The following is a 52,145-nucleotide window of genomic DNA, read 5'->3' on the forward strand; positions in this document are numbered from 1 at the left end:
CGCGCTTGCCGCGGTCTCTTATGATGACGGTTCATTGCCGGCAAACGCAGAGCGCACCGGGAGCAAACACAATCGATGTGTTGCTTGTTCCGTATACTGAAACTGACAGTGTTCCACGGCACTGTGGCTCGCCGATAGCCCGGTCCAGCGGGAGAAACAGGGACTTCTCAGTACAGTGGAATAATAACCGTACTTTTGTTATCTAGTAGGACAAGCGAGGGCAGACTGCCCGAGCGTGTGTCGCCCGTGGGAGCGGATACACCGGTCCGGCGGCAGGGTTACCAGTTGACGTGGACTAGTTGACTGCCACCGGGCCAGGCTTACGCTACGACGCAGGCGCTTTCGATATCGTTCGACCTATCCGAACGATCACAACAGGGCAGTGCGTCTTTGGTGGTGTGATATTACCGAGACCACGGTAACAGATTTGGTCAGAGGTATAGATCTAAATATTCGATATGTATTCAATTATTCCGATAACTGAGGGTTAGATAGGGATATCGACTGCTGAATGGGCGGTCTTGGTCCTATATTAGACCAAAAAAGTGCTCCCGAACGTGGTTATAGCTACACATATTGGAGAGACAATAACACCCATACAACTCGCTTTTGCAGTGAAACAGCCGGTAGATGCGTCTGTTGTAACAAATATGGAAACGTATTTCTACAAGTGTGCATATATTTGTCCCTATGGGAGACGAAGAAGACATCGAAGACGAGACCGTGTCAGTATCGATGGAGATATCGGGGAATTACGACGAAGTCATGTCGAAACTGGCGACAGAAGACGAGGGGTCGACGTCGCTCGTCTCGCTACTCGACGACCTCGAACAGTTGCTTGATACGGTGGTTCGGATGGACGGTGGGACACGCAGTGCAATTGCCCAGCAGCTGCCCGAGGATATGGCCGTCTCCTTCGACGCTCAGGCGGTCGTCGATACGCTTCAGGTGCTCGAACGCTACGACCTCGTTGTCCTCGAAGGCAACACCTGGAAGCCCGGTCCGAAACTCACCACCGAAGAGTGATTCACCACAGTCCGGCCGGTAGCGGGTGGCTAGTTCGCCGGAACCGGTCATGATGATCGGAGCCAACGGCTGCAACTCCTTCCAGAGCACCAGTTTCGGTGTGCAACGGCGATAGATTTCCAGTTGACGTGACCGAAGTGCAGTAGCGCCCCCCTGTCGCCCAGTCTGTCCACTGTCACCACGTAAAGAGCTGTATAACAAACATCGGATCGCACGGAAGACTGTATGCGAGCACAGTGCGTGCTCGTACTCTCCCGACGCCCACCGTCCCATGCTCCCCTGTACGGGACGGTTTCACGCCGGGTTTGCCCACCCGGCATCGGCCTTCGACGTCCGTTCGATCCGCATTTCTCGAACAGTTCTGTCACGCAGGCGATTACCAGCGGTGGTGGACGTCGTCGAAGACGTACGCCTCGTAGATGTCACGTACCGCGCCGTGGACCTGATTCGAGAGCGGGTCCATCTCGCTGACTGCTGCGTTCGCCCGGACGTGCTCCGGCGAGGTCGAGCCGGGGATGACGGTCGACACCGCGTCGTGGTCCAGAATCCAGCGCAACGCCATCTGGGCCATCGTCATCCGCTCGGGGACGTGCTCGCGGAGGTCGTCGACGGCGTCGAAGCCCGCGTCCACCGGGAGGCCGGCGAAGGTTTCGCCGCGGTCGAACGCCTCGCCCTCGATGTTGAAGTTCCGGTGGTCGTTCTCGGGGAACTCCATGTCCCGGGAGAGCTTGCCAGTCAGGAGTCCGGAGGCCAGCGGGACACGGACGATGACGCCGATGTCGCGGCGCTTGGCCTCCTCGAAGAACAGCTCCGCGGGTCGCTGGCGGAACATGTTGAAGATTATCTGGACAGTCTCGACGCCGGGATACTCGATAGCTTTCAGTGCTTCCTCGACGCGTTCGACGCTGACGCCGCAGTGCTCGACTTTCCCCTCGTCTTTCAGCCGCGCCAGGGCGTCGAACGTCTCGGGCCGGTAGTAGGCGTCTGTCGGCGGACAGTGCAGTTGCAGGAGTTCCAGCGTGTCGACCCCGAGGTACTCCCGCGAGCGGTCGACGTGCTCGGAGAGGTTGTCGTAGTTGTAGCGCTCGGCCGTATGGGGGTCGAGTCGGCGACCGGCCTTCGTCGCGACGGTCACCTCGTCGCGGACCTCGCGTTCGTCGAGCACGTCGGCGATGCGCTGTTCGCTGAAGCCGTCGCCGTACACGTCAGCAGTGTCGATGAAGTCGACGCCAGCGTCGAGCGCTGTGCGGATCGTTTCCCGTCCTTCCGCCGCCGAGACATCGCCCCAGTCGCCACCGATGTTCCAGGTTCCGAGTCCGACAGTTGTCACGTCGTACCCTGTCGTCCCTAACTGTCGTCGGTTCACGTATAGCCGTACCGTCGGCGGTCACTTGGTGGCTGTGGTACGCGGCACCAATCTAAAAAAGGGCAGTGTAGCCCGATAGCAGGCAGTCCGGTGGACGTGCCAACGTGGACGCCGGGGGCTACGTGAGCCACTTCGTCCGGCGGATGTCGTACGCACCGCAGTCCGGACACGAGTGGTACTGAACGTCGAACGACGCCCGGCACACCAGACAGGTGTACCGGCGTCTCGGTTCCTCCCCAGGGGACACGGCGTTATCGAACAATCCCATCGACGACCACACACTCCCTTCGCAGTACGAGAGTAAAAACAGGGCAGATCGTTCATGCACATCATATCGTCGCTGTCTTGCGGTTACGATTATGGGGGAGGGTGGTGTCCGCTGGTGACTGGCAACACAAACGTGATCTTTGAGAGAGGTTTTTGGAACGGGAGGTTGTCGTCCCAGCGAAGTTGTGAAGCCGACCTTGCCCTGACCAGAGAGTCGTGACCGCGGATTTTAATGCCCAGTCACCGGGTAACACACGGTATGGATGAGGCACCAGCTGTCGGTGAGTTGACACCACCGGATCGAACACTGATGGGTCCCGGCCCGAGCGACGTCCACCCGCGCGTACTCAAGGCGATGAGCACGCCGCTGGTCGGCCACCTCGATCCCTCGTTCATCGAGATCATGGACGAGGTCCAGGACCTCCTCCGGTACACGTTCCGAACGGACAACAAGTGGACGATTCCGGTCTCCGGGACCGGCTCCGCGGCGATGGAGGCCGCCATCGGCAACGTCGTTGAACCGGGCGATACGATGCTCGTCCCGACGAACGGTTACTTCGGCGACCGGATGGCAAGCATGGCCGAGCGCGCGGGCGGCGACGTCGTCACCGTCGACGCCCCCTGGGGCCAGCCGCTCGACCCGGCGGCGGTCGAAGCGGCATTCGACGAACACAGTCCGGACGTGTTCGGGTTCGTCCACGCCGAGACCAGCACCGGCGTCCTCCAGCCGTCCGTGCCCGAACTCACTGATATCGCCCACGCGAACGACGCGCTGGTCATCGCCGACAGCGTGACCTCGCTGGGCGGCGTCGAACTCCGCGTCGACGAGTGGGGCATCGACGTGGCCTACTCCGGCCCGCAGAAGTGCCTCTCCTGTCCGCCGGGCGCGAGCCCACTCACGCTCAACGACGACGCGATGGACAAGGTCCTCTCCCGCGAGTCCGAGGCCCGCTCGTGGTATCTGGACATCTCCCTGCTGGAGGGGTACTGGGGCGAGGAGCGCGCCTACCATCACACGGCCCCGATTACGAACGTGTATGCGCTCCGTGAGGCGCTTCGCCTCGTCGCCGAGGAAGGCATCGAAGAACGCTGGGACCGCCACCTGCGCGTCGCTGGCGCGCTGAAAGCCGGCGTCGAGGGCATGGGACTTGAGATGAACGCCCCCGACGACTTCTGGCTCCCGAGCCTGAACACCGTCCGCGTGCCCGACGGCGTCGACGACGGCGCAGTCATCCAGCACCTGCTGGACGAGTACGACCTCGAAATCGCCAGCGGTCTGGGCGCACTGGAGGGCGACATCTGGCGGATCGGCTGCATGGGCCATTCGGCCCGACGGCAGAACGTCAGCTACCTGCTGACGGCACTGGGCAACGCGCTCGGAGAGCAGGGCGCGACCGTGGACGTGGACGCTGGGCTGGCGGCGATGAGCGAGCGGTTCTGACGCTGTACTGAGCCGTCCCCGACGATTTTATTTCACGGATCTGCTGGAACAGGGTTGTCTCACGTAGCGCCGTTGTCCGAAGTCATGCGACAGACCAAGTCCTGTTCACAGTCACTCGACACCGACTGAAAACCAAGTCCGCCCTCCCCGATTTGAACGGGGGACAAGTCGATCTACAGTCGACTGCTCTACCAGTCTGAGCTAAGGGCGGTCGACACCCGAAAATACCCCGCCGTCCAGACTTAAGGATTGTTATTCGTAGAGGGTGCGCCGAACGGTCACACGACGCGGAGTGACACACCGGCTGGTGTCAGACACGTCTGACCCCGCTTCCGATCTTCCGATAGGCGGACCGAAACGGTCTACGAACGGTGTCCGACCGAACAGAGATGTATCGCGTCATGCCGGTAGCTGACGGGCGTCAGACAGCGCGGGAAGATTAAAATACCAGCCTGTATAATACCCTCATCGAGCCCGATGAGTAAGATAACGTTCCGTGCTGACGACGACCTCATCGACCAACTCGAGGCATTCGACGCCTCGAAGAGCGAGGTCATGCGCGAAGCACTCCGGGAGTATCTCGGAGACGCGTCACCGTCAGCGTCGGAACCACCGTCGGCGGCGTCGGAGTCCGTGACCGACGCCGAGACGATCGACGAGCTCATCGAAGACCGCGTCGACAGTATCATCGCCGACCGGCTGCAAACGCGACAACCGCGCTCGCAACCGCAGGATGTCAACGTAAACATCTCGTTAGACGGCGTAAGCGCGGGGGCAGCGAGCGCCGAAACCGAGCAACAGCGCGCCGGCAGCCGAGGGGAAAGCACCGAGAGCGGACGGTCCCACGACGAAAGTCAAACGTCTGATACGAGCGGGCGTAAGACAGAAGCGGAAACACGGGACAGAGCCGAGACGGAAGAACGTAAGACGTGTGCGCAATGTGGTGAAAACTTGGGTTCTGACCACGTTTACTGCCCGAACTGCGGTGAGAAAGCGTCCCGCCGGGTGTTCTGTGACTGCGGCGACGAACTCCGGTCGGACTGGGGATTCTGCCCGGGTTGTGGGAGACGAACGCCTGCGGCGGATGTCCTCGACCAGACCTAAACCAGCGTTTGCACGCGATAGACGCGCTCAGACGCCGTAAACGGGAAAGTGTATGACACTGCCCGTAAGTTTTAATACATCAGGGTCAGTGGTTTATTCTGCGTAAGACGGTCGTCTTACACAGCGACGAACGCGAGGGGATGCCGCCCTCGTACTGCGGTTTCGCTGTGTAAACACTCGTGCGGGGCGTAAACAGGTCCCGTCCGGGCCGTCTTACCCAAGGGGAAACTACCAAACATGGAGCGTGTGACACTACGGATTCCGAAGCAGCAGATTGAAGAGGTCGAACAAATGGTCGAGACGGGCGAGTACCCCAATCGGAGCGAAGCGATTCGCTCGGCGGTTCGGGAGATGCTCGCCGAAGAAGGCTCCGAACAGGCCTCCGAAAAGAAGCGGTCCTGGGCCAAGGTGTAACGATGCAGGATATCGTCAACGAGGCCCTCGAACGCGACGAGCAAGAAAAGAAGAAGATGTCCGACGAGGACGTCGACGGGTTCGGAGACCCGCGCATCGTCATCGTCGGCTGTGGTGGCGCCGGCAACAACACGGTCAACCGCCTGTACAACATCGGCGTCGAGGGCGCTGACACCGTGGCCATCAACACGGACAAACAGCACCTCAAGATGATCGAAGCCGACACGAAGATTCTGGTCGGCAAGTCCCTCACCAACGGCCTCGGGGCCGGCGGTGACCCATCGATGGGCGAGCGCGCCACGGAGATGGCACAGGGCACTATCAAGGAAGTGCTGGGCGACGCTGACCTCGTGTTCGTCACCGCCGGCATGGGTGGCGGCACGGGGACTGGCGCGGCCCCGGTCGTCTCGAAGATTGCCAAGGAACAGGGCGCAATCGTCGTCGGCATGGTGTCGACGCCGTTCAACGTCGAGCGAGCGCGGACGGTCAAGGCCGAGGAAGGCCTGGAGAAGCTCCGCAACGAGGCGGACTCCATCATCGTGCTGGACAACAACCGCCTGCTCGATTACGTCCCGAACCTGCCAATCGGCAAGGCGTTCTCCGTGATGGACCAGATCATCGCCGAGACCGTCAAGGGCATCTCCGAGACCATCACCCAGCCGAGCCTCATCAACCTCGACTACGCCGACATGACATCCATCATGAATCAGGGCGGCGTCGCGGTGATGCTGGTCGGCGAGACCCAGGACAAGAACAAGACCGAGGAGGTCGTCAAGGACGCGATGAACCACCCGCTGCTCGACGTGGACTACCGCGGCGCAAGCGGCGGCCTGGTCCACATCACTGGCGGCCCGGACCTCACGCTGAAGGAGGCCGAGGGCATCGCACAGAACATCACCGAGCGGCTCGAGGCCGACGCCAACGTCATCTGGGGCGCGCGGATTCAGGAAGAGTACAAGGGCAAGGTGCGAGTCATGGCCATCATGACCGGCGTCCAGTCCGCCCAGGTACTCGGCCCGACGACCCAGAAGCAGGCCAACAAGTCCCGCGAAGCAATTCAGGAAGTCGGTGACGACACGTCTTTCGACGCGTCCGACAACGTCGAAAGCTTCGACAGCCCCGCCCCGAACGGCGGGAGTCAGAACAGCGGCGGTCGCACCACCGGCTACAGCGAGACCGACGGCGGGCAGGACCAGCGCGAGAAGAACAACGGACTCGACGTCATCCGGACGAACAAGTAGCGACGTCTACGACTTTTCTTTCGGTTTCTACGGCCGCGAGCGACGCGATCGGTACAATAGTATACAGAACCGATACGTGTACGTCGGGATGTCAGACACGCGCGTCAGACCGCTTCCAGCGCGTCCAGCAGATTGCACTTCCGGCAGAGGTCCCGCGCCGTCGGTGCGCCGCAGTTGTCGCACTCGCCGTAGTCGGTGTCGCTGTTCTCGCCGCCGTAGGTGTCGGCGGCTAACGCGGCGAGTTTTTCGTAGCCGGCCATAATCGAGTGGCGGGTTCCGGGGTGGTTCTCTTCGAGGCCAAGCATGAGCTCCTGTATCTCGCCGCGGTAAGCCTCCTCGGCGTGGGGACATTCGGTGATGTGCGCCGGGAGATCTTCGAACCGGGCGTACAGCGCGACTTCCTTCTCCGGGATGTCACGGAGCGGCTTGGCCCGTGGGATGTGGTGGTCTTGCGCCTCACGCGTCTGCTCCGTCGGTGCGTCGGCGGACGAGTCAAACGGACCGAGCGACGCCTCGAAGTGCTTGGCGATCTGTGAGATGTCACCTTCGAGGAAGTTCATCAGCGCCGTCTCGGCCTCGTCGTCGAGGTTGTGGCCGGTCAGCAGTTTGTCCGCGTCGAGTTCGTCCGCGTACTTCGAGAGGAGGTCACGGCGGAACACGCCGCAGTAGGCGCAGGCGGCCATCCCCTCGGGGTCGTCCTCGACGACGTCGTCCATCTGGACGCCGAACTCCTCGGCATAGGAGACGGTGACGTGTTCGATGCCGAGGTCGTCGGTCAGTTCCTCGCAGGCCTCCAAACTCGCGTCGCGGTATCCCTCGATGCCCTCGTGAATAGAAAGGGCGACCAGTTCGATGCGGGGGTCCTCGGCGAACGTGTCGTGCAGAATCTGCGTGAGAACGACGCTGTCTTTGCCGCCCGAAAGGCCAATTACCCATGTCTCGGGGTCTTCGACTGTGGCGTCGTCGGACACGAGCCCGTCCTCGCGGATGCGACGGCGGACCCGTTTCGTGACCGCTCGGCAGAGATGAGACTCACAGAGGTGAAGCCCGGAATAGGCCGCATGTAACACCGCGTTCTCGCCGCATTTGTCGCACTCCATCGTGACGAGTAGTCGTGGCCGCAATGGTGAGAGGGTTTCGTCTCGGCCACGACAGGCCAGGTCGTACCGAATTGATCACAGCCACACTCACAGCGTGTCGGGGCCGTGCTGTAACGCGTCGAGGACCATCTCGACGGTGTCCTCGCGGCCGCTCGACGAGAACAGTTCGTGGCCGCCGTCATACAGCCGGATGCGGTCGGCCGGCAGGCGCTCCCCGACGGCACGCGGGTCGACAACTGTGTCCGTAAGTGAGCAAAACGCCGCGGCGGCGTCCCGGGCCGGCGGAAGGGACCGCTGTGCCCGCAGCACCGTTCGAAGGAAAGCGGGCGAAACCGACGACGGGGCGTCCGCGAGTTGCCGGGCCGTCGCCAAGTCGCCGATAGCGCCGGCGTCCAGCGTGTCGACCGGGATGAACGGTTTCGTGATCGGCAGGGACGCGACAGCGTCGAGTACCGACCGCGGAGCCGGCAGGTCGGTGTCCCACCATGGGCTCAGGTACACCCGATTGCCGATGCCATCGGCGTCGATGTGGGCCGCTGTCAGCCCGCCCGCGCTGTGGCCCAGCAGGTCGAACCTGCCGAGGTCGGCGGTGTACTCCTGAACCGGACCGACCCACTCCCGCCGGTAGTCGGTGATATGTGTCGGTAGTTCGACGGCGTGGACGCGGTATGCCGCCGCAAGCTGGTCGACGAGCCACTGGACGTTCCGGTGTCGGCAGCGGTTCCCCCACCCGAGGACGAGCAGGCAGTCGCGGGCAGCCCCCTCGTCGTACACGCGAATCTGCATACGCGACGTTCCCGCGGCGGAGACATAAGCCCGGGTGAACGCCTGACAGCCGCCCGTCGTGTTGCCGGCGTGGGTAGCCAGTTGGTGCGCTCAGGGCCGCCACGATAGCCACGCCCCGTGTGGCTCGTAGTCGACGAGACGTGTCGTTTCGATGCCGTCATCAGTCCAGCGCCTCCAGTCCAGCCTCACCGACTCGCCGCCCGACAGGTCCCGCTGACCGGTGAGCCAGTGCAGCTGGCGCTCGGCCATTTGCGCTTCGAGCAACGCCGTCAGCGCCTCGCTCAGTTCCGCCGGGACCTGATACAGCACGAGCGTGTTGACGACACAGACCGGGACGTCGGACGGAATCTCGTCGAGGACCGGCGGCAGGTCATCGAGCATGTCGCCCTCGATAAGCTCGGGTGGGTCGTCGCGTACAACCGTCAGCGCACCGTCTAAAACGGCGCGCCGCGCCCCGTGTTCGGGCCAGACGAGCGCGCGGAGCCAGTCCCTGTCGGCCTCGTCGGTCACGTCGAGCGGATTGCGGTCGATGCCAACCCGGGAGTGTATTTCGGGGGGTGTGTCCGGAAGCGGCGGGTCGCCACGTCGGACGCTGCTCCCGATGGTGACCGGCGAGTCGCTGTTACCCACTACGCAACCGTCGTAATCGTAGCGGTAGCGGTCGAACAGCAGGTTCAGGCCGGCGCTTGGCCCGAGTTCCACTAGCGCGAGCGGCCCGTCGGCGGCGCGGGCCACCTGTGCGACGGCCGGATAGAGGACCGCGCTGCGCCGCACCGCGTTCGTCTGCGTGCGCCGGGTCCGCAGGAGCGGTCGGATATCGTCGGCACGGTCGAGACAGAACTCGCGGAACGCTGGGAAGCACCCGTCATCGGGGTCGTGTGCCGTCTGGGTAATGCTCGGGTAGTACTCGGCCAGCCGGTGGTTGGGATGCCGGTCGAGCAGGTACTGCACCGCAGCCAGCAGGAGATGCGGGGCCTGGCGACTTTCGGGAACGGTCGCTGCGATGTCGAGGATATCGCTGTCTTCAGCCGCCTCGCGGCAGAGATGGGCGTACAGCGGGGAGGAGTCCGCGGCCCACGTCGCCAGATCCCGGAACTGCGTCTGGAGGGATGACATAACGGCGGAGACACCGCACTGGCAGATGAGTGTTCGGCTCCCGGTAGATACTATTTAGACCGTCACACATGTAGCTGGGCCAATGAGTCTGTGCCGGCAAAACGAACTCGGACGAGTCACAGTCCTCACCGCGACGAGTGGGTACGGGATACTCTCACAGGTGGGGCGTCATGGGAACTGAATCCGCGGACGTGGCCGTCATCGGAGGCGGTGTCGCCGGTATGAGCACGGCCGCACGATTGCAGGCAGACGGCTACTCGACGGTCGTTCTCGAACAGCACCACAGCGTCGGTGGTTGTGCGGGCTACTACGAGCGGGCGGGGTTCCGGTTCGATGTCGGCGCGACGACACTCGTGGATTTCGTCACGGGGGGTGTCGGCGGCCAGCTGTTGTCGACTGTCGGCTTCGAATCCCCATCAATGGAGAGACAGGACGCCTACGACGTCTGGCTGCCGGACCGGACAGTGACGCTGTACCGCGACCAGACGGACTGGGACGCCGAGCGGCGCACGAAACTCGGCGACGACAGGCGACATCTCGCGTTCTACGACTTCATCGACGATCTCTCGGCGCGGCTCTGGCGACTCACCAGAACAGACGTCAAGATGCCGATACAGAGTGTCGGCGATCTCGTTCGGAACGCCAGTGCGGTCGGCCTTCGGGACCTGCCGCTGGCCAGATATCTCCGCTGGACGATGGCCGACGCGATGCGCGCCCACGGCGTGTACGACGACCGACCGCTCCGAGCAGTCGTCTCGATGCTCGTCGAGGATACGGTCCATGCCACGCTCGACGACGCGCCGCTGTTAAACGCCGTCCTTGGAATGACGATCCGTCGGACAGGGCTGGGCCGGGCGACCGGCGGGATGTACGGCTTCTGGGAGTCCTTCGTCGACCAGTACACGGACATCGGCGGGCGAGTCGAGACCGGTCGAACCGTGACTGCGGTGACCGGCTCCAACGGCGGCTTTCGCGTGGACTCGGCGGCTGGTCCGGTCCACGCAGACCAGGTCGTCAGCACTGTCCCAGTTCCCGTTACCAGAAGCCTCGCACCGACGGTCGTCGGCGACAGACTCGACGACTACTGTTCGATGCTGCAAGCCCACGAGGGGAGCGCACTCGTGGTGTTTCTCGGCGTCCCGGCAGCCGAGGTCGACAGCCGCGAGCGGACGCACCACCAAATTCTGCAGGCCTACGACGAACCGCTGGGCAACGGGAACAACATGTTCGTCTCCGTCTCCGCGCCGGGTGACGACGTGAGCGCACCGGCAGGGCACCGGGCAGTCATGCTATCCACCCACTGTGCAGTCGAGCCGTGGCAAGGCCTTGACGAGGCGGCCTACGGGGAACAGAAGGCGGCCGCTCGCGAGCAACTGCTGGCGGGCGGCCGGACCGTCTATCCCGACCTCGGGACCGACCCGGTCGTCTCCGAGGTGGCGACGCCGGTCACCTACGAGCAGTTCACGAAGCGACCCCGCGGGGCTGTCGGCGGGTACAAGCAGACGCGGGCAAACGCGAACCAGGGGGCTGTGCCACAGAACATCGGTATCGAGGGGTTCTACCTCGCGGGCGACACCACCTGGCCGGGGCTTGGCACCGTCGCCTGCGTCAAAGGGAGCAAAATCGCGGCCGATCACGTTCGTCGGTGAGCATCACAAGATTGCATGGCGAGCCGCAACGCGACGGGCGCGGAGAGTCAGCGTTTAGGCCGCCCGACCGGTAGAGGGGACAATGAGTATGGACCGTCCGGAGGCAGTCGAGCGCGTCGAGGAGATCGTCACGACGGTCGAAGCGGAGACGATGCCGGTCCCGGTCCGGGAGGTGTGGGTGTACGGCGACGTGGCGCTCGGGCTGGACCCGGTCGAGCGACTGGACGTGTACGTCACCAAGGACATCCTGTTCAAGGACGCGCCGGAGCGCGCCGAGGAGTTCCAGCGCAGTCACGGCGTCGACGGCGTCGGCAAGACCGTCCGCGCCGCGTGGGCCGACGAGCATCCCGAGTACATCCGCGCGAACGCCAACGGCCACGCCGCGCCCGAAAAGTGCCTCGCCGCCCACCTCCTGAACGACGACGAGCCGGTCCATCTGGAAGTGTGTAACGCCTCCTTCGAGGACAACGTCACCCAGCGGCTCAAGGGGGCGAAGATGCGAAACGACTACGAGCAGATTCTGGACCCGCGCGGGGCCTGCCTGTGGCTCGACGGCGAACGGTCGCCGGAGGCGTTCCAGAAGCTCCGTGACAACGAGTTCGTCTTCCCGACGCTGACCCAGTCGCTGTCGATGCTCGGGATGGACGAGACGGAGGCCGGCGACGCCGCCGACGCGGTCAAAGAGTACCGGGCACAGCAGGAGGGAGCGACGGTTCGGGGCGACGTGGTGTAGGCGGTCGCCGCCGGCTTTGGTAGGCCGATTACTGCAGCCAGGGCGCGGCGACCGTCGAGAATCGATGTCCGCAGGCGGGACATTCGACGAGCCCCGAGCCGCGCTCGCCGTCGTCGACGGCAGCGAACCGGCGGCTCCAGGTAACGTGTCGGCACTCCGGACAGCGGCGGATGAGCGGTGGTATCATGTGGAGACGCGAATCGGTACGTGTCGTCCGTAGCTGCTCGCCCCGCAAGGGTCTATCGGCGGGTGCCATCGCCCTGCGCGGAACCGCTGGGCGCGAACACAGCCCATGACAACTACAACGCGGTTTTGAGCGAACAGAAGGAATACACCCACACCACGGGAAGGGAATCGTATGCAACGGACGCGACGAGCGACCCTGGGACTGGTCGGTGGCATGGCGATGGGTGCCCTGAGCGGCTGTCTCGCGCCGGGCGGGAACGGCAGTGGGGACGGCGGCACGGAAACACGCACGCATCCGTCGCCGGGAACTGCTCCCGACACCGAGACCGACGACGGAGCCACCGACACCGAGACGGAGGACGAAGCCACCGATACCGAAACCGACGACGAAACGCCGACGGACACGCCGAACAGGCTGCCCGGCGACCTGGACCGGGTCGATACGCCGCCGTACGAAATCGAGGACATCAAATGCAACATCGACGACTCCGGCGAGGGCGACCGCGACCCGCTGTATCTCTGTGCAAACATGCCGGCCGAGCCGTCGCTGTCGTTCGAGCAGGCGTCGACGCGAGGGACGCTGTTTGCTGACGAAGGGCTGGAGTTCGTCGAAGACAACACCGACGACCAGCTCTACGCGACGCTGCTGACGGATGCGGACGACATCGAACGGTTCGAAAACGACAGGGGTGACGCCTACAGTCTCGCCGCCGACACCGACTTCGAGAGCCACGCCGTGCTCGTCGTCCAGACCGGCTGGGGGTCCGGTTCGATCGTCCCCCACCTGAAACGCATCGAGGAGACGGCGGACGGCATCCACGCGTTCGGCTGTTACACACAGCCCTGTGTCTACACCAGCGATTTCACCGCCCGGTCGACAGTCGTCAGGTTCGAGCGCCCGGACGCACTCGACAGCGGCGTCGTCAGCCTGACCGTCGACCCGTCGACACGGTACAACGTGGCGACGGGCGAGGACGTAGTGACAGTCGACCGGTCGGAGTGACCCCCTGATTCTTTGCGACCTGCCGGTGAAGCGACAGCTATGGCAGCCCTCCCGATTCGAACCCTCCACGTCCTCGCGATGGCGGTCCTCGTCGGCGGCACGACCCTCCTCTGGTACAGCTATCGGAGCGGCGCTATCGCTTCGCTCGCGCCCGCGCGACAGTTCGAGTGGCTGTTCTGGGCCGGCGTCGGCGTGCTCGTGTTCACCGGCGTCGGCAACCTCGGCACGCTCGGGCCGCCAGGACCCGGAACCGATTGGGGACGAACCCTGCTGGCGAAACTCACCGTCGTCGTCGCCCTCGTCGTCGGGTCGGTCGTCCGGACGCTCCTCCTCGTTCAAGCCAGCGACCGCGAGGCAACATCCGGTGACCTGTCCCCACCCCTTCGGCGAACGCTCTCGCGGGCCTACGGCGCGACGGCGGCCGTCCTCCTGAGCATCGTCGTCCTCGCGGAGGTACTCGCGCATGGCTGAGGACCAGCGTGAGCGGAGAGGTGAAAGCGAGATAGCGACCGGGACCGAGACCGAGCCAGCGTACACCGCGGAACGGGCCGACGCGCGACGGGTATCGCTCGTGACGTGGACGCTCGCGACCTTCGACACCGCCCTGTTCGTCCTGCTCGGCGTCCTCGCCGCCCACGCGAGCGGCGGCCTCGCCGACCTGCTTGCCGGGCTGAACACCCTCGTCGGCGTGGCCGTCTTCTGCTACCTCTGGGCGCTGTTCGTCCTGGCGGTCCGATGGGTTCACGGCCGGGTGGCGCTTGACTCGGCAGGAGTCAGCACGCTCGTCCTCCACGGAGTTGCGGCCGGCTGTGCCACCGGCGTCGCGTTCCTGCTGGGTCTGTTCGCGGTGGCACTCGTGCCGACGCTACAGAGCGGCGGGGTCCGACTGCAGGCGGTGCTGCTTGTCTTGCTCATCGGGGCCGGTGTCGCCGCTGTCGTCGGCGGCGTCGTCGGACTGGTCGCCAGCCTGCTGGACGGCGCAGTCTACAGACTGGCGGGCTATTTCCTCCCTGAAGCCGAGAACGAGCAGGTCACTGAACCTCGCCGACGGTAACGAAGAACGGGACCGTCTCGCGGCGTTCGTAGGCCTCCGCTTGCATCTGCTCGATTACGTCCCGGCCCATCGACCGCCAGCGCTCGCGGAGCGCGTCGTACTCGGCGGGCGTCGCATCGCCGTTGAGAATCGTCTCGCGGTTGTGTGCCAGTCCGGTTCCAGTGACTTTCCGCTGGGCCGCCTGCATCGCCGCGTCGTCGTAGGGCGGCTCGATGCGCTGCTCCTGGTCGTACTGCGTCGTCGAAACGACGGTCAGCTCCGCATCGCTGAACACGTCGGCGGCGTCACTACCGAGGGTCACGTCTGTCCGCACTCCATCGAGAAAAAGCCGGCGAGCGCGGCGGGCCAGCATGGGCTCCGCGTCGACGGTCGACTCAACGGTGACGGCAGCGTTGTTCGGCTCGATGGCGGCCACCCGGTCGGTGGCGACGCGGGCGAACTCCCGGACCGCGACCTCGGGCTCAGGGAGGTTGATGAGCAACGCCTGACACACCACCAGGTCGAAGCTGTCGTCGCCGAAGGGGAGTCGCGTCGCGTCCCCGCAGACGATCGGGTCGCCGGCGGCGGCCAGCAGGTCCGTATCGGCGTCGAGGCCGACGACCGTTCCGTCGGTTTCCTCGCGGAGGACGCGGGTCAGCTCGCCGGTCCCACACCCAACGTCGAGGACGCGCTCGCACTCGCCCAACTGCAAGTCCGTGAGCGCCTCGCGGGAGTCGGCCCACATCCCCCTGCGGGTGGTTTCGAGGTAGTCGGCGGAGAACCTGCGCACAGTTCCTCAGAGTCGAGTCGCCCCCAAAAGTACCGCGGTCGAACGCGCTCGAACTTCCCCACAGAGTCGAGAAGCTCGGATACGCCGCGCTCGATAGCGACGTCTATTCGCCGCGGAGTTCCTTGACGCGGTCGATGTTCCAGGCGAAACTCTTGCCGTTCTCGGTCGGCGTCTCCAGCACCAGCGGCACGTCGCGGATGGCGTCGTGATTGACGAACGCGTGCATGCCGTCCTCGCCGATGTGGCCCTCGCCGATGTGGGCGTGTTCGTCCTTGTTCGTCCCGCACTCGTGTTTGGAGTCGTTGAGGTGAACGCAGGCGAGGTCATCGAAGCCGACAACCTCGTCGAACTCCGCGAGCGTCTCGTCGACGGCCCCGGGCGTCGAGAGGTCGTAGCCCGCGGCGAACATGTGGGCCGTGTCGAGACAGAACTCGATGTCCTGGTCGGTGCGCTCCCGAACCGTCGCGAGATGCTCGAACTGGCCGCCGAGTTTCGTCCCGCTACCGGCGTCGGACTCGACCAGCACGGTGACGCCCTCGGGGATGTCGAGGTCGTCCAGCACGCTCGCGGCGTTGTCTAGGCCGCCGTCGACGCCCGCGCCGGTGTGAGCGCCGAGGTGGACGTTGACGTACTCGATGCCCAGCTTCGCGGCGGCGTCGACCTCCTTTTGCATCGAATCGAGGGACTTCTCGCGGAGGTCGTCTTTTGGCGTACAGAGGTTGACCAGATACGACGAGTGGATGACCCACGGACCGACGCCGTGGTCGGCTGCGAGGTCGCGGAACTGCTCGGCCTCGTCGTCATCAATGTTCGGGTCCTGCCAGACCTGCGGCGAGTGTGAGAATATCTGCCCGCAGTTACCGCTGTACTCGACCTGTTCCTCGACGGCGTTGTAGACGCCGCCGGCGATAGAGGTGTGCGCCCCGACTCGTACCATGCACACCGGTCGGTGATGCCCGACAAAAGAGGTTCCGGAGTGCCACGGTCGGTTATAGCTCGTGTCCGGATTTCGCCGGGGCGGGACGACAGACCGGGGAACAGGGATACCCGACCGCCTCAGACCCACTCGCGAACGGGCGGGATCATGCGGAGGCTCGATAGCGCGAGGTATGCACCGAACAGGACGAGAACCACGCCGATAGCCGCTGGAAGCGGCGTTGCTGACATTAGTAACGCTGCGCCCCAAGAGGCCAGTACGATGCCGATACCGACCAACATGAGCGTGCCGAGCGCGCCAAGCACTGCGTCCTCGGTAGCCACCCGAACAACCGCGTACAGTTCTTCCTCGGAAAGCGTTGCGGCGCTGCCGTCGGCTGCCTGAGGGTCGGCGGAGGTGTCGGCAGCGTCGTCATCAGCGGGGGACGAGACCATGCCACTGCTTGGCCGGGTTGCCACAAAACGGTGACGTAGCTCTGTTGTCAGGAACGTTGGACAGTCCGCCCTCGTAGCCCGTCATTGCAGGCGTGAGGGTCACGATAAATCGACCACCGCGCCGACATCGGTGACCTCGCTGTCGAGCATATTCTTATCAATAGCCAACTATCTAGTTTTGAGCGTCTTCAGTCGACTGGTAATCGACTTATACCGGTCTCGATAAGTTAGTAATAGCCAAATGACCGAATCACAGGCCGCAGTAAATGAAACACGCGAGTTCGAGTTCGTCTTGCAGTTCGACGCGGGAGCCGATAGCCTGATGGACGTGTTCCGGCAGCACGAAAGTCTCTCTGTGTGGTCCTCGGCCATCTTCGTCGGTGACGACCATATGTGGCGGCTGGACCACGCGAAGGGGACGCCCGAGGCCCTGAGTGCGTTCGACGAGGTCTTTCTGGACGAAGACCGCTGTAACGAGTGTTTCGACGTCGTGAGCTGTGATACGACGCGAACCTACCATATGCTGGACCGCGGGGAAACGTCGCGGACGGTGTACACGTTGCGTCGCGAAATCAGCGGCTGTCAGTCGCTGCCGAGTTTCCTGCACCGACACGTCAGTGACGGGGCTATCTTCGAATCCCGGCGGACTGGCGACGAGTACCGCTGGCGCGTCCTCTATCCGGGGTCCAACCCCATCGGCGAGGTGTACGACAGAATCGAATCGAGCCTCCGCGATGGCGTCACACTCTCGGTGTCTCACATCACCAGTGCTGGAAACTGGAAGGCCACCGAACGGGTCGCAACGAACTTCTCGCCCCAGCAGTGGCGGGTGCTGAAGGCCGCCGTGACCCACGGCTACTACGAGCGGCCGCGGGAAGTCTCGGTCAAGGACCTCGCATCGATACTGGACGAGCCCCGGTCGACCGTGCAGTACCAGCTCCGGACTGCCGAGGACCGCCTTATCTCGCAGTTTGTCGAAGAAACACTCTGAAGGGCGATCTTTCAGGGTAGGACGCGGCTCGTGGTGGCCCGGCACGGCCGTCATCGCCGGACCGCACCGCCAGCGTCAGGGCGACCGGCGAATCCACTCGTCTGCGTCGAATTTATTCCTCGCGTGCTCGCGTGCGCGTAAGAGTTCGTCATCCGTCCACGAGCCCTCGGTCGCGTCGACCCACTCGGCCAGCGTCGAGCGGAGCGTCTCGACGGCTTCGGCGCGGTCGATATCGGCGTACTCGTCTATCGCCCCGACACGTTCGGTGAACCGCTCCGAGTCGGGGTCGGCGGTGAAACAGCCGCAGTGGCGGTCGGGGCGCAGCGAGACGGACAGGGAACCGTGCTGAATGACGGCGTCCTTCTGGCGGTACTGCGCGTTCCCGCTGAGTTTGCGGCCGTCGGGGCCGACGATATCGTGGGCCGGATGGAGTTGCCGCAGGTAACAGGCCGGCTGGTGGACCGCCGACCGCTCGTCGTCGGCAAACGACGCGTCGACGCCCATGCGCTCGAACGCGTCCAAAACGGGCTCACAGAACTGCTCGTAACACGCCATCAGATCGCCCGGCACGGCGTCGGCCGGCGCGATGATGCCGTACGAGATGTCCGCCACGCTGTCGTGATAAATTGCGCCGCCACCGGTGGGTCGTCGTGTTACCCCAATATCCTCGCGCTCGCAGAACGCCCAGTCGATCGTGTCTGGGTCCTGTCCGTAGCCCAGCGACAGCGTATCGGGCCAGGTGTACACCCGCACCGTTGCCGGACCGCCAGCCGCGACGGTTTCGGCAGCGGCCGCTTCCAGTGCCATCGTCATCGGTCCGGGTCGTGTTTCCTCGCCGATGACGCGCCACTCCAGGTCGGCCAGTGACATACCTGGGCTTCGTGACGCGATGCGATATGAATTGCGGGCTAGCAACGGGTGGAATGACTGACGGGGTCGTTGTTTATGCAAAGAGCCAGAAAGCCCCGGCCGGCTGAACTCGGGGGGCTCGCTGCGCTCCTTGTCACACCCTCCGGTCGTTCCTGTGGTGCTTACATCGCCCGCCTTCGTCCAGCCGCCCACCGGGAGACCTGCGGTCTCCCGAGCAGTCGGCGCACAGCGCCGACAACGCCCCTTTCAGTCCCGCCCAGCATTCTTTGTCCAACCGGCTACGGGTGGGACTGAAAGGGGCCGCTCGCTCGACGTTCGAGGCGATGCAAGCACTGACGAGCGACGTTGAGGAGCGAGGAAGCGCGCAGAGAGTCGCAGGAGTCGAGCGAGCGGGGGCTTTCTGGCTGTACAAACACCTGTTACCAGTCACGAGAGCGACAGAAGTGGGTCCTAGCCCTGGACGTTCCCGCAGTCGGTACAGGTCAGTTCGAACCGACCGTCGGCGAGGGCGACACTCTGGGTGGTTTCCGTGTCGCACTCTGGACAGTGCGCTCTCGATTCGATGGCGTCCCAGTCGTGGGTCGCGCCGGGCGCGCCAAAGGCCCAGCCGATGACGCGCTCGTCGCCGGAGTTGTACCCTTCCTGAAACTCGCCGGGCTCGAAGCGAATCAATTCGCCGCCCGAAACATCGACTTCCTCGCGGTCGAGGCCGACCTCGAAGGTGGTCTGTCCCTGTTCGATGTAGAACACCTCTTCTTGGTCGTGGTGGCGGTGGAGGCTCCCCGAGAAGGAGTCGCCAGGTTCGAGTTCGAAGTAGTTTGCCGCGAAATGCTCGGTCCCGAGTTTCCGGGAAACGGGCTTGCGGATGTCGTGTACCTGCATCGGATTCCGTTCGACCGGTACGTCGTCGATAGTTACTGTGTTCATGGTCGGTGTTGTCCTGAGTCGGGCTACCGCTGGCCCCTGTGATGCGTTCGCAATCCAGCATTAGAAGGCACTGTTCCGGAGTTTATAGTTTTTCCGGGAAGACATACGGTAGTCAGCCGCTCCGGCGGTCCCCGGGTAGAGCGGACTACTCCGCTGGTACGGGACGCTGTTCGAGTACGTCAGCCATCACATGAGCCTCGGCCTTCCTGAGGTGTTCAGCGGCAGTTCCGGGGGCACAGCCCAGTTCGTCGGCGACGTCGTCGACGCTCCCCTCGCGGGGGTCAGCGTAGTACCCGCAGTCGACAGCGGCGGCGACAGCCTCGAACTGCCGGTCGGTGAGCGCCGCCCCGGTGTCGAGCCGTCGGCTGTCGTACTCCCCCACCTCCCGAACGTCGACTGAGACGCCGTCGGGCACCGTCTCGACTGCCTGCTGGACCGTCCCGCCCGGACCGACCAGCGTGAGTCCGACCGTGCCATCGGCATGGTAGGCGACCGGCGAGACGATGACTAGACCGGCCCGCGTGAGGGCGTCGACGAGGTCGTGACCGGTCGCCGACGGCGAATCCTGTACGTAGAGGAAGAACGTCTCGTCGGGACACGTCGAGATAGCATATTCCCGGACGGTTTCGGCCTGTTCCAGCGCCACTCGGTAGGGCTCCGGCGGGAAGCCGTCGACGTGAAACAGCAGCGTCTGGAGGTCGGAACCGATGTCGTTGCCCCGGAGGAGATAGCTCGCCTCGTAGCCGTCGTGCTCAACGACGAACTGGTGCATCGAGTGGCGGACCTCAGGGGCCATCCACAGCGAGAGCGTGACGTATTTCATACCTGGCTGTTCCGAGCAGTATTTAAAATAACCTCGGGCATGAGGGGACAGGTCGAGGGACGCAAACGCCGAACGCACGGTCACGGAGATGGCCCAGACAGTCCACCGAACCGACGATGTCCATCCGCTTATCGAGCCGATCGCCGACCACGTCCTTTCCACCGAACGCCACGAGAACGCCCCGGCTGCTGTCATCCGTGCTGACGAGGTCCAGACCGTCCTCTCAACGCTGCGAACCGAGGCCGGTCTAGACCACTGCGCCTGCGTCACAGCCCAGGAGTACGCCGACCGGTTCGAGACGATCTATCATCTGCGACGCTACGCCGACCCGACACAGGAACTCTCGGTCGTCGTTCCGACACCCAGAGAGTCGCCGACCAGCGAGTCAGCCGTTCCCGTGTACCCGACGGCGGCGTGGCACGAGCGGGAGGCCTACGACCTGGTCGGCATCGAGTACGAGGACCATCCGGACCTCCGGCGCATTCTCCTGCCCGAGACCTGGCAGGGCCACCCACTGAGCCGGGACTACAATCAGGACCAGCCACAGATCGTCTCCTTCCGGGAGCACGAGCGCCTGCTCGAAGACCGCCGTGAGGGGCCGGAGACGATGCACCTCAACATGGGGCCACACCATCCCTCGACGCACGGCGTTCTCCACCTGAACGTCCAGCTCGACGGCGAGCAGGTGGCGGCCGTCGACCCAGACATCGGCTACATCCACCGCTGTGAGGAACAGATGTGCCAGCAGGGGGCCTACCGCCACCAGATCATGCCCTACCCGGACCGTTGGGACTGGGGCGGGGCCGGGCTGTTGAACGAGTGGGCCTACGCCCGCACGGCCGAAGACCTCGCCGACATCGAGGTGCCGGCGTATGCCCAGGTCATCCGGACGATGGGCGGCGAACTCTCGCGAATTCTCTCGCACATGCTTGCGGTCGCGACCTACGCGCTGGACGTGGTCGGGGAGTTCACCGCCACCTTCCAGTGGGGGGTCCGGGACCGCGAACTCGTGCAGGACATCCTCGAGGACCTCACCGGCCAGCGGCTGATGTTCAACTACCTGCGGCTGGGCGGCGTCGCCTGGGACCTGCCCGAGCCCCGCGAGGCGTTCTTCGAGAAGATACGCGCGTTCCTCGACGACCTGCCGCACAAGCTCACGGAGTACCACGACATGCTCACCAGCAACGAAATCCTCCAACTGCGAACGGTTGACACGGGCCACCTCCCGGCCGAGACCGCGAAGGCCTATGGCTGTACCGGGCCGGTCGCCCGAGCCTCGGGCGTCGACTACGACCTCCGGCGGGACGACCCCTACGGCTACTACGACGAACTCGACTGGTCGGTCGTCACCGAGCAGGGCGGCGACAACTTCTCGCGCCTGCTCGTGCGCCTGCGCGAGGTAGAGGAGTCCGCGAAGATTATCCGCCAGTGCGTCGACCTACTGGAGGATTGGCCCGAGGACGACCGCGAGATTCAGGCCAACGTCCCCCGCACGCTCCGGCCCGACCCCGACGCCGAACTCTACCGCGCCGTCGAGGCCGCGAAGGGCGAACTCGGCATCTACATCCGTTCGGACGGGACGGAGACGCCAGCCCGGTTCAAGATCCGCGGCCCCTCCTTCTCGCACGTCCAGGCACTGTCCGAGATGGCACGCGGCGAGTACATCCCCGACCTCGTGGCGACGATCGGTAGTCTGGACACTATCATGGGCGAGGTCGACCGGTAGGCCGATGTCCGTCTGTGACGAACACAGCCAGTGAGTTTTGTACGCCGGGCACGTACGTCCGGTGATGACTGAACAAGCGACATTCGCGGGCGGTTGCTTCTGGTGTACGGAATCGGTGTTCAAGCAGGTCGACGGCGTGACCGATGTGGTCTCGGGCTACGCCGGCGGCCACGTCGCCGACCCCAGCTACGAGGCGGTCTGCCGCGGGGAAACGGGCCACGCCGAGTGCGTCCAGCTCACTTTCGATCCGGACGAGGTGAGCTACGAGGACCTGCTCGCGGTCCACTTCACGACGCACACCCCGACGACGAAAGACCGGGAGGGCAACGACGTCGGCACGCAGTACCGCTCGGCCGTGTTCTACCACGACGAGGCCCAGCGCGAAACCGTCGAAGCCCTCATCGAGGAGATAGAGCCGGGCTACGACAGCGACATCGTCACCGAAGTCGAGCCGCTGGAGACGTTCTATCCCGCGGAAAAGTACCATCAAGACTACTTCGAGAAGAATCCGGACCAGAGTTACTGTCAGTTGACCATCCCGCCGAAAATCGAGAAGCTCAAAGAGAAACACGCGGAACTGCTGGCATGAGCTTCGAGTACACGACGGAAGTCGAGGTCCGGTACACGGACATCGACACGTACGGCCACGTCAACAACGCGACGTACGCGACCTACTTCGAGGAGGCTCGCATCGACTACCTGCACGACGTGGTCGACTGTGGCGAAGCGCTGCTCTCGGGCAGCGAGTCGGGCACCGGCATGGTCATCGCGAACCTCGAAATCGATTACATCCAGCCGGTCCGGATCAGTGACTCCGTCGCCGTTGCCGTCCGGGTGCCCCGTCTGGGCGGGAAGAGCTTCCCCTTCGAGTACGAGGTCCGGACCGAGGACGGTGTGGCTGCGACCGGGGAAACGACTGTCGTCACGTACGATCGCGACACGGAATCCTCGCGTCCGATCCCCGAAGACTGGCGGGAGGCGATCACGGAGTTCGAGGGGCTGTAGCCACAGCCGATAGCGTGACGCCGCCCATTTCGTTCCGCCACGCTAGAAATCATCGAGCCGACCGGTGGTTTTATTTTTCATCGAGATGTTGTATTGAAAACATATGGAATATAGTACCGACCTCGGACGGCGCGCCCTCTTTGCCCTCGCAGGCGTAGCACTCCTCCTCGTGGTCGGGTTCGTCCTGTCCCAGTTCCTCCCGACGCTCGTGTTTACCGTCTTCCTGTACTACGCCAGCCGACCGATCTATCGACGGCTCGGGCGGCTTCCGCTGCCCGATTCGTTCCTGAATCGAGCCGTCCCCTACCAGAAGCAGGTCCACGCGGCGGCCACGATCTTCTTCTTTCTCCTGCCGTTCGTGGTTCTGGTCGGCTACACGCTCGTCCTCATTGTCCCCGAATTACAGGCGTTCTTCGGCGAGGGCGGCTTGGGCGCGGCGTACCTCGCGCAGTTCCAGGATCTCCAGGGTGGTTCACTGCCGGGGCCGCTCGCCGACCTCGGCTTCACCGATTTGCTGGCAATGGGACCGGCTGAGGTGATCGACCTGTTGCGAAACGCGACAGTCCAGTCGTGGCTGGGGCAAATATCCGATACGCTCATCGGCTCCGTGAGCATGCTTACGGCGCTACTGCTGCGCGTGTTCATCGTGTTCGCTGGAACGTACTACCTGCTTACCGACGGACCGCGCCTCGTCGGCTGGTTCCTCGACACCTTCGACGGGTCGGGCGTCCTCAGGGAGTACGCGGCAGCAGTCGACGAGGAACTGTCCTCGATTCTCTTCGGGAACATCCTGAACGCACTGGTGACTGGTGTAATCGGGATTTTCGTGTTCTCGCTGTACAATCTGGTCGCTCCCGGCTCAGTGCAGATTCCGTTTGCACCACTCGTCGGCGCACTCACCGGCATCGGGAGCCTCGTTCCTGTCGTCGGAATGAAAATCGTCTACTTGCCCGTCGCTGCACTGCTTGCGGTCTCTGCGGTCGTCACGGGACAAACGGCGGCCCTGGCTTGGGTCGTTCTCTTTCTCGCAGTCACGCTGGTTGTCGTCGACACCATCCCGGATTTCCTGATTCGGCCGTACGTCAGCGGCGACCTGACCCACATTGGCCTGTTGATGTTCGCGTACATCTTCGGACCGATCGTGTTCGGATTCTACGGCATCTTCCTTGGCCCGATTCTGCTGGTCCTTGCCGCCCAGTTCTTCCGGATTCTCGTTCCCTACATCATCACGGGCTCAGTCGAAACGACGCAAACGTCGCTCTCCGACTACGACTCCGCGGAGTCGTAACGGGCTATCCGTTCCCGAGTCGGGCTCTGGCGGTCCCGAAGTCGAGACACCGACTGTCTACCGACGAGTCGACTCGGTCGAGCCACCGCAGTTCCATCAGCGAGAGCCGGTAGTGACACGTCGACGGCTCGATCTGTTGCCAGTAGATGTATCGGACGTCGGGTACTGGTTCGGCCTCGTCATAGGCCGCTGGAAGGTCGTGGGTTTCGAGGTCCGACATCGGCACCGGTCCCGGCGTCTCGACGGGTGTGAAGACGACGCCGACGCTACCGAGGAAGGCGACGTTCACGACGAGGACCAGCGCAAGGACGACGCCGAGATTCTGCGCCTGTTGTCGGTCGCGAAGCACCGTCGCGATCATGCCGATACCGATTGCGACGAACGCGAGCCCCGGAATGAGGTCGGTGTAGCCGCCTGTTTCGAAATCGACGAACAGTATCAGAAACGCGAACCACGCTGCGCCGACCGGAATCCACCATTCGGTGCGCCCGGCAACGCCGTCAGTGTCTGTGAAACAGCATCGAGCGGTATGAGCGAGGCCGAGCCCGCCAAGCAAGACGAACGGTGACGCCCATTTAAAGTGGACGACACCGGCGACGAACCGAGCGAGCAACGACGCGTGTTCCTCCGTTTGTAACGGTACGAGGAGAACCTGAACGACCATCTCCGAGGCTGAATGCCAGAGGAGAAACACCGGCATCAACATGACGACGGTAAAGCCGAGACCGCCGGCGACGACACGCTCAAGCGCCCGCGTGTCGCGCCGTTGGATCGCTAGACCGACCACGATCAGCGGGAAGATGGCCCCAGCCTGCCAGTATCCAACACTGGCTGCCGCAGCCACGCCGCTCAGTGCCGGGTAGCCACGCGTGTACAGATATATCGCCAGTAATCCACAGAGAACGAGGAGATATTTCGCTTTGAACCCATACGCCGGCCGGACGGCAAACCCCGGCAACAGGAACATCGACAGGCCAGCCAGCGGCGCAGCGATATCGTCGCCAGTGATGTCATAGACCAGTATCACGACGAGTCCGACGATTGCACACACCGCGCCGCTCATCAGCACCACGCTGAGGAGGTGGAGTCGGTACATATCGCCACCGGACAGCAATGCCAGTATCCCGGTCGTCTCGTAGGACAGCGGCAACTTCGGTTCCCAGGCGTCGACGTACAACCGCCCTCCGCGTGTCAAATACCAGCCGAGGTGCTGGAAGATACCAGCGTCGGGTGCCATAGGCGGTCGAGTGGAATCGAGTGTGATTGTCAGGAAAAAGTACAGTTGCGTGCCGACGGCAAACAGTACCGGAAACGCGAGTCGTCTATCGTGGGGATGGAGGGCAAGCGAGCGAAGCAGATCTCTGAGTTGATCTTTGTTTCGTCTGCTCACACGGGCTGTTTGTGTTCAGGTGACCAAAAGTATAGACTAATTTAGAATATATTCAGTAGCCAAAGGCAGCTACTGTTCGCATTACATATACTGCTACCGAAGTTAGGATTGTATTTGTAGATTGATGTGTAGCTCGCAACCCCTTTCAGACACCGTTCATATAAAGGAAGCCTGCAACCGGTCAGAGCCAGCGTTCACGAGTCCTCAGTCGTGATTTGAGCTACAGAGACGTAATACAGCGGTGATACCCGACCGATAATACTACTATGTGAACCTGTACTCATGTGAGTTAAAGTATTCCTACTCGGCAGGACATTGTCTCAGACGCTGTTGGGCGCGAAACACCGAAATCAGGTCCGTATCGGAGTAGCTATATACCCATATCAGCCCGATTGCAAACCGAACAGCGACGAGGCCGAGACGGGTTTTGTATAGCGAATGCTAATTTATTGATGCCATCCGCCGAACGCGTCGGCCTTTTACCAGTTGGCCCAGTAGAGAACCCTAATGGTCCAGAACGTGGCTTCAGTGATGGCGGAGCTGGAACCCGAGGACTTCCATCTGCTCTCTGGCGTCGAACAGGGGATGCGGTTCTCGGAGTACGTCGCCCGCGAGAAGTTGACCGAATTCTCCCGGCTGACGACGGAGGACGTCGACTACCGGCTCGACCGGTGTGCGGACCGGGGGCTGGTCGAGCGCAAGACCATCCAGTACGAGGGGTTCAAACTCACGTTCGAGGGGTACGACACGCTTGCGCTGCACACCTTTGCCGAGCGCGACACTATCGAAGGAGTTGGGTCGCCGCTGGGTGTCGGCAAGGAAAGCGACGTGTACGAGGCTCAGTCGTACAAACCGGTAGCGCTGAAATACCACCGCGAAGGGTACACCAATTTCCGCGAAGTGATGAAAGAGCGGGAGTACACCGCCGACCGCGACCACGTCTCCTGGCTCTACACCGCCCGGAAGGCCGCCGAACGAGAGTACGATGCCCTCGAAACGCTGTATCCGGACGTATCAGTCCCACAGCCTATCGACACGAACCGCCATGCGATTGTCATGGAGAAGATAGACGGCGTCGAACTCTCCCGAACGAAACTCGAACCGGAACAAGTGCTGCCGATTCTGGATCTCGTGCTCGAGGAGATGCAGACGGCCTACCGTGAGGGGTACGTCCACGCGGACATGAGCGAGTACAACGTCTTCGTCACGAACGAGGGTGTCGTCGTCTTCGACTGGCCCCAGGCCGTCCCGACCGACCACGAAAACGCCAGGGAACTGCTAACTCGCGATGTCGAGAACATCGTGAGTTACTTCGAACGAAAGTACCCGCAGGAAATCAGTGACGTGGACAGGGACGCAGTCGCCGAACGGCTGGCGACCGACGCGTTCGATACTATTACCGAGTTTACCGAGTAGCGACGTTTTAGCCGCTACGCACCTTCTGTTGGCTGTTCACGGACGAGTCGGAGCTTGGCCGATCGCGGGCTGAATAAACCATATAATGCGATACAAAAATGGTTAAACCGACTGAGCGGGTCGATTCGAGACAGCGGTGAGAGAGGCGGTGTGTTCCGGGTAGCGAAGCTGAGTGCCACGCGACGGACTCGCTGCGTCGGACAGCGGAGTCAACTGTTCCATTTACCGACTTCGCAGATTGGATTAGGCAGTCCTAAAAACCGCAGACGTTTTATATTATTAGGTTGGCCTAAAACATATGGCAGACGACGGTACTGCGTGCGGGGCACAAACGGGGAGAGACCCGCAGAGGACTCGATGGCGAGCGGTGTCGTATCGTCGAGGACGACGTCGGCACCCTTCGCGGGGTAGCGGCGTGCACCGCGGGCCATATCCCGAGGTCCCAGTGGCGAGCAGTTGCTCGACCGCCCGTGCTCTGCCGACACTATTGGGGGGCGTCTGCCTGATGAGTGGCGACAGCGGTAGCGGGATATCGGGGGAACCGAACGATGGGTAAACGCCCGCAACGGTCGCGCGCTCGACTGTGGACTTGGGCCTACGCGGTGGTCTTCGGGACCGGTGAGCAGTCGACAGGGGAGTCGACGGCCAGTACGCCCGCAGCAAGCGGCGGGGATGGGGCGGATTCGGCGGAGCGATGAGAACGGCACCGGAGTATTTGCTGGCGATCTACATCGCACAGCACCGGGATGACCCGCCAGTCGCACCGGGAGAGTTGGGGGAGATGCTCGATCGGTCTCCGGCGGCGGTGACGGAGATGTGCCAACGACTCGCCGAAGACGGTCTCGTCTCCTACGAGCCCTACGATGGGGTGACGTTAACTGAATCGGGGCGCGAGGAAGCCACAGAGTTACACGAGACGTACGTGACCGTCTCGTGGTTCTTCCGAGGCGTGCTAGATCTCGACGACCACGAGACGGAGGCGATGGAACTGGCCGGTCTGGTCAGTCCGATGGTCGCCGAGCGGTTGGCGGCTACGCTCCCCTGTGACGCCGGGGCGGAGGGTACACGGGAGGTTAGCGATTCAGACTCGACGACCTCCGATGGGGACACTGCGTGAGGGGGCTGTACTGTTCAAGACCTATTTTAGGCCGTGCGAAAAGTTGATAGAATTGATATAGTAAAAATTCGGCTTGCCAAGATTCTGGGTTTTGGCGGCCTAAAAGATGATATTTTAGGCCTCCCAAAAACACCAGTTTTATGATATGTTGGTGCGTAGGTAGAGCTGTCATGAGCGCAGAAGGACTCGAACGACAGACGCGTAACTACTTGAGCAACAACGTCCCGCAGATCCAGCAACACGGCGGCAACTTCGAGGTCCGCGAGGTCGACGAAAGCGCAGGCACAGCCACCGTCGCTATCGGCGGCGCGTGTTCGGGGTGTGGCATCGCTCCGATGACGATGAAGGCAATCGAACAGCGACTCCCCAAGAGCGTCGACGGGCTCGAAGACGTCGAAGTCGTCCGCTCTGGCGGACCGCGCGCCGCGGTCATGCCCTCGAAGACCGACGACATGGAGGAGATGGACGAGTACGAGGATTACAGCCCGCCGTTCTGAGCGCCCGCTCGTATCCGGATCGCAACTGTCGACATTTGCCCGGTACTGACCGGGACTGGGTTTTATTCACACCGGACAGCGTTCGCCGTCGAGGAGAGATCGGTTGACCGGTCGGGCTGCCGTCAGTGTGTGGACGGAGTCAGGTAGCTATCTGTGAGGATTCCGGGGCGAGAATTAGACCGGCAGCGTATTCTCGGGGACCGTGCCGTCGTCGGACCAGCCGCGTGCGTCGTAGTACTCGTCGAGCGCTGCTTCGAACGACGGGATTTCGTAGGGGAGCGCGTCGTCTGTCCGGTCGAAGCCGCGCTGGTTGTTGAAGTGGCGTTCGAGGGTCACGGTGCGAGCGCCAACGGCCATCAGGTCCTCGAAGTCGGCATCGAAGAGCTGTTCGTAGCGCTCGGGAGTCATGAAGTCCCGCGAGAACTTGCAGACGACGCCGCTGTCGTTCAGCGCCATCAGGTTCTCCCGCTCGACCAGCACGTCGGCTTTCCCGAGCGTCCCCTCCGGAGCCACCGCCTGTTCGTCGGGGACGAGTGGGTACTCGACGGAGTAGAACGTCGCATACATGTGGTCCGCGCCGCGGTTGGCGACGGCGTAGGAGAGTCCCTGGCCGTGAAGGACACGGCCCTCGTGAGCCGCGAAGTCCATCCCCTTGACCGTCCAGTTCTCAACACCGAGGTCGTCGTAACAGCGGTCGATGCCCTCCGCGAGGGTGTCGCCGACACCCTCTCGGTGGGCAATCTTCTCGACAGTCTCGTGAATCAGGTCGGTGTCGCCGAAGGCGTCCTCACTGGCGAGATACGCGGCGACGGTGTTGCCGGCGGAGATGGCGTCCATCCCGAGGCGGTCACAGAGTTCGTTGGACTGCATCACGTCCACGATGTCGTCGACGCCGGAGTTCGACCCGAACGCCATCGCCACCTCGAACTCGGGGCCTTCGGTCTCGACGCCGCGCTCCTTGTCTTGCGTCGGGAGCTTGCAGGCGAACGCGCACGCTGAGCAGGTCCCCTTCTTGTACTTCTTCGATTCGACGGCGTCGCCGTTGATGCCCTCCACGCCCGCGAAGGACTGCTCGGAGAAGTAGTAGGACGGGAGCCCGTCGACCTCGTTGGCGAGGTCCATCACCGAGACGGTTCCCTGCCGTTTCATGATGTGGTCCGCTGTGGCGGCTTCCCGGTGAATGTCCGTCTGTATCGGCGGAACCTCGATGTCCGGTGGGGAATCGCCCGCGAACGTGAGTCCCTTGACGTTTTTCGCGCCCATGACCGCGCCGAGGCCGCCGCGACCGAACGCCCGCTCCCCGCTCGTCATGATGGACGCGAACCGGACCCGGTTCTCGCCGGCCGGGCCGATAACGGCCGTCTGGTCGGCCTCGATACCGTGTTCGACGTCGAGGTACTCCAGCGTCTCGGGAACAGTCGCGCCGGCGAGGTCGGGGACGGCCTCGAACTCGACGCCGTCGTCCCGAACGTGGAGGATGACGAGTTCGTCGCTCTCGCCGGTGAGTTCGACAGCGCTGTACCCGGTATCGGCGAAGTTCCTGGACATGAACCCGCCGGCGTTCGAGGAGAGCAGCCCGTCAGTCAGCGGCGAGACGCCGGTACAGTTCATCCGGCCGGTGAAGCTCATCTGGGCGGCCTGCATCGGCCCCGTCGAGAACACCAGTCGGTTCTCCGATCCGAACGGGTCAACGTCGAACGGGATCCGCTCGTGGGCGAGCCGCGTCCCGACGCCGCGACCACCGAGGTACTGTTCGAGGATGCCGTCTATCTCCTCCGTGTTTCTCTCACCCGCTGACAGGTCGACTGTCAGCAGCGGCCCCGTTGAGTATATCATGATTGTTGCTTGACTATCCATGATCTTATCGATTGTGCCATGGGCGACTGTTCAACTGAAGCCGTTCCCACCTCCATCAGGAGGTACTAATAAACCTATAATCGGTGTAATAGCGTTTTACTGTGGTTTCGGTCGCAGTTCATGATATCATGTTTACACTATAAGTATGATCAACAATAACACATATCTTACCCTCCGAGGGATGTGTTCATGTCTCAAGATGCAGATGCCAGCGGAACGCCGACAGTATCGCGACGACGGATGCTTCAGACTACGGGTGCCGCCACACTGGCCGCACTCGCCGGCTGTAACACCGGTACCAACGACGGAGCCAGTAGCGGAGGCGGCGGTGGGGCTCCCGACCCGGTCCGTGAGCGCGTCGACGTCGATGTCGACGAGATTCAGGACGGGGGGACCCTCCGGTTCAGCCTCGGTGCCGGAATCGACTCCTTTGACCCGTCCTACAGCACCAATGCGCCGTCCGGGAACGTCCACGGCCTCGTCTACGAGAGTATCATCACACAGGACGCCGCAGGCACCGTCTATCCCTGGCTAGCGAAGTCCTGGGAACGGGTGGACGTACAGGAAGTCGAGGACGGAGCCTACGAACCGTACATGGTGTCGGCTGATACGGACGACGACGGGAACCTCGTCGCCGACGACCAGATACTCATCCGGAATCAGGAGGCCGGTGAAGTTCTGAGTGTCAACGAGGCCCCCGACGCCGTCGAAGACGGTACCTACGGCATCAAGTACCAGGCCAAACTCCACGAGGGCGTCAAATTCCACAACGGCGAGGAGATGACCGCCGAGAACGTCGCCCGGTCCTACGAGGTCGTCGAGAACTCCTCGATTTCGGCCCAGACGTTCGACTCGTTCCTCTACGCCGAGGTTGTTGATGACTATACGGTCAACATCTACGGGCAAGAGCCCGATGCGGAAGCCGACAACCAGCTCCCGGTCGACGTGTACCCGATGGAGCACATCGAGGAGTACCCAGACACGGGCGCGGACCCGCGCAACGACCACACCCCCATCGGGACGGGACCGTACCAGTTCGAATCCTACGAGACCGAGGAACGCGCCGAGTTCAGTTCCTTCGACGACTACTGGCTCGACGACCTCGGCCTCGACGCGCTGGAGTGGTGGGACGGCCCGGACGGCTTCCCGACGAGTCCGGTCGTCGACGAAGTCGTGGTCGCCATCGTGCAGGACAACGCGACCCGTGCCGCGGCGCTCAACAACGGCGAGATCGACCTCACCTACGGGCTCAACACCGGCACGTACGGCGAGTACCGGAGTGCCGAGGACTTCCGGCTCAGCGTGACTAATGCCGGCGCGTACAACTTCCTCCAGTACCCCGTCACCCAGTCACCGTGGGACGACCCGCGCATCCGCCGGGGCGTCAATCAGCTGATTCCCCGTGCCCAGATCGCCGAGAACATCTACAACGGGTATCGGAATCCGGCCTACACGCCGCTGCCTGAAATGGCCGCCAAAGCGGGGACGGTGGACTACGAGGCACTCACCGAGGAACTGCGCCCACAGACCGAGCAGAACACCGAGGCGGCGACCGAACTGCTGCAGGAGGCCGTCGACGACCTCGGCGTCGAGACGCCAATCGAGGCCACAATCGAGACGAACGCGACGGACGACCGCCTGCGCGAGGCCGAACTCATCGCGCAGGTGCTGAGCAACACGGAGTTTTTCGACATCAGCGTCGAGGACTTCGAGTTCACAACATTCATCCAGCGCATCCTCGGCTCCGAGTACTACCAGCAGGGCAACATCGTCCTCATCGGCCTCTCGGGGACGTTCAACCCCGGCAGTTTCTACGACGCCGTCAACTCCATCGACAACTTCGGCCAGTGCTGTAACTTCAACCGGATTGACACGCCGGAACTGGACGAAATCGCGACGGAGGCACGGTTCTCCGTCGAGGCCGTCGAAGACTCACAGTTCCGGGGCGAGCAGTACGACAAGGTGTGGCAGGGACTTATCGAGCAGGCCCCGAACAGCTACACTGTCTTCGGGACAAACGTGACGGCGCTGTCGACGGAGTACGTCGGCTACAACACGTACACGTTCTCCAGCAGCATCCTGCCCTACGGCCTCCACGCCCCAGAAGACCAGCAGGTCGCCTATCTGAACCGGGAGTAACCCATGGGCCTCAGACGCTTCATCGCAGTCCGGGTGCTCACGACCATCCCGATACTGTTCGGAGTCTCGGTGTTCACCTTCGCGATGGTCCACCTGACGCCAGGGGACCCGATCGACCAGTTAGTGGCGCTAAACCCCCAGATTTCGGCCGCCGAGGAGGCGGCGATACGCGCCAGATACGGGCTCGACGGCCCGGTGTGGCAGCAGTACTTCACCTGGATAACCAACGTCCTCCAGGGCGATTTCGGGACGGTCATCAACGTCGACCAGCCGGTCGGTCCGTACATTATGGACCGGTTACCACAGACTATCGCACTGGGCCTGTTCGGCTGGGTTATTGCCCTGCTCATCGCGATTCCGACCGGCATCTACGCCGCCGTGAACAAGGACACGCTGGGCGACGACCTCTCGCGGGTGTTCGCGCTGTCGGGCATCTCGCTGCCGAACTTCTGGCTCGGCCTGATGCTCATCCTCGTGTTCGCGCTCTGGCTCGACCTCTGGCCGGTGCTGGCTCCGAACAAACCGCTGTTCTCGCCGGCAATGCTGAAGTATCTCGTCCTCCCGGGCGTCACCATCGGGACGGCGTCGTCGGCCACGCTGATGCGGGTGATGCGGTCGTCGATGGCCGAGGAGATGAACAAGGAGTACGTCACGGCGGCCCGGGCGAAGGGGCTGCCCGAGCGGACGGTCGTGTTGAAACACGTCCTGCGGAACTCGCTCATCTCGGTGACCACCATCGCCGCGTTCCTGACGGCGAGTATCTTCGCCGGCGCTGTCGTCGTCGAATCAGTGTTCGCCTGGCCCGGTCTGGGGCGAGCCTTCGTCAAGGCGATCTCCGGCCGCGAAGTCGACCTCATCATGGCGATCACGCTGTTTACCGGTGTGACGATCATCCTGGCGAACCTGCTCGCAGACATTGTGTACGCGCTGTTAGACCCACGAATCCGCTACGACTGACCAATGAGTACTGAACGAGGACGCATACGCATAACGGGGTTCGACGCCGACCGCGTCGAGTCCCGCGAACCGCTATCCGACTGGACAGAGGAACGAGACACCGAAACCGAGAGTCGCTGGGAGCGCGCCTGGGGCGAGTTCCGTGACAACCGAAGCGCGATGCTCGGGCTCTATATTGTTGCCCTGATGGGAATCCTGGCTGTATTCGCACGCCCAGTGACAATCGCGGGCGTGACAGTCCAGCCCTTCTCGCTGGCCCCCTACGACCCGAGCGCGATTCTGTACGTGCAGGGTCTCGACGTGAGCGCGTACGAGGCCCCGTCGCTGGCCCATCCGTTCGGCACCGACGGCTCCGCCCGGGACGTGTTCTCCCGCGTGCTGTACGGCGGTCGGTTCAGCCTCTCGATTGGCTTCATCGTGGTCTCGATTACCGCCGCCATCGGGCTGGTGTACGGTGCCATTGCGGGCTACTACGGCGGCCGGATCGACGAAGTGATGATGCGGCTGCTCGACCTCATCTTCGCGTTCCCCGGCCTCCTGTTGGCGTTGATTATCGTCGCCGTGCTCGGCAAGGGGTACTGGGAGCTGGTGCTCGCGTTCACCGTGTTCGGCTGGGCCGGCTACGCCCGACTGATACGCGGTGAGATACTGAAGGTCAAGGAAAACGAGTACGTCATGGCCGCGAAGGCGCTGGGCGCGCGTGACCGTCGCGTCATCTTCAGACACGTCGTCCCCAACGCTATCGCGCCGCTGGTCGTTCAGGCCTCGCTCTCCATCGGGACGGTCGTCATCGGCGTGGCGGCGCTTGGCTTCCTCGGCCTCGGCCTCCCGCCCGGGTCCGCCGAGTGGGGGACGATGCTGGACGCAACCCGCGAGACCATCGTCCAGGGACCCGGCGGGACGATTCCCTGGTGGGTCACCGTGTTCCCCGGCGGCGCGATCTTCCTGTTCGTGATGTCGATGAACCTCATCGGTGACGGCATCAACGACGCGCTCAACGCGCAGGAAGGTACTGACGTAGCCACTGGAGGCGAGGTCTGATGTCACTGCTGGAAGTCGAAGACCTCACGGTGAACTTCTACACCGAGGAAGGCGTCGTCACCGCCGTCGACGACCTCTCCTTTCGCATCGACCGCGGCGAGAAGTTCGGCGTCGTCGGCGAGAGCGGCGCGGGCAAGAGCGTCACCGCGCTGTCAGTGATGCGCCTCATCGAGGAACCGGGCCGTATCGAGAGCGGGACGATCCGCTTTGACGGCCAGGACCTCATGGAACTGTCCGACTCAGCGGTGCGGGACGTGCGGGGCAACGACATCGCGATGATATTCCAGGACGCCCAGACCGCGCTGAACCCGGTGTACACCGTCGGTGAGCAGATTTCCGAGGCCATCCGGCACCACCTCGACTACAGCGACGCGGAGGCCCGGGACCGCACGATCCGGCTGCTCGACGACGTTGGCATCCCGGAGCCGGAAGCCAGATACGACGACTACCCCCACGAGTTCTCCGGCGGGATGCAACAGCGGGCCATCATCGCGATGGCGCTGTCCTGTGACCCCGAACTCCTCATCGCCGACGAGCCGACGACGGCGCTGGACGTGACCATCGAGGCGAAGATCCTGGACCGCCTCGACCGCCTCGCCGACGAATACGACACGGCCATTCAGCTCATCACCCACGACCTCGGCGTCATCGCGGAGATGTGCGACCGGGTGATGGTGATGTACGCCGGCCGCGCCGTCGAGAACGCCCCTGTCGAGGAGCTGTACTACGACCCGAAACACCCCTACACCGTCGGGCTGATGAGCGCCATCCCACGCATCGGCGACCGGCAGGACCGGCTCCAGACGATTCCCGGGACGATGCCGGACCTCGTTGAGGTCCCCTCTGGCTGTAGCTTCCACCCGCGCTGTCCCTTCGCCGAGGAAGCCTGTACGCGCAAACAGCCGCCGCTCGTCGACCCCGAAACCGGCGACGGTGTCGGTCTGTCCGACCGCTCGGCGGCCTGTCTGGCCTACACCGGGGACCTCGATAGCGAACTGGACTACGAAGTCGAAGTGAAAGGGGGCCGGGGGAGTCCGCCCGACGATACCCAGCCCGACCCCCGCGGCGGGCGCACGGACACGGAACCACTCCAGGCCGACTCCGACCCGGTCGGTCTCGACACCGACCTGTTAGACCGCGATGGCCCAGACGACTCGGGAGGACAACAGGATGGCTAAGACGGCCGATAGCCCGATCCTGGAGGTCGAGAACCTCACGAAATACTACGAGTCTGGCGGGACCATCGTTGACACCCTGCTGGGCCGGAGTCAGGAGGTGAAAGCCCTGGACGGCGTCGACCTGGAACTCTACCCCGGTGAGACGCTAGGTATCGTCGGCGAGTCCGGCTGTGGCAAGACGACGCTCGCCCAGACGCTGCTGCGGCTCATCGAACCCACGGCCGGCTCAGTCCGCTACAAGGGCGAGGACTTGACGGGGGCTTCTGACGACCGCCTGCGGGCGCTCCGGAAGGACATCCAGTACATCTTCCAAGACCCTTTCGCCAGCCTCAATCCGCGGCTGACGGTCGGCGACATCGTCGGCGAACCGCTGGACATCCACGGGATCGCGGACGGCGAGGAGCGAACCGAGCGTGTCAAAGAGTTGCTTGAGACCGTCGGGCTGAGCCCGCGTCACACACACCGCTACCCCCACGAGTTCTCGGGCGGTCAGCGCCAGCGCATCGGTATCGCCCGCGCGCTCGCCGTCGACCCCGAGGTCATCGTCTGTGACGAACCCGTCTCGGCGCTGGACGTGAGCGTGCAGGCCCAGATTCTGAACCTGCTGGAGGACTTGCAGGACGAATTCGGCCTCTCCTACATCGTCATCGCCCACGACCTCTCTGTCGTCGAGCACATCTCCGACCGCGTGGGCGTCCTGTATCTCGGGGAGTTCGCCGAAGTCGGCCCGACCGAGGACGTGTTCCAGCCGCCGTATCACCCCTACGCCGAGGCGCTGCTGTCGGCCATTCCGGAGCCGGACCCCGGCTGGGAGGGGGACCGTATTTTCCTCTCCGGCGATGTTCCGTCGCCGCTGAACCCCCCGTCGGGCTGTCGGTTCCACACCCGCTGTCCGAAGGTCATCCAGCCCGAAGGCACCGACATGGCCCAGTCCGAGTGGCGGTCACTGATGGACCTGAAACAGCGGCTCCGCAAAGCCGACTCGCTTGAGGCCGTCACCGCCGTGCAAGAGGGCGTCGAGGACGAAGACCTGAGTCAGCTCTCGCGGTCCGCACTCGAAACCCGGGTCCGCGCCGAGTTCGGCCTCCCGGACACGGTCGGCGACCGGGAGGCCGAGGACGTGCTCGCGGCGGCGCTCGACCACCTGCACGACGAGGCCTTCGAGGACGCGCTGGCGGCGATGAACGACGCCTTCAGCTCCCCCTGCGAGCGAACCGACCCCGCGCTGTTCGACGTCGGTGACGACCACCGCATCGCCTGCCTGTTGCACGACGACGAGCGACCGGACACGCCGACGCGGACGGGGTAGCCCCGAGCAACGCTTTTGCGCACGCCAGTCCACAATCCGACAATGCGTCGCATCTACGACTCGGGGGCGCTCCACCGCGACGACGATGAGCCACAGGCACCCACTGAGCGCGGGGCACGGCCACAGGCCGCACGCAGTATCGACGGCGGGGCCTGGAGCGACCGTCTGGTACCGACGTGGCTCCGCTACCGCGCCGTCTCGGTCGACATCGAGGTCCCACAGCGGTCGTATCCGGCGGGAACCGAGGTGCCGTTCGTCGTGACGATGCAGAACGCGCTTCCGGTGCCGATAACGCTACCGACGGACTCGCCGCGGCCGTGGACGTGGTACGTCGATGGAGTGCCCGAGGCGTCCCACGTCGATAGCGTGCCCAGCGAGGACGGTAGCCTCCAGTTCGACCGCGGCGAACGAAAGCGGTTCAGGCGACAGTGGGACCGGATGTTCTGGGTCAGCGACGACGAGTGGGAGCCCGCACCGGCCGGGGAGTACACCATCGGCGCAGGGCTGAGCGTGACCGACGCTGCCGAGCGTGGCCTGTACAGCGAGACGACAGTCAGCATCAGCGATCAGTAGAGACGCGAGCAATCGCGCACCGGGCGATGCGGATCAGGATCCGGGAGGGGTCGGTGCAGGTGTGGGAGTCGGCTCTGCTGGTGTTTCAGTCGGGGTTACAGCTTCCTCGTCCGTCCCGAAGCCGCCATCGAAGGTCTCACCGGCATCCGGGTCGGGTGCTTCACCGTCGAGCAGGAACGAAAGCAGGTTCCCGATGAACACCTCGTTGTCGGCGTCGTATATCTCGGAACTGCGTATGAACGTCGAGTCAGTGACGAACACCATGTTGTCGTTGCGGACGACTGTCGCGTACGTGCCGGTGCGACGCGTCTCCAGCGTCCGGGTGCCATCGGCAGCGGTGAACTTCGTCTCGGCATCGCCGTTTACCACCGCGTAGCCGGCGGTGTCGAAGGTGATCGTCTCGACACCGTCGGTCAGTTCGCCGTCGTCGCTCGGCGATGCATAGATGGCCTTGAAGTTGTTGTCGTTGGCCGAATCATCGACGTTGTACAGCTGTTCGGCCCCCATCCGGACGCCGTACTGCGCGGTGGCGTTGTTGGCGCCGAACGACACCGTCGTCGTCGACTGGGTGAAGCCGGTCGAGAGCCGGGTCTGTGTCGGTTCGGCGAGGACGACGACACGGCCACCGTCGTCTGTGTACTCCTGTAGCGCTTCGCGTTCTTCTTGCGAGTAGCTGCCGAGCGGCTGGACGATGAGCACACCGTCGTACTGGCCCAGCGAATCGGCGAACGAAGCAGTGCCGGCGGTGCCGTACTCAACGGTGTGGCCCGCTTCGAACACGGCCTCGGTAATCGGTTCGAGTTCGGACTCGGACACCTGATTGCCGTGGCCCGTGTCGACGAGTATTCGCTTGTCACTCGCCTCGGAGTCGACCGATATCTCCCCTTCTTCGGGGTCGACAGGGGCATTGACGGCGTCGGGCTGGTACTGCGACGGAGACTGGCCGTCGATCGACTGGCCGTCCGGCGGGCCGGATGACCCCGGATTAACGACTGCGAGGAGGAACGTGCCGCCCAGTATCGCCACGAGAACGACGATAAACACGGCGAGCGGCTTGACGATACGGCCCTCAGTCATTGCGGATCACCGTTGCGTTGTTGTCCTCGGCGGGGATTCCCCAGACGGCGTAGTACTTCACCGGTTCCCGGAACATCGTCTCGCTGTCGTCGGGATGGACGAGATAGGTCACGTTGTTCGCGCCCTGCACGGTTTCAGCGCCGGCAGGGACGATGATGGCGTTGAATTGGGCACCGCCGCTTCCCAGATATGTCACGTCGTACCCGTCGCCCTCGATGTCGCCTGAGAGCGCGGCGGCCCGCTCGATGGCCAGTTCGGAGTCACCGATGCGGTCGGCGAAACCGTTCTGGGTTGCCTGTGCGCCGAGGTACGTGCCGCCGTTGGCGACTTCCTCGCGGGAGACGGTCAGTTGCTCGCCCCGGTGACGCATGACCGTCCCGACGAAGGAGCGCTGGAGCACCTCGATATCCTCTCGGAGGCCGTCCTTGCTTATCTGGGCCTTGTCCGGCCCCGAGCGGACGAACGTCTCGCCCTGCTGTTCGGCCTGCTCGATGAGGCTCAGCGGGGCCTGGACGATGACGCCGATACTCCCGACGTTCGAACTCGGCTTGACCACGATCTCGTCGGCCGGAGCGATGCCGTAATAGCCGCCCGAGGCGGCCGTGCCCTCGACGTAGGCGACGACGGGCATCTCGCTGGCGGTCCGGTTCACGGCGAGGTAGAACTCCTCGCTTGAGTCGACCGGCCCGCCGGGGCTGTCGACCCGGAGGACGACTGCCTCGATTGAGCCGTTGTTCCGTGCTTCGCGGAGGTCCTGCTTGACGGCGTTGACGTTAGCGTCGGTTGTGCCGCCGCGAAGGGTGACGACAGCGACGCTCGGATCGTCGTCGCCACCGCTTGGCACGCCGTTCCAGATGACCGGCGCGAATATCGCGGCGACGACGAGGGCGAGCGTGACTGCGATCACGTACGACGCCGTCATCGCCGAGAACAGTTGTTCTCTCCCAAACATCTATACATCCCGTTCGGACTGCGGGAGTAATAAACCCCGGTCGGCGTCCCCTGTTGCGGTCTGCCGCACTGGACAGGCTGAGAGAGCAGCGACCAACGGTTATTGGGCTCCGGGTCGTGCAACCGGTATGGAAACCCGAGCACTGGGCGACACTGGGCAGGAGAGCACGGTGCTGACGTTCGGCTCGATAGCACTCAACTGGCTCGAACAGGAAGGGGCGAACCAGCTGGTCGAACTCGTGCTGGACCACGGCGTCAACCACTTCGACGTCGCGCCGACCTACGGCGACGCGGAGCTGAAACTGGGGCCGAAGCTCCGCCAGCACCGCGAGGAGATTTTCCTGGGCTGCAAGACCCAGGAGCGCGAGTACGAGGGGGCCGCCCGGAAAATCGACCGGTCGCTGAACCGCCTCGGCATCGACACTATCGACCTCTACCAGATTCACGGCCTGGAGTACGAGGACGAACTGGACACCATCACCGCCGACGACGGCGCGCTGGCGGCGATACGCGAGGCAAAAGCGGACGGGAAAATCAACCATATCGGGCTGACGAGCCACGGTAATCCCGAACTCATCCTCGACGCCATCGACCGCATCGACGACCTGGAGACGGTGATGTTCCCACTGAACCCCGTCGTCGCCGGCAAGGACGACAGCGAATACGACTACGAGGCCGTCCTGGACCGCTGCGAGGCGGAGGGCATCGGCACGCTGGGCATCAAGGCCTTCGCGAAGGGGTCGTGGCCGCCGACCGACGAACTGGCCGAGGCCGACCGCCCGTACGCGAACTGGTACGAGCCGGTCGACACGCCGGAAGTCATCCGTGAACGGTTCGACTTCGCCGCCGCCCAGGGGCTCGATACCGTCGTCAGCCCCGGCGACCCGAAGCTCGTGGCGATGGTGCTCGACGCCGCCAGCCGCTCGGAGGGAATGGACGGGGCCCGCCAGCGTGCGCTCGTCGAGGAAGCGCGCCACGACGACAGCCCGGTGCCCGAGCAACTGCACCACTGAGCGTGGACGGCGTTCCGGAGACGGTGACGGCCGCCCTCGCCGACCGGCAGGTCGAAGGCCAGGTCTGTCTTGAGGCGGGGGCCGGCGTCGGGAACACGACGGCCGGACTGCTGGCCGCGGGCGCGAAGCGGGTGTACGCGGTGACGAACGACGCCGATCACGCCGCGACGGTCCGCGAGCGCGTCGGCGACGGGAACGCCGACCGGCTTGTCGTCGTCGAGGCCGACCTCCGGGCGACGCCACTCGTGACAGATAGCGTCGATCTGGTCACCGCCCATGGACTCTGTAACGTCCTGCCGCCGACTGCACTGGACGCCGTCGCGGCCGAACTGACGCGGGTCGCAAAACCCGGTGGCCACCTCGTTGTCGACGACTACGCGGTGCCGCCCGCCGATGCGTCTGTCAACCGACTGTTCGCGCTGGAAAACGCCGCTGCCAGAGCCGTCGACGGCCGGCCGGCACTGACGTTCTACCCGCCCGCTGTGCTGGCCGCGGTGTTCGCCGACCACGGTTGGACTGTCGAGCGAAAGAAGACCTTGCTGGAGCCTGTGCCCTGGACCGAGGCGCATTTGGACGCCCACGCGGAGGTGGTGCGTGGGTACGCTGACGACCTTCCAGACGTAGTTGGGGGACCGCTGGCCGCGATGGCCGACGACATAGCTGCTGCTATCGGCTCCGAGCGAACCGGGACGATGTACAGTCTCGCGTTCCGGCTAGCGGAGTGATGAGTTGCTTGTATATTTCGTGACGAGAGTTCGAACAGCCAGAAAGCCCCGAGACGCTGGGCTACTGTGACTCGCTGCGCTCCTCACTACGTTGCGGTGCTTACGTCGTCTCGTACGCCCAGCGTCTCGCCCCTTTCAGTCCCACCTGTGGCCGGTTGGTCAATCCAGGCTGGGTGGGACTGAAAGGGGCGGCTGGCTGAACGACGGCGGACGACGCAAGCACTGCAACGAACGTAGTGAGTGAAGCGCGCAGCGAGGTCGTTCGAGAGAGCTTTGCTCTCTCGTGATGACGAAAGACGCGACGCGTCTTTCGAACCACCCCCAAGTTCAGCCAGCCGGGGCTTTCTGGCTGTTAAACAACACACGCATCCAAAGACCAAATTCAGACACAGAGTTACCTAGCAACCGAACGGCTAAGGAAGCGCCGGCCCACGGACAAATATGACGCTCAACCGCCTGTCCGAGTTCGACGCCGAACCGGAAGAGGGTGAAGTCATCGACGGGGAACTGGCAGTGACCGACGACGTGCTGGTGAAGGCGTTCGCGCTGGGGCCGGACGCGACAATCGACCCGCACGAACACGACGACGCGACGAACGTGTTCCACGTCGTCCGTGGCGAGGTGACGGTCCAGCAGGAGGATAGAGAGGAAGCCATCGCCGCGCCGGGGGTCGTGCTGAACGAGCGGGGGCAGGCCCACGGCGCGCACAATCACACCGATGGCGTCGTCGTGCTGACCGCGAGCCTCTGTCCCTTGCCGGGACAGTAAGGGGCTGCCGTCGGAATAACAGAACTGACCGGCCGTTTCCGCACCACGCTTATCGGTGTTGTAGTTCACTGACAAGACATGGCCGAACCACTGCCGACGAACGGACTCCGCAAAACGGTCGACAGCGGCGGCGTCGCGCTGGGCGTCCTCGACAACACATACAGCCCGACGCTGGTCGAATTCTACGGGGACCTCGGCGTCGACTTCGTCTGGCTCGACTTCGAACACGGCGGGCCGGACCCGTGGGACGCGGCGACCGTCGAGAATCTGCTGCGGGCGGCCGACGGCACCGGGACGGAGCTACTGGTCCGCCTGCCGGATACGGCTCCGACGCTGGTGCGGAAGGCGCTGGACCTTGGGGTCAAGAACGTCTTCCTGCCGCGGGTCGAAACCGCCGACGAAGTCAGGGAAGCCGTCAAATCAGGGCGGTTCCGGTACGACGGCGACCCGGGCGACAGGGGACTGGCCGCGCCCCGAGCGCGTCGCTGGGGCCTGGGCGAGAACTACATCGAGGCCTCGGACGCGGAGACGCTGGTCGGAACCACAATCGAGACGAAGGCGGCGGTGGAGAACATCGACGCGATTCTGGACGTGCCCGATCTCGGCTTCGTGTTCATCGGCCCGTTCGACCTCTCGGTGTCGCTCGGTCATCCGGGCGAAATCGAGCATCCGGAGGTACAGGAGGCGGTGGAGACGGTCCGCTCGGCGGCGGTGGAAGCGGACGTCACCGTCGGCGGCCTCGGGTTCGGGATGGACGACGTGAACGAGAAGGCCCAGTCGGGGTACCAGATACTGCACGTCGGGAGTACGACCGGCGCGGTACAGAACGCTGTGCGCGGATGGCTGGACGATTTCGAAGGGGACCGAAGCTAGGAGAACAAAGGGATAGCGGCCGAATCAGGCGCTCGCACCGGATTCAGCGCCGCTCGTCGCGTCGACGGCGCTGTCGTCGAGTTCCGCTTCGGCTTCCAGCAGTTCGCGGTAGCGCTCGCGGATGGTCACAGTGCTGATGTCCGTGGCCTCGCTGACGGTTTCCTGGGTCATCTCCTCGCCCAGCAGCAGGCCGGCGGCGTAGATGGCCGCGGCGGCGAGGCGACGGGGCTCTTGCCGCTGTGGACGTTCGCTTCCTTCCCCGCCTCGATGAGGGCGCGGGCCTGGCGTTCGAGGGCGTCGTCGGCGTCGAGTTCCGAGATGAACTTGCTGAGGTAGGTCGCGGGGTCCGGCGGGCCGACCTGCAGCGAGAGTTCGCGGTTGAGATAGCGGTACGCGCGGGTGAACTCCATCTCGTCGACGCGGCTGACGACGGCCATGTCGTCGAGCGTCTGCGGGAGGTTCGACTGTCTGATTGCGGCGTACAGCGCGGCAGTCGCCATCCCTTCGATGGAGCGACCGGGCAACATTCCCTCGTCGAGGGCACGGCGGTAGATGACGCTGGCCGTCTCGCGGGCGCTCTCGGGGACGCCGAGAGCGCTCCCCATCCGGTCGATCTCGCCCAGCGCCTGCTTGAGGTTGCGCTCGGCGTGGTCGCGGGTGCGGAACCGCTCGTCCCAGGTCCGCAGGCGCTGCATCTTCTCGCGCTGGCGCGTCGACAGAGAGTTGCCGTAGGCGTCCTTGTTCTGCCAGCCGATGTTGGTCGAGAGGCCCTTGTCGTGTTTCATCTCCGTCGTCGGGGCACCGACGCGGCGCTTGTTGTCGCGCTCCTGGCTGTCGAAGGCGCGCCACTCCGGGCCGTGGTCGATCTCGTCCTCGTCGACGACGAGGCCGCAGGATTCACAGACCGTCTCGCCGCGACTGTCGTCGGTGACGAGGCTTCCGCCACAGTCCGGGCAGGCGTGGCCAGTGCTCGCCTCGGACTCGGCCTGTTCGTCCGCACTTTCATCGCGTTCGTCGGGGGAATAGATGCTGCGTGTCGTCATAGTGTGCCTCTGCGAGCGCGTGGGACGCCCGCGGTCGTACCCAATTATAGGGGTGCATCCCCCATGACGACTCGTTTGGCATATGCCGAAATCCTGATAAGTGATAGATAGCTGTTACGTTCGCGCGCCACAGCGCACGACGCCCCTCCGCGGTCATCCTGTGCTGACCTGCGACGCGGCAGTATTCAGGTAGTGCAGTTCGGCCCGGTTCCGGATACGATATCGCCGTTTACACGCCCGAGCGGCCGATGCGGAGGCGTCCGCCCTCGGCGACATCTTCGTCGGCCTGAACTGGCCCCATCGACCGCGTGACGAACGACCGGACGATCCACGCTTCGGCCCGCTGGAGGCGGTACTGGAGCGTCGACCGCGACACGTCGAGCGTCTCGGCGAGTTCGGTGAGCGAAGTATCCCGGGGCGTCCGGTAGTAGCCGTGTTCGACGGCGGCCTCGACGGCGGCCTGTTGCTCCGGCGGGAGCTCCGCCAGCGTCACGGCCTCGTCGACCCAGTACGAGGGCGAGCTAAGCTGCCGGAACTCGACGGTGAGCCCCTCGCGGAGCTCGGATTCCATCTCCTCGAACAGTCCGTCGACGCCGGCGTCGCTGCACAGGAGCAGCCGCCACTCACACCGGCTCCCGCGGCGTTCGGTCTCGACGAGGACACCGCGGCCGACGTGGTCGATGGCCAGCCGCGGAATCGAGTGACAGTCACCGGCTTCCGACCGGTAGCTGTACACCGTCCGGACTCCGGGGTCCGAGCCGATGACCTCGTACGTCCAGTCGGTCTTGCAGTTGCGGGTCCCGATGCACTCGGTACACTGGACCGGGTCGTCGTACACGTCGTCAAGCTGTTCAAGGGCGGTCTCCGGGCCGGCGACCCGTTCGAGCCGCCACATCCCGTCTCGCGTGACGTTGCACGCGATAGTCCGGGAGTGGGTTTCCGGGTAGTCGATGAACACGTCCATCACGGGGTCGACATTCCGTTCGTAGTCGATAGTGAAGATGAACTCTCGCATATACGTCCCGTTGCGTGCCAAGCCGTTTATACGCACTGTCTCATTCGGCGTATGCCAAACAAGCTGTAATTGGTACGGGAGGCCACCGATAGAGTATGTCGTGTCCTGTCTCCGCATCTACTGGCGAATCGCCCGGCGGACCGACCGCCGGCGATACGCCGGACGAGTCCGCATCGCGTATTCGCGGATATGAACTGCCGCCGCACAACTGGCGACACACCGTCATCTACGGAGTCGTGTTCTGGGCGGTCGTGGCCGCTGCGTGGCTCGCCGTCCCGGCCGGCCACCCCTTCCAGTTGGGCGTCACGCTTTCGGGACTGTTTGCGGCCCCGCTGTTGCCGGTCGCGCTCTGCTGTGATTACCGGCAGGCCAGGCGCGTCGGCACATGTGACCCCGGGCTTCGCGCGTATCTCTCGAATCTCGTCAGAGATATCAAGACGGCGGTCACGGGTCAGAGCGCCCTCGGCGACCAGCGTCGGGAGTTCATCCGCTGCTGAGCGCGGTCACACCACTCGCCGACAACCGTTTCGACGGTCTTAGCGGTCAACCACGGCCGTATATTTACAGCCAGTCCGTCTCGGGGTCGATCCGGTTCGGTGGCGTCTCACCGGCCAGCGCGGCCTCGACGTTCGCGGCGACGGCGGCGTTGAGGTCGTCGCGGGCTTCCTCGGAGTACCAGGCCGCGTGAGGCGTAACGATGCAGTTGTCAAGGCCGACCAGCGGGTGGTCCGCCGTCGGCGGTTCCTCGGCCAGCACGTCGAGGCCGGCGGCCGCAATCGTCCCGTCGTCCAGCGCCGCCCGAAGCGCTCCCTCGTCGACGAGGCCGCCGCGGCCGGTGTTGACGAGGACGGTGTGGTCGCGCATTGCCGCGAGCGCGTCAGCGTCTATCATCTCCGCCGTGCTCTCGGTCAACGGCGCGTGGAGGGAGACGTAGTCGGCCCGCTCGTACAGCGTCTCAAGCGTGACCTTCTCGACATCGGCTTCGGCCATCTCCTCGGCGTCGACGTACGGGTCGTAGGCGATGACGTCGATGTCGAACCCTCGCAGTTGGTCGCGCACTCGTCTCGCGATTGGGCCGAAGGAAACGAGACCGAGCGTCTGGTCGCGGACGCGGTGTACCGGTCGGGTCCGCTCCCAGCCCCACCCGCCGTCGCGAACGTCGCGGTCGTAGGCCGTGAGTGTCCGAACGCAGTCAAGCAGGAGCGTCACCGTGTGGGTCGCGACCTCGTCCGTGCAGTACTCGGGGACGTTCGTGACGGCTACGCCGTTGTCCGCTGCCGCGGACACGTCGATGTTGTCGATACCGACACCCGCTCGCGCGACGATCTGGAGGTCGTCCAGCGCGTCGAGCACCGCAGCGGTGACCGGCGTGTTCACGTCCACGACGAGCGCCGCAGCACCGGCGGCAGCGTCCCGGACCGCGTCCTCGTCATCTGTCTCCGCGACGGCGACATCGGCGTCGAGTGCCGCCCGCAGTCGGTCGACAGCTATCATCGGGTCATCGCTTGCGACCACACGTTCCATACGCGGAGTCATGGACTGGGACGGTAAAACGGGTCGAAGTCGTTCCCATCGAATAGGAATTCGAGGTCGATGATAGATTCAATACAACGAATAAATCAGTTGCTCGTTCGATTCACGCGGTCCGAGCGCTGTGATTTAAGCCACTCGACCGCCAACCCAGCGGTATGCAAATCGAGCTGCGGTTTTTCGCCAACTTCCGGGAAGCCGTGGGGCAGAAAACGGTTCAGCGCGAGTACGAAAACGACCTGCAGGCGGGTGACGTGCTCCGACAGCTCTCCGAGGAGTTCACCGAGATGGACCTGTTCGAGGACGGCGAACTGCGGGAGTACCTGACGATTCTTCGGAACGGGACGGACATCGCTCATCTCGACGGAGAGGAGACGGCGCTGGAAGACGGGGACGAACTCAGCGTGTTCCCGCCAGTTGCCGGGGGGTAGAACGGCCCGGCGGAGCAGGCGGGGACTCGAATCAGCAACAGAAAATAAACGGGAACATCAATCCGACGCGGTCGCCGGCTTCTAATTCTGTGTCCAGTCCATCGAGGTGTTCGTTGAACTCGCCGTTGACCGCCACTCGCGCGTAGCATCTGGTCTGCTCGCCTTCGGGGTTTTTCGCCCAGTCGCCCGGCAAGTCCGCCATCTCCGGGGCCCAGCCCTCGGTGGTGGCGTCGGCTTCGGTCTCCGCGATGAGCATATCGCTCACGTCGTACTCCCGGAAGAACGCGTCGAGGAGGTCACGTAGCGTGTTCCCTTCGAACGTGTATGACAGCGCCGGTTCGCCGACGACCCGGCGGACGTGGCCGGTACACCTGACCTCGACAGTGGTCAGGTCCGGTGCCGACGACTGTCGCTCTACTGTCTCACTGCTCATACATGCGCTATGACCCGCCGACACAAATCAGTAGAGACGAACATGTTCCCCCATCGCTGGGGTTTATTGGCCGCGAACTCTGTGTGGCGATATGGACGACATCGAACTGGGGATTCCGGCCGGAATCGTCGACTCGCTGCCGCCGGACAGCGAGGACACGAAACGCGACATGGAACAGGCCGTTGGTGGCTGGGAGCGGGAGCTCAACGCCGCGCTCAATACCGAAGAGCCGGCCAGCGCTGTCGTCGACCACATCGAGCAGTTCGAGAGCCGGTGGGAGGCCTACGACGAATACGTCGTCGAACTCCGAGCCTGGGGCCAGTCACCCATCTACGCGATGGCCTGGCGCGACCTCCACGCCGCCGTCATCGCCCAGATTTACGACCACGAGGACTTAGACGAGCGAATCAATCGCGAGCGCAACGCCCGCATCGTCGACGACGGTATCCGGCCGGGGTAGACCCTCTCTGTCCGGCAGAGTGACACCTCGGGATAGCGCGGGTGTGGCAAACGAGCGCCGGACCGCCGATAGGTTTAGACGACCGCACCCGTAACGACCACGTAATGGAGCGTGAACGGAGTTTTCGCGGCATCTCGGCACGGGCTGCTATCGGCTATCTGGAGAACCTGGGCGGCGAGCAACGCGGCGACGCGACCGTCGAAGGTGACGGCTGGGCGGCAACGCTCTCCGAGGAAAAAGTCGCTATCGGGCCGAGCCTCCAGCTCAACGAGGTGACGATCCAGTTCGACGGCGAGCCGGAGACGCTGGAGCCGCTCATCGAGAAGTTCGCACAGAAAGCGATGCGGGCGGGCGGCTGACCGGGGCGCGATGGCCGACCCGTCGTACCCCATCGAGGGGCAGATTGTCCTGCTGGCCGGCACACAGGCCAGCGTGCCGCTCGACCAGCTCCCTGACCTGCTCGGACGGGTCCAGACGTATCTCCGGGCGAACCGTGCGAGCTACGACAGGAAGTACGAGCGCATCAGCGGCCCCAGAGAGGCCGATTACGTCTGCGCCGAGTCGGGCCGCTGGGACAGTATCGGTACAGAACTCGGGCTGAGCGACCGCGAGCGGGACGCGGTTCGGCGGGCTCACGCCGCCCAGTTCGAGCGCGACGGCCGGCGGCTGGACAGAAGCGAGGAGTTCGAGACGACGCTCGAAATCAGGGACGTGCTGGCGGTCAGCTCCGAACCGTAATCGTCTCCAGCACGCGCTGGGAGAAGTCCGTCTCCGAGAGATCGCCGTTTTCGAGGGCATCGATCCACTCGCTGTCGACTGACCATTCGCCGAGTTCGGTGTCTTCGAGGTCCGTCACCGTCGCCTCGATGTCGACCCCGGACCAGTCATCGGCGTGCAGGTCCCGGAAGACGTTGATGACGCGACCGATTTCCCGGTGGGGAATAACGGCCGCCTCGTCGGCCGAAATCGACTCGTAGGTGAGCCGGTACGTCTCGCCCTCGTCGTCGAACTCGGTGACGTAAACGCCGTGGCTGGTCAGTCGGGACTCTACCTGGAATTCGAAGTCGTCGATATCTTCCTTGCGCATTAGAGAACTGAAGTGTGTTCGGCTGCCGGGGCTGTCTCAGTCGTCGCTCGGTGCCGCTGCGCCACCGGAGCTGACGCCGGTTCCGGGACCGATGTCGATGCCAAGTTCATCGAGTTTCTCGTCGGGAACGACACCGTTCTCCCAGTCACGCACCTCGTAGTACTCGTCTTTCATCTTCGAGAGTTCCGCGAGTTCGCCCTCGGAACCGCCCTGTGCCGGCATCGCGTGCTCGTCGCCCTCCACGAACCGGTTTGGCAGGTCGTCGTCGGACCCGTCGAAGCCCGCGAGGTTGTTGTAGTACCGTTCGAGGTTGTAGACGCGCTCGCCGGCCTCCATCAGTTCCTCCTCGCTCACGTCCAGCCCAGTCATGCCGTTGTACTGCAGGACGTACTCCTCGATGCCTTCGGCGAAGGCGTTGAACTTGCAGATGTCGAAGGAGTCGCTGATAGCGTGCAGGTCCTGGAAGGTGGCACACAGCTCGCCTTTGCCCTCCCACTCTCGCGGGTCGACCTTCTCCGGGATGCCGAGAATCTCAGCCGCCGGCGTGTAGCCGCGCAGGTGACACGCGCCGCGGTTCGAGGTCGCGTACCCGATTGCCATCCCCTTCATACAGCGCGGGTCGTAAGCCGCCATCGTCTGGCCCTTGACCGCCAGCGAGTTGGTGTGGGCATCGAACTCCTCTGCGAGGTGGTCCGGCCCCTCAGCGAGATGGTCCGCGAGTTCCGTCTCGCGGTGGGCGATCATCTCGATCATGTCGATCATCGTCTCGGCGTCGCCCCAGTCCAGGCCGTCGCCGAGCTCGTCGAGTTTGCCCTCCTCGGTCATCTCCATCGCCATCGCCATGGTGTTGCCAACGTCGATGGTGTCGACGCCGACGTCGTTACACCGGTCGAGCATCACGGCGATCTTGTCGCGTTCGACGTGGCCGGAGTTCGGGCCGAGCGCCCACGCGGACTCGTACTCGTAGGACTCCGTGCGGACGTTCATCTCCTCGCCCTTGTGCATCGCCTGCACCTCGACTTCCTTCTTGCAGGCGACCGGACAGGAGTGACAGGTCGGCTCGTCGACCAGGATGTTCTCCCGGACGTTCTCGCCGGAGACGTTCTCCGAATCCATAATGCGCTCGCCGTCGCCTTCGGCGTCCGAGTACGAGCGCGTCGAAGAGTACTTCGCGTTCTTCGTCGGGAGGCCGTCCATCTCTTCGGTGAGGTTCATCAGGACGTTCGTGCCGTACATCGAGAGTCCGCCCTCGTTGGGTGCGGTCACGTCGGACTCCTGGATGACCTGCATCGCCTGCTTGTGACCCTCCTGGAACGTCTCCTGATCCTTCGGCTTGGGCATCCGCGTCCCGGATTTCACGACGACGGCTTTGAGGTTCTTGTTGCCCATCACGCAGCCGGTGCCGCCGCGGCCCGACGCGCGGTCGTCTTCGTTGATGATACAGGCGTACTTGACCTCGTTTTCACCGCCCTGTCCGATGGCCATCACCGAGAGGTTCTTGCCCAGCGAACCGCCCTCGATTTCGCCTTCGAGGTCGTCGATGGTGTCGTGGACGCCCTGCCCCCAGAGGTGCGAGGCGTCGCGCAGTTCCACTTCGCCGTCTTCGACGAGCGCATACACCGGCTCGTCGGCCTGGCCCTCGAAGAGGAGTCCGTCGAAGCCTGACCACTTGAGCCGCGCTCCGGACCAGCCGCCGTGGTGGGAATCAGTGACCGTCCCCGTCAGCGGCGATTTCGTACAGATGGCGATACGGCCGCTCATCGTCACCTGTGTCCCCGTCAGCGGCCCGTTCATGAACGCCAGCAGGTTGTCCGGACCCAGCGGGTCCACGTCCGGTCCCTGATCGAAGACGTACTTCACGCCGAGCCCGCGTGCACCGATGTACTTTTTCGCGTCTTCCTCGTCGATACCTTCGTAGGCTACGTCCCCGTCCCCGAGGTCGATTCGCGCTACATGGTCCTGAAAGCCACCAAGGTCTGTCATGGTAATACATGACTCTCCGGCTGGGAACAACTTAACGATTTGTGTTGCTAAACCACAGATATCCGACGTTTTCAGCGGTCGCGTCCCTGCGTGAGCGGGTCACATCCGCGAGTCTGGTCCGAACCGTTTAAGACTCCGAACGGCAAACTCCGGGTAACTCGCTGGACGACGGGCACCAGCGGGCACCTGCGTGTGCAGGTCGGGATGTGAGTCGCGCCGAGCGCGACTTGAACCACGCAACGCCCGTGGTGAACACAGATGGCACGAAGCGCATATTCCTACATTCGAGACGCCTGGAAGAACCCAGGTGACGGACAGCTCGCAGAACTACAGTGGCAGCGCCAGCAGGAGTGGCGCAACGAAGGGGCCGTCGAGCGCATCGAGCGCCCGACCCGCCTCGACAAGGCCCGCTCGCAGGGCTACAAGGCGAAACAGGGCGTCGTCGTCGCCCGCGTCTCCGTCCGCAAGGGCGGCGCACGCAAGCGCCGACACAAGGCCGGTCGCCGGTCCAAGCGCCAAGGCGTCACGCGCATCACCCGCCGGAAGGACATCCAGCGCGTCGCCGAGGAACGCGCCTCCCGCACCTTCCCGAACCTGCGCGTGCTCAACAGCTACTCCGTCGGTCAGGACGGCCGACAGAAGTGGCACGAAGTCATCCTCATCGACCCGAACCACCCGGCCATCCAGAACGACGACGACCTGTCGTGGATCTGTGCCGACGACCAGGCCGACCGCGTCTTCCGCGGTCTGACCGGTGCCGGCCGCCGCAACCGCGGCCTCAGCGGTAAGGGCAAAGGGAGCGAGAAGACCCGCCCGTCGCTGCGCAGCAACCGCGGCAAGGGCAAGTAACCCACCTTTTTCGGCCTCGGGTACGGAGGTGCACCACTCGGCGCAAAAACGTGGTCCTCGTGAGCGAAGCGAGCGAGGTGGTTCGAGACGGCATTGCCGTCTCGTCATGCCGGAAATCTTCGATTTCCGAGCAGCTCGAAAGACGAGCGAGCAACGCGAGTCTTTCGGTGGCGAAAA

The 52,145-nt window shown here is 63.9% G+C and carries 55 protein-coding genes, 1 tRNA gene and 1 pseudogene; 35 read left to right on the forward strand and 22 right to left on the reverse strand.

Annotation, left to right across the window (positions count from 1 at the left end; genetic code table 11):
• Positions 1–690: 690 nt before the first annotated feature.
• On the forward strand, positions 691–1,026 hold the full coding sequence (locus GJ630_RS04510) for a hypothetical protein (RefSeq protein WP_014041184.1): 336 nt from the start codon (positions 691–693) through the stop codon (positions 1,024–1,026).
• A 376-nt stretch (positions 1,027–1,402) separates the two neighbouring features.
• Here the strand turns inward: GJ630_RS04510 and GJ630_RS04515 are convergent, their stop codons facing one another.
• Both GJ630_RS04515 and GJ630_RS19435 read right to left on the reverse strand, forming a co-directional pair.
• A complete protein-coding gene (locus tag GJ630_RS04515; RefSeq protein WP_371726962.1) occupies positions 1,403–2,392 on the reverse strand; it encodes an aldo/keto reductase in 990 nt (329 codons plus the stop codon).
• Between the two features lie 118 nt (positions 2,393–2,510).
• On the reverse strand, positions 2,511–2,660 hold the full coding sequence (locus tag GJ630_RS19435) for a hydrogenase maturation nickel metallochaperone HypA (protein WP_137683897.1): 150 nt from the start codon (positions 2,658–2,660) through the stop codon (positions 2,511–2,513).
• Between the two features lie 258 nt (positions 2,661–2,918).
• Here GJ630_RS19435 and GJ630_RS04520 point away from each other — a divergent pair, with 258 nt between their 5' ends.
• Positions 2,919–4,100, forward strand: coding sequence for an alanine--glyoxylate aminotransferase family protein (locus GJ630_RS04520; RefSeq protein ID WP_191449450.1), 1,182 nt, complete (start codon positions 2,919–2,921; stop codon positions 4,098–4,100).
• A 137-nt stretch (positions 4,101–4,237) separates the two neighbouring features.
• On the opposite strand, the gene GJ630_RS04525 is transcribed toward GJ630_RS04520, so the two are convergent.
• Positions 4,238–4,311: transfer RNA gene (locus GJ630_RS04525), tRNA-Tyr, on the reverse strand.
• A 266-nt stretch (positions 4,312–4,577) separates the two neighbouring features.
• Between GJ630_RS04525 and GJ630_RS04530 the strand changes: the two genes are divergently transcribed.
• From GJ630_RS04530 to ftsZ, 3 genes are all read left to right on the forward strand, one after another.
• Entirely contained in the window at positions 4,578–5,204 is a 627-nt protein-coding gene (locus GJ630_RS04530; RefSeq protein ID WP_014041192.1) for a zinc ribbon domain-containing protein, read from the forward strand.
• 237 nt (positions 5,205–5,441) lie between these two features.
• Positions 5,442–5,618: a ribbon-helix-helix domain-containing protein gene (locus GJ630_RS04535; RefSeq protein ID WP_004515010.1), complete on the forward strand. Its 177-nt coding sequence runs from the start codon at positions 5,442–5,444 to the stop codon at positions 5,616–5,618.
• A gap of 2 nt (positions 5,619–5,620) precedes the next feature.
• On the forward strand, positions 5,621–6,859 hold the full coding sequence (ftsZ, locus tag GJ630_RS04540; RefSeq protein ID WP_151103750.1) for a cell division protein FtsZ: 1,239 nt from the start codon (positions 5,621–5,623) through the stop codon (positions 6,857–6,859).
• 104 nt (positions 6,860–6,963) lie between these two features.
• Here the strand turns inward: ftsZ and GJ630_RS04545 are convergent, their stop codons facing one another.
• The 3 genes from GJ630_RS04545 to GJ630_RS04555 form a co-directional block, all read right to left on the reverse strand.
• Complete coding sequence (locus GJ630_RS04545) at positions 6,964–7,959, reverse strand: TIGR00269 family protein (protein WP_050037020.1); 996 nt, start codon at positions 7,957–7,959, stop codon at positions 6,964–6,966.
• Between the two features lie 87 nt (positions 7,960–8,046).
• Positions 8,047–8,745, reverse strand: coding sequence for an alpha/beta hydrolase (locus tag GJ630_RS04550; RefSeq protein WP_191449451.1), 699 nt, complete (start codon positions 8,743–8,745; stop codon positions 8,047–8,049).
• Between the two features lie 90 nt (positions 8,746–8,835).
• Positions 8,836–9,861 carry a DUF2332 domain-containing protein gene (locus tag GJ630_RS04555; protein ID WP_191449452.1) on the reverse strand — a complete coding sequence of 342 codons (1,026 nt, stop codon included), beginning with the start codon at positions 9,859–9,861 and terminating at the stop codon, positions 8,836–8,838.
• A gap of 170 nt (positions 9,862–10,031) precedes the next feature.
• On the opposite strand from GJ630_RS04555, the gene GJ630_RS04560 reads away from it, so the two are divergent.
• From GJ630_RS04560 to GJ630_RS04585, 6 genes are all read left to right on the forward strand, one after another.
• Positions 10,032–11,510 carry an NAD(P)/FAD-dependent oxidoreductase gene (locus GJ630_RS04560; protein WP_191449453.1) on the forward strand — a complete coding sequence of 493 codons (1,479 nt, stop codon included), beginning with the start codon at positions 10,032–10,034 and terminating at the stop codon, positions 11,508–11,510.
• A gap of 82 nt (positions 11,511–11,592) precedes the next feature.
• On the forward strand, positions 11,593–12,243 hold the full coding sequence (locus tag GJ630_RS04565; protein WP_175055143.1) for a hypothetical protein: 651 nt from the start codon (positions 11,593–11,595) through the stop codon (positions 12,241–12,243).
• A 64-nt stretch (positions 12,244–12,307) separates the two neighbouring features.
• Positions 12,308–12,463 (forward strand): hypothetical protein, encoded by a 156-nt coding sequence (locus tag GJ630_RS04570; protein ID WP_154020789.1) that lies wholly within the window; start codon positions 12,308–12,310, stop codon positions 12,461–12,463.
• A gap of 138 nt (positions 12,464–12,601) precedes the next feature.
• Positions 12,602–13,432 (forward strand): hypothetical protein, encoded by an 831-nt coding sequence (locus GJ630_RS04575; RefSeq protein WP_064288792.1) that lies wholly within the window; start codon positions 12,602–12,604, stop codon positions 13,430–13,432.
• A 39-nt stretch (positions 13,433–13,471) separates the two neighbouring features.
• Positions 13,472–13,903, forward strand: coding sequence for a CopD family protein (locus tag GJ630_RS04580; protein ID WP_191449454.1), 432 nt, complete (start codon positions 13,472–13,474; stop codon positions 13,901–13,903).
• Positions 13,896–14,486 (forward strand): hypothetical protein, encoded by a 591-nt coding sequence (locus tag GJ630_RS04585; protein WP_014041201.1) that lies wholly within the window; start codon positions 13,896–13,898, stop codon positions 14,484–14,486. Before GJ630_RS04580 ends, GJ630_RS04585 begins: the two co-directional genes overlap by 8 nt.
• On the opposite strand, the gene GJ630_RS04590 is transcribed toward GJ630_RS04585, so the two are convergent.
• The 3 genes from GJ630_RS04590 to GJ630_RS04600 all read right to left on the reverse strand — a co-directional run bounded on the left by GJ630_RS04590 (position 14,464) and on the right by GJ630_RS04600 (position 16,626).
• Positions 14,464–15,210 (reverse strand): class I SAM-dependent methyltransferase, encoded by a 747-nt coding sequence (locus tag GJ630_RS04590; protein WP_191449470.1) that lies wholly within the window; start codon positions 15,208–15,210, stop codon positions 14,464–14,466. The genes GJ630_RS04585 and GJ630_RS04590 overlap by 23 nt on opposite strands.
• 148 nt (positions 15,211–15,358) lie before the next feature.
• Positions 15,359–16,192, reverse strand: coding sequence for a deoxyribonuclease IV (locus tag GJ630_RS04595; protein ID WP_146416935.1), 834 nt, complete (start codon positions 16,190–16,192; stop codon positions 15,359–15,361).
• A gap of 119 nt (positions 16,193–16,311) precedes the next feature.
• The gene (locus tag GJ630_RS04600; protein ID WP_008308090.1) at positions 16,312–16,626 is read right to left on the reverse strand and encodes a hypothetical protein; all 315 of its coding nucleotides are present in this window, start codon (positions 16,624–16,626) and stop codon (positions 16,312–16,314) included.
• 241 nt (positions 16,627–16,867) lie between these two features.
• Here GJ630_RS04600 and GJ630_RS04605 point away from each other — a divergent pair, with 241 nt between their 5' ends.
• On the forward strand, positions 16,868–17,617 hold the full coding sequence (locus tag GJ630_RS04605) for a helix-turn-helix domain-containing protein (RefSeq protein WP_014041204.1): 750 nt from the start codon (positions 16,868–16,870) through the stop codon (positions 17,615–17,617).
• Positions 17,618–17,692: 75 nt separating this feature from the next.
• On the opposite strand, the gene GJ630_RS04610 is transcribed toward GJ630_RS04605, so the two are convergent.
• The 3 genes from GJ630_RS04610 to GJ630_RS04620 form a co-directional block, all read right to left on the reverse strand.
• The gene (locus tag GJ630_RS04610; RefSeq protein WP_191449455.1) at positions 17,693–18,487 is read right to left on the reverse strand and encodes a biotin/lipoate A/B protein ligase family protein; all 795 of its coding nucleotides are present in this window, start codon (positions 18,485–18,487) and stop codon (positions 17,693–17,695) included.
• Positions 18,488–18,937: 450 nt separating this feature from the next.
• A complete protein-coding gene (locus tag GJ630_RS04615) occupies positions 18,938–19,414 on the reverse strand; it encodes a cupin domain-containing protein (RefSeq protein ID WP_050007074.1) in 477 nt (158 codons plus the stop codon).
• 145 nt (positions 19,415–19,559) lie between these two features.
• Entirely contained in the window at positions 19,560–20,237 is a 678-nt protein-coding gene (locus GJ630_RS04620; protein WP_191449456.1) for a helix-turn-helix domain-containing protein, read from the reverse strand.
• A gap of 88 nt (positions 20,238–20,325) precedes the next feature.
• Between GJ630_RS04620 and GJ630_RS04625 the strand changes: the two genes are divergently transcribed.
• The 4 genes from GJ630_RS04625 (at position 20,326) to GJ630_RS04640 (ending at position 24,256) form a co-directional block, all read left to right on the forward strand.
• Positions 20,326–21,963 (forward strand): NADH-quinone oxidoreductase subunit D, encoded by a 1,638-nt coding sequence (locus GJ630_RS04625; protein WP_064288787.1) that lies wholly within the window; start codon positions 20,326–20,328, stop codon positions 21,961–21,963.
• 64 nt (positions 21,964–22,027) lie between these two features.
• The gene (msrA, locus tag GJ630_RS04630; protein WP_023843406.1) at positions 22,028–22,552 is read left to right on the forward strand and encodes a peptide-methionine (S)-S-oxide reductase MsrA; all 525 of its coding nucleotides are present in this window, start codon (positions 22,028–22,030) and stop codon (positions 22,550–22,552) included.
• Complete coding sequence (locus GJ630_RS04635) at positions 22,549–22,968, forward strand: thioesterase family protein (RefSeq protein ID WP_014041210.1); 420 nt, start codon at positions 22,549–22,551, stop codon at positions 22,966–22,968. The genes msrA and GJ630_RS04635 overlap by 4 nt, the downstream gene beginning before the upstream one ends.
• A 103-nt stretch (positions 22,969–23,071) precedes the next feature.
• Positions 23,072–24,256, forward strand: coding sequence for an AI-2E family transporter (locus GJ630_RS04640; protein ID WP_014041211.1), 1,185 nt, complete (start codon positions 23,072–23,074; stop codon positions 24,254–24,256).
• A 4-nt stretch (positions 24,257–24,260) separates the two neighbouring features.
• On the opposite strand, the gene GJ630_RS04645 is transcribed toward GJ630_RS04640, so the two are convergent.
• Positions 24,261–25,493, reverse strand: coding sequence for a DolP-mannose mannosyltransferase (locus GJ630_RS04645; protein ID WP_191449471.1), 1,233 nt, complete (start codon positions 25,491–25,493; stop codon positions 24,261–24,263).
• Between the two features lie 660 nt (positions 25,494–26,153).
• On the opposite strand from GJ630_RS04645, the gene GJ630_RS04650 reads away from it, so the two are divergent.
• The 3 genes from GJ630_RS04650 to GJ630_RS04660 all read left to right on the forward strand — a co-directional run bounded on the left by GJ630_RS04650 (position 26,154) and on the right by GJ630_RS04660 (position 28,676).
• Positions 26,154–27,062 (forward strand): serine/threonine-protein kinase RIO2, encoded by a 909-nt coding sequence (locus GJ630_RS04650; RefSeq protein ID WP_151103763.1) that lies wholly within the window; start codon positions 26,154–26,156, stop codon positions 27,060–27,062.
• 694 nt (positions 27,063–27,756) lie between these two features.
• Positions 27,757–28,179: a metal-dependent transcriptional regulator gene (locus GJ630_RS04655; protein ID WP_064288785.1), complete on the forward strand. Its 423-nt coding sequence runs from the start codon at positions 27,757–27,759 to the stop codon at positions 28,177–28,179.
• Between the two features lie 170 nt (positions 28,180–28,349).
• Positions 28,350–28,676, forward strand: coding sequence for a NifU family protein (locus GJ630_RS04660; RefSeq protein WP_014041215.1), 327 nt, complete (start codon positions 28,350–28,352; stop codon positions 28,674–28,676).
• Positions 28,677–28,850: 174 nt separating this feature from the next.
• On the opposite strand, the gene GJ630_RS04665 is transcribed toward GJ630_RS04660, so the two are convergent.
• The gene (locus GJ630_RS04665) at positions 28,851–30,512 is read right to left on the reverse strand and encodes an aldehyde ferredoxin oxidoreductase family protein (protein ID WP_191449457.1); all 1,662 of its coding nucleotides are present in this window, start codon (positions 30,510–30,512) and stop codon (positions 28,851–28,853) included.
• A 210-nt stretch (positions 30,513–30,722) separates the two neighbouring features.
• Here GJ630_RS04665 and GJ630_RS04670 point away from each other — a divergent pair, with 210 nt between their 5' ends.
• From GJ630_RS04670 to GJ630_RS04695, 6 genes are read left to right on the forward strand one after another with little or no spacing between them, the layout of a single operon-like run.
• Positions 30,723–32,672 carry an ABC transporter substrate-binding protein gene (locus GJ630_RS04670; RefSeq protein WP_191449458.1) on the forward strand — a complete coding sequence of 650 codons (1,950 nt, stop codon included), beginning with the start codon at positions 30,723–30,725 and terminating at the stop codon, positions 32,670–32,672.
• 3 nt (positions 32,673–32,675) lie between these two features.
• Positions 32,676–33,629 (forward strand): ABC transporter permease, encoded by a 954-nt coding sequence (locus tag GJ630_RS04675; protein ID WP_008308066.1) that lies wholly within the window; start codon positions 32,676–32,678, stop codon positions 33,627–33,629.
• Between the two features lie 3 nt (positions 33,630–33,632).
• Positions 33,633–34,670 carry an ABC transporter permease gene (locus GJ630_RS04680; protein ID WP_008308064.1) on the forward strand — a complete coding sequence of 346 codons (1,038 nt, stop codon included), beginning with the start codon at positions 33,633–33,635 and terminating at the stop codon, positions 34,668–34,670.
• Entirely contained in the window at positions 34,670–35,848 is a 1,179-nt protein-coding gene (locus GJ630_RS04685; protein ID WP_008308063.1) for an ABC transporter ATP-binding protein, read from the forward strand. The genes GJ630_RS04680 and GJ630_RS04685 overlap by 1 nt, the downstream gene beginning before the upstream one ends.
• Entirely contained in the window at positions 35,841–37,157 is a 1,317-nt protein-coding gene (locus tag GJ630_RS04690; RefSeq protein ID WP_044952024.1) for an ABC transporter ATP-binding protein, read from the forward strand. The genes GJ630_RS04685 and GJ630_RS04690 overlap by 8 nt, the downstream gene beginning before the upstream one ends.
• A 42-nt stretch (positions 37,158–37,199) precedes the next feature.
• Positions 37,200–37,730: a hypothetical protein gene (locus tag GJ630_RS04695; RefSeq protein WP_191449459.1), complete on the forward strand. Its 531-nt coding sequence runs from the start codon at positions 37,200–37,202 to the stop codon at positions 37,728–37,730.
• Between the two features lie 33 nt (positions 37,731–37,763).
• Here the strand turns inward: GJ630_RS04695 and GJ630_RS04700 are convergent, their stop codons facing one another.
• Together GJ630_RS04700 and GJ630_RS04705 are read right to left on the reverse strand one after the other, a co-directional pair.
• The gene (locus GJ630_RS04700; protein WP_014041221.1) at positions 37,764–38,807 is read right to left on the reverse strand and encodes a DUF4350 domain-containing protein; all 1,044 of its coding nucleotides are present in this window, start codon (positions 38,805–38,807) and stop codon (positions 37,764–37,766) included.
• Positions 38,800–39,759 carry a S49 family peptidase gene (locus GJ630_RS04705; protein ID WP_014041222.1) on the reverse strand — a complete coding sequence of 320 codons (960 nt, stop codon included), beginning with the start codon at positions 39,757–39,759 and terminating at the stop codon, positions 38,800–38,802. Before GJ630_RS04705 ends, GJ630_RS04700 begins: the two co-directional genes overlap by 8 nt.
• 127 nt (positions 39,760–39,886) lie before the next feature.
• Between GJ630_RS04705 and GJ630_RS04710 the strand changes: the two genes are divergently transcribed.
• From GJ630_RS04710 to GJ630_RS04725, 4 genes are all read left to right on the forward strand, one after another.
• Positions 39,887–40,771 carry an aldo/keto reductase gene (locus GJ630_RS04710; RefSeq protein ID WP_191449460.1) on the forward strand — a complete coding sequence of 295 codons (885 nt, stop codon included), beginning with the start codon at positions 39,887–39,889 and terminating at the stop codon, positions 40,769–40,771.
• On the forward strand, positions 40,768–41,496 hold the full coding sequence (locus GJ630_RS04715) for a class I SAM-dependent methyltransferase (protein ID WP_191449461.1): 729 nt from the start codon (positions 40,768–40,770) through the stop codon (positions 41,494–41,496). The genes GJ630_RS04710 and GJ630_RS04715 overlap by 4 nt, the downstream gene beginning before the upstream one ends.
• A gap of 441 nt (positions 41,497–41,937) precedes the next feature.
• Entirely contained in the window at positions 41,938–42,264 is a 327-nt protein-coding gene (locus tag GJ630_RS04720) for a cupin domain-containing protein (RefSeq protein ID WP_014041225.1), read from the forward strand.
• A 78-nt stretch (positions 42,265–42,342) separates the two neighbouring features.
• On the forward strand, positions 42,343–43,137 hold the full coding sequence (locus tag GJ630_RS04725) for an HpcH/HpaI aldolase/citrate lyase family protein (protein WP_050037037.1): 795 nt from the start codon (positions 42,343–42,345) through the stop codon (positions 43,135–43,137).
• 24 nt (positions 43,138–43,161) lie between these two features.
• Here GJ630_RS04725 and GJ630_RS04730 read toward each other — a convergent pair.
• Together GJ630_RS04730 and GJ630_RS04735 are read right to left on the reverse strand one after the other, a co-directional pair.
• Positions 43,162–44,180, reverse strand: a pseudogene (locus GJ630_RS04730) (transcription initiation factor IIB family protein).
• Positions 44,181–44,409: 229 nt separating this feature from the next.
• Complete coding sequence (locus GJ630_RS04735; RefSeq protein WP_004591084.1) at positions 44,410–45,195, reverse strand: helix-turn-helix domain-containing protein; 786 nt, start codon at positions 45,193–45,195, stop codon at positions 44,410–44,412.
• A gap of 95 nt (positions 45,196–45,290) precedes the next feature.
• On the opposite strand from GJ630_RS04735, the gene GJ630_RS04740 reads away from it, so the two are divergent.
• Positions 45,291–45,692 carry a hypothetical protein gene (locus GJ630_RS04740; protein WP_050007083.1) on the forward strand — a complete coding sequence of 134 codons (402 nt, stop codon included), beginning with the start codon at positions 45,291–45,293 and terminating at the stop codon, positions 45,690–45,692.
• Between the two features lie 64 nt (positions 45,693–45,756).
• On the opposite strand, the gene GJ630_RS04745 is transcribed toward GJ630_RS04740, so the two are convergent.
• Positions 45,757–46,719, reverse strand: coding sequence for a C-terminal binding protein (locus tag GJ630_RS04745; protein WP_191449462.1), 963 nt, complete (start codon positions 46,717–46,719; stop codon positions 45,757–45,759).
• Between the two features lie 164 nt (positions 46,720–46,883).
• Between GJ630_RS04745 and GJ630_RS04750 the strand changes: the two genes are divergently transcribed.
• Positions 46,884–47,156 carry a ubiquitin-like small modifier protein 1 gene (locus tag GJ630_RS04750; protein WP_050007084.1) on the forward strand — a complete coding sequence of 91 codons (273 nt, stop codon included), beginning with the start codon at positions 46,884–46,886 and terminating at the stop codon, positions 47,154–47,156.
• Positions 47,157–47,187: 31 nt separating this feature from the next.
• Here GJ630_RS04750 and GJ630_RS04755 read toward each other — a convergent pair whose 3' ends face one another.
• Entirely contained in the window at positions 47,188–47,589 is a 402-nt protein-coding gene (locus GJ630_RS04755) for a MoaD/ThiS family protein (RefSeq protein WP_191449463.1), read from the reverse strand.
• A gap of 91 nt (positions 47,590–47,680) precedes the next feature.
• Here GJ630_RS04755 and GJ630_RS04760 point away from each other — a divergent pair, with 91 nt between their 5' ends.
• The 3 genes from GJ630_RS04760 (at position 47,681) to GJ630_RS04770 (ending at position 48,787) form a co-directional block, all read left to right on the forward strand.
• Positions 47,681–48,049 (forward strand): hypothetical protein, encoded by a 369-nt coding sequence (locus tag GJ630_RS04760; protein ID WP_014041232.1) that lies wholly within the window; start codon positions 47,681–47,683, stop codon positions 48,047–48,049.
• 104 nt (positions 48,050–48,153) lie between these two features.
• Positions 48,154–48,408, forward strand: a complete 255-nt coding sequence (locus GJ630_RS04765; RefSeq protein ID WP_014041233.1) for a hypothetical protein — start codon at positions 48,154–48,156, stop codon at positions 48,406–48,408.
• A gap of 10 nt (positions 48,409–48,418) precedes the next feature.
• Positions 48,419–48,787, forward strand: coding sequence for a hypothetical protein (locus GJ630_RS04770; protein WP_014041234.1), 369 nt, complete (start codon positions 48,419–48,421; stop codon positions 48,785–48,787).
• Here GJ630_RS04770 and GJ630_RS04775 read toward each other — a convergent pair.
• Together GJ630_RS04775 and GJ630_RS04780 are read right to left on the reverse strand one after the other, a co-directional pair.
• Positions 48,771–49,136, reverse strand: a complete 366-nt coding sequence (locus tag GJ630_RS04775; RefSeq protein WP_014041235.1) for a hypothetical protein — start codon at positions 49,134–49,136, stop codon at positions 48,771–48,773. The genes GJ630_RS04770 and GJ630_RS04775 overlap by 17 nt on opposite strands.
• A gap of 36 nt (positions 49,137–49,172) precedes the next feature.
• Entirely contained in the window at positions 49,173–51,119 is a 1,947-nt protein-coding gene (locus GJ630_RS04780) for an aldehyde ferredoxin oxidoreductase family protein (RefSeq protein WP_064288773.1), read from the reverse strand.
• 258 nt (positions 51,120–51,377) lie between these two features.
• On the opposite strand from GJ630_RS04780, the gene GJ630_RS04785 reads away from it, so the two are divergent.
• A complete protein-coding gene (locus GJ630_RS04785; protein WP_191449464.1) occupies positions 51,378–51,968 on the forward strand; it encodes a 50S ribosomal protein L15e in 591 nt (196 codons plus the stop codon).
• The last annotated feature ends 177 nt before the right edge of the window (positions 51,969–52,145 follow it).

Source organism: Haloarcula sp. CBA1122 (assembly GCF_009741785.1).
GTDB classification, from domain to species: domain Archaea; phylum Halobacteriota; class Halobacteria; order Halobacteriales; family Haloarculaceae; genus Haloarcula; species Haloarcula hispanica.

Bases quoted from the DNA above. Each gene is read 5' to 3' on its own strand.
- GJ630_RS04510 (WP_014041184.1), top strand. From the start codon at position 691: ATGGGAGACGAAGAAGACATCGAAGACGAGACCGTGTCAGTATCGATG.
- GJ630_RS19435 (WP_137683897.1), bottom strand. From the start codon at position 2,660: ATGGGATTGTTCGATAACGCCGTGTCCCCTGGGGAGGAACCGAGACGC.
- GJ630_RS04520 (WP_191449450.1), top strand. From the start codon at position 2,919: ATGGATGAGGCACCAGCTGTCGGTGAGTTGACACCACCGGATCGAACA.
- GJ630_RS04530 (WP_014041192.1), top strand. From the start codon at position 4,578: ATGAGTAAGATAACGTTCCGTGCTGACGACGACCTCATCGACCAACTC.
- GJ630_RS04535 (WP_004515010.1), top strand. From the start codon at position 5,442: ATGGAGCGTGTGACACTACGGATTCCGAAGCAGCAGATTGAAGAGGTC.
- ftsZ (WP_151103750.1), top strand. From the start codon at position 5,621: ATGCAGGATATCGTCAACGAGGCCCTCGAACGCGACGAGCAAGAAAAG.
- GJ630_RS04545 (WP_050037020.1), bottom strand. From the start codon at position 7,959: ATGGAGTGCGACAAATGCGGCGAGAACGCGGTGTTACATGCGGCCTAT.
- GJ630_RS04550 (WP_191449451.1), bottom strand. From the start codon at position 8,745: ATGCAGATTCGCGTGTACGACGAGGGGGCTGCCCGCGACTGCCTGCTC.
- GJ630_RS04555 (WP_191449452.1), bottom strand. From the start codon at position 9,861: ATGTCATCCCTCCAGACGCAGTTCCGGGATCTGGCGACGTGGGCCGCG.
- GJ630_RS04560 (WP_191449453.1), top strand. From the start codon at position 10,032: ATGGGAACTGAATCCGCGGACGTGGCCGTCATCGGAGGCGGTGTCGCC.
- GJ630_RS04565 (WP_175055143.1), top strand. From the start codon at position 11,593: ATGAGTATGGACCGTCCGGAGGCAGTCGAGCGCGTCGAGGAGATCGTC.
- GJ630_RS04570 (WP_154020789.1), top strand. From the start codon at position 12,308: ATGTCCGCAGGCGGGACATTCGACGAGCCCCGAGCCGCGCTCGCCGTC.
- GJ630_RS04575 (WP_064288792.1), top strand. From the start codon at position 12,602: ATGCAACGGACGCGACGAGCGACCCTGGGACTGGTCGGTGGCATGGCG.
- GJ630_RS04580 (WP_191449454.1), top strand. From the start codon at position 13,472: ATGGCAGCCCTCCCGATTCGAACCCTCCACGTCCTCGCGATGGCGGTC.
- GJ630_RS04585 (WP_014041201.1), top strand. From the start codon at position 13,896: ATGGCTGAGGACCAGCGTGAGCGGAGAGGTGAAAGCGAGATAGCGACC.
- GJ630_RS04590 (WP_191449470.1), bottom strand. From the start codon at position 15,210: ATGTGGGCCGACTCCCGCGAGGCGCTCACGGACTTGCAGTTGGGCGAG.
- GJ630_RS04595 (WP_146416935.1), bottom strand. From the start codon at position 16,192: ATGGTACGAGTCGGGGCGCACACCTCTATCGCCGGCGGCGTCTACAAC.
- GJ630_RS04600 (WP_008308090.1), bottom strand. From the start codon at position 16,626: ATGGTCTCGTCCCCCGCTGATGACGACGCTGCCGACACCTCCGCCGAC.
- GJ630_RS04605 (WP_014041204.1), top strand. From the start codon at position 16,868: ATGACCGAATCACAGGCCGCAGTAAATGAAACACGCGAGTTCGAGTTC.
- GJ630_RS04610 (WP_191449455.1), bottom strand. From the start codon at position 18,487: ATGTCACTGGCCGACCTGGAGTGGCGCGTCATCGGCGAGGAAACACGA.
- GJ630_RS04615 (WP_050007074.1), bottom strand. From the start codon at position 19,414: ATGAACACAGTAACTATCGACGACGTACCGGTCGAACGGAATCCGATG.
- GJ630_RS04620 (WP_191449456.1), bottom strand. From the start codon at position 20,237: ATGAAATACGTCACGCTCTCGCTGTGGATGGCCCCTGAGGTCCGCCAC.
- GJ630_RS04625 (WP_064288787.1), top strand. From the start codon at position 20,326: ATGGCCCAGACAGTCCACCGAACCGACGATGTCCATCCGCTTATCGAG.
- msrA (WP_023843406.1), top strand. From the start codon at position 22,028: ATGACTGAACAAGCGACATTCGCGGGCGGTTGCTTCTGGTGTACGGAA.
- GJ630_RS04635 (WP_014041210.1), top strand. From the start codon at position 22,549: ATGAGCTTCGAGTACACGACGGAAGTCGAGGTCCGGTACACGGACATC.
- GJ630_RS04640 (WP_014041211.1), top strand. From the start codon at position 23,072: ATGGAATATAGTACCGACCTCGGACGGCGCGCCCTCTTTGCCCTCGCA.
- GJ630_RS04645 (WP_191449471.1), bottom strand. From the start codon at position 25,493: ATGGCACCCGACGCTGGTATCTTCCAGCACCTCGGCTGGTATTTGACA.
- GJ630_RS04650 (WP_151103763.1), top strand. From the start codon at position 26,154: ATGGTCCAGAACGTGGCTTCAGTGATGGCGGAGCTGGAACCCGAGGAC.
- GJ630_RS04655 (WP_064288785.1), top strand. From the start codon at position 27,757: ATGAGAACGGCACCGGAGTATTTGCTGGCGATCTACATCGCACAGCAC.
- GJ630_RS04660 (WP_014041215.1), top strand. From the start codon at position 28,350: ATGAGCGCAGAAGGACTCGAACGACAGACGCGTAACTACTTGAGCAAC.
- GJ630_RS04665 (WP_191449457.1), bottom strand. From the start codon at position 30,512: ATGATATACTCAACGGGGCCGCTGCTGACAGTCGACCTGTCAGCGGGT.
- GJ630_RS04670 (WP_191449458.1), top strand. From the start codon at position 30,723: ATGTCTCAAGATGCAGATGCCAGCGGAACGCCGACAGTATCGCGACGA.
- GJ630_RS04675 (WP_008308066.1), top strand. From the start codon at position 32,676: ATGGGCCTCAGACGCTTCATCGCAGTCCGGGTGCTCACGACCATCCCG.
- GJ630_RS04680 (WP_008308064.1), top strand. From the start codon at position 33,633: ATGAGTACTGAACGAGGACGCATACGCATAACGGGGTTCGACGCCGAC.
- GJ630_RS04685 (WP_008308063.1), top strand. From the start codon at position 34,670: ATGTCACTGCTGGAAGTCGAAGACCTCACGGTGAACTTCTACACCGAG.
- GJ630_RS04690 (WP_044952024.1), top strand. From the start codon at position 35,841: ATGGCTAAGACGGCCGATAGCCCGATCCTGGAGGTCGAGAACCTCACG.
- GJ630_RS04695 (WP_191449459.1), top strand. From the start codon at position 37,200: ATGCGTCGCATCTACGACTCGGGGGCGCTCCACCGCGACGACGATGAG.
- GJ630_RS04700 (WP_014041221.1), bottom strand. From the start codon at position 38,807: ATGACTGAGGGCCGTATCGTCAAGCCGCTCGCCGTGTTTATCGTCGTT.
- GJ630_RS04705 (WP_014041222.1), bottom strand. From the start codon at position 39,759: ATGTTTGGGAGAGAACAACTGTTCTCGGCGATGACGGCGTCGTACGTG.
- GJ630_RS04710 (WP_191449460.1), top strand. From the start codon at position 39,887: ATGGAAACCCGAGCACTGGGCGACACTGGGCAGGAGAGCACGGTGCTG.
- GJ630_RS04720 (WP_014041225.1), top strand. From the start codon at position 41,938: ATGACGCTCAACCGCCTGTCCGAGTTCGACGCCGAACCGGAAGAGGGT.
- GJ630_RS04725 (WP_050037037.1), top strand. From the start codon at position 42,343: ATGGCCGAACCACTGCCGACGAACGGACTCCGCAAAACGGTCGACAGC.
- GJ630_RS04735 (WP_004591084.1), bottom strand. From the start codon at position 45,195: ATGCGAGAGTTCATCTTCACTATCGACTACGAACGGAATGTCGACCCC.
- GJ630_RS04740 (WP_050007083.1), top strand. From the start codon at position 45,291: ATGTCGTGTCCTGTCTCCGCATCTACTGGCGAATCGCCCGGCGGACCG.
- GJ630_RS04745 (WP_191449462.1), bottom strand. From the start codon at position 46,719: ATGGAACGTGTGGTCGCAAGCGATGACCCGATGATAGCTGTCGACCGA.
- GJ630_RS04750 (WP_050007084.1), top strand. From the start codon at position 46,884: ATGCAAATCGAGCTGCGGTTTTTCGCCAACTTCCGGGAAGCCGTGGGG.
- GJ630_RS04755 (WP_191449463.1), bottom strand. From the start codon at position 47,589: ATGAGCAGTGAGACAGTAGAGCGACAGTCGTCGGCACCGGACCTGACC.
- GJ630_RS04760 (WP_014041232.1), top strand. From the start codon at position 47,681: ATGGACGACATCGAACTGGGGATTCCGGCCGGAATCGTCGACTCGCTG.
- GJ630_RS04765 (WP_014041233.1), top strand. From the start codon at position 48,154: ATGGAGCGTGAACGGAGTTTTCGCGGCATCTCGGCACGGGCTGCTATC.
- GJ630_RS04770 (WP_014041234.1), top strand. From the start codon at position 48,419: ATGGCCGACCCGTCGTACCCCATCGAGGGGCAGATTGTCCTGCTGGCC.
- GJ630_RS04775 (WP_014041235.1), bottom strand. From the start codon at position 49,136: ATGCGCAAGGAAGATATCGACGACTTCGAATTCCAGGTAGAGTCCCGA.
- GJ630_RS04780 (WP_064288773.1), bottom strand. From the start codon at position 51,119: ATGACAGACCTTGGTGGCTTTCAGGACCATGTAGCGCGAATCGACCTC.
- GJ630_RS04785 (WP_191449464.1), top strand. From the start codon at position 51,378: ATGGCACGAAGCGCATATTCCTACATTCGAGACGCCTGGAAGAACCCA.